The organism is Aeromonas australiensis (assembly GCF_000819725.1).
In the GTDB taxonomy this organism is placed as follows: domain Bacteria; phylum Pseudomonadota; class Gammaproteobacteria; order Enterobacterales; family Aeromonadaceae; genus Aeromonas; species Aeromonas australiensis.
Genome location: NZ_CDDH01000106.1, coordinates 1 through 45864 on the forward strand (window position 1 = coordinate 1; position 45864 = coordinate 45864).

Sequence of the window (45864 nt, forward strand, 5' to 3'; positions counted from 1 at the left end):
AATCAGGTGCGGAATGTCGGGTTTATTGGTAGCATCGACGACCGCCCCTGTGAGGGGGCGGTCGTTCTGTTTTGAGAGGACCGCGCCATCTTGCTCGATGGCAGCGTCAGAAAAAGTGCGTCCGATTTAACGTAACGCCCCCTTAAGCGCATAGCGGACTAACGCCGTATGAGTAAAAGTCATCGCGCCTATTGTTTAACCTTTCTTAAATGTCTCCGCGTTCCCTGAGGATTTTCATCGCAATGCTTTTTTCTGAGCTGCTCGCAGAAAAAATACCATCGTCTTTTATTAGGCGTTTTAGCTCTTCACTGCGCTTGCTTTCTAAGCGCATTTTTATGGCGTGAAGCTCATTAGATTTTTCTTCTAATGCGTTTGCAGCACCCTTTGCAAGCTTGCCTGCTGTATCCCAAAAGCCCATTTTATCTCTCCTAATAATTACCCAGTCGAACTTATTTGGCTCGCCTCAGAATTCTGAATTTAAAGTACGTTAAGTAATTCTAGGCCACGCAACGGCGCTGCTTTACGCAAATAACGCCCCCTAGATACCGCATTTTCGTGGTTCTCGAAACTCGGCTGTTTCAGTCGTGTGATACGAGAGTGGTTTTTGATAAAGTAACGACCCATGCCAGCACTGGCATAGGTCGGATTCTCACTGGTACTGCTCACAAACGATCGTTTGTGAGCGCGTCCACCGAGTCAACCGCTTACCGTACTTTAAATTCAGAATTCTGAAACGCCCCCTGATAGCAGCACCTAAGTTACTGCTTTATTGGCGATGAGCTGATATGTTTACTTCTGCATTTAGGGCAGTAATCTGGTGTGCCGAACCCCGCTCTGCTAGTCCACTCATACTTACAATCTGAACACTTAGCTCGATATACAACTGCCATTATTTACTACACCTCTATTTGATTGTTTATACGTAGACTAATTTATTAGCCTTCTGATTCGCGCTCGAGACGCTCTTTTTCTTTACGAGCGGCAATGCGATTACAAGCCCTCTCATGGACTTCCATGGCATTCATTCGCTGTTCTTCGGTAGCATCAGCTTTATTTAGAATCTTCTCACTCGAAGATTTAAGTACGGTGTCAAGACCCGTTGTCGCCGCAAACTGGGCGACGTTAACAACTCCCTTACCTAATAACTTAGCTCCGGCTATCGCCGTCTCTTTGGCTCCAAAAGCATCCTTGACTTCATCAAATGCTTTCGATAAATTAAAAAAACCCATATTTGTCAACCACCTAGAAGAAAACATATCCATACAAACACTACTTGGTATAGTACACAAAAAAACAAACCCAAATGACGCCCGAGATCACATAATCGCGATTTGACCACGTTAGCCTCCCATGCCAAAGCGAATTGGTTTTTGCTGTTGAGCTCCCAATTTTGAGGTGCGTTGGCGACCATCCCCATCCTGTTTGTCTGGGTCTATTTGAGTGTGCTGGTGGTGTTGCTTGGCGCAGAAACTACCGCCTGCCTCGGTGAATACGAGAAACCGGTCAGCGAAGAGCTGGGCTAAGCCATCGCCTTGGCCATTGGTTTATTGGTAGCATCGACGACCGCCCCTGTGAGGGGGCGGTCGTTTTGTTTGCAGAGGAGAGGGATGTGATTGCATTGATTCAGCGGGTCAGCGAGGCCAGCGTGACCGTCGAGGGGGAGGTGACAGGTGCTATTGGTCAGGGGCTGCTGGTGCTGCTCGGGGTGGAGCAGGGGGATGACGAGGCTAAGGCCGATAAGCTGCTGCACAAGGTGAGCGGCTATCGGGTGTTCAGTGACGAGAATGGCAAGATGAACCTCAATGTCGGCCAGATCGGTGGCAGCCTGCTGGTGGTCTCCCAGTTCACCCTGGCGGCCGACACCAAGAGCGGGATGCGCCCCAGCTTCTCCTGCGGAGCTCACCCGAGTGAGGCCGAGCGGCTTTATGACTACTTCGTGGCCAAGGCTTCAGCCAGCGGCATCCCGACCAAAACCGGCCGTTTTGCTGCCGATATGAAGGTGGCACTGGTCAATGATGGCCCGGTTACCTTCTGGTTACAGGTCTGAGGCTTTGGCATCCCGTGGGGTGACATGGATGATGATGTTGATGAGCCCCGCGACCGGATAAGGCGTGGCCGGTCCAATCCACTGTTCGATCAGGAGCAGGGCGTGGGTTAACTCAAGGGTGGTGCGCGGCAGCAGGTTGATGATCAAGGTGCCATTCAGGCGAGGAGCCAGCGCCTTGTAGAGTCGCTCCTGAAACAGCAGCAGCGGGTTGCCATCCTGACTGAAGAGATCGAGCAGGATGAGGTCGTACTGCTGCTCGCTCTGTTCCAAAAAGGCGAGGGCATCGGCCAGATGGAGGGCAGGGGTAGCGTGCTCATCGCTCTGTGGATGCTGGAAAAACTGCTGATAAACGGTCAGCACCTCCTCATCGAGGTCAACACATTCATGATGAGCATCAGGCCAGCGCTGGCCCAGATGGCGGGTGAGATCGCCCCCGCCCAGCCCCAGTTCGAGGATCCGGGAGGCTTGCTCCGGCAGCAGACAGGCAACGACCCGCTGATGCGGCAGACAGAGGGCGGCAGGGTCCGCCAGCGACATGGCGGATTGCACCACGCCATCTATCTCCAGCCAACGGTGCTGGCCGTTTTCTTGAACGGTGAGGCGACGTTGGGGTTTGACACTGAGGTGCAACAAGTGATCGGCTTGGTACGCTTGCAGATTGAAGTCCATGAATTTGCACGGCAAGATGGTTTGCGACCAGTGTAACTCAAGGATGCAATTATGTACCGGGTAGCCCCCCTCGAATGGCAGTGGAGCAGGGGAGTTACCACAGAGAGCACCGGGAGAACTTGTTGCGTAATCCCTTCCATCTGCGCTTCGGCACACACTCAAGGATGAAGCTATGTATCGGGTAGTCACCCCTCAGACGGCCGCCGAGCTGGATGCCTACTATCAATTGCGCTGGGAACTATTGCGCAAACCGTTCAATCTACCACTTGGTTCCGAGCGGGATGAGTATGATTCCGTTGCTATTCATCGACTGATGCTGGCACCCGATGGCGCCCCCATCGCGGTGGGTCGCCTCTTTATTGGCGGTGATGAAGCGCAGATCCGCTTTATGGCACTGAGTCCGGAATATCGCGGCCAGGGGCTGGGGGCCAAAATGGTGGAGGATCTGGAGCAACTGGCCCGCAGCGAGAAGGTGAAACGGCTGGTGATGAACGCCCGTCAGGAGGCGGTGGAGTTCTATCGCAAGTGCGGTTTTCTGGAGGTAGGGGAAGGCCCCGTCTCCTTTGGTCGCATCCCCCACCGTCAGATGATCAAATCCCTGAGTCCCTTGCAGACCATCCAGTATCGACCTGAGTGGTGTCAGGATCTCACGACCCGCTGGTCGCGGGGTATTCCCATTAGCGAGAAGATGGGAATGCACATCAGCCACTACGATGGCCAGACCTTTCACCTCAAGGCCAATCTGGCGGCTAACCTCAATGTGCATGACACCATGTTTGCCGGCAGCATCTACAGCCAGTGTGTGCTGGCAGGGTGGGGCCTGATCTGGTTGCAGCTTAAGGAGGCTGGCCTGGTGGGGGATACGGTGCTGGCGGAGGGTAACATCAAGTATTACCGACCTGTGAGCGAAGAGCCGGAGGCGCGGGTAGCCCGGGAGGGGATGCCTGCCGTGCTGGAGCCACTCAAGCGGGGGGAGTTGGCCAGATTCAGCCTGCAGATCAAGCTGTTCAGCGGCGAGACATTGGCAGCCGAGTTTCTCGGTCACTATGTAGTACAGCCGGTCAAGCGACGGGGGCTGGCCCCCGTGCTGTGAGGAGGTACCCTTAAAGAACAAGGCCTCATGACGAGGCCTTGTTCTTTTTACTGGGCAGCAGGAGGGGCAGAGGGGCGCCAGAGCGGGGCGCTGTTGCCCTGTGGTGGATAGCGAACTCCCACCTCCCAGCCGCAGGCATCCTGCTTCTGCGGGAAGCGCCAGACCAGGGTAGGTTCTGTCAGCGGTCCGCGCCACTGGCCGAGCAGCTCGGCGCAGCGGTTGCCGTTGAGGATCCCCAGATCCAGCTGCCACTGCTCGTTGACCAGATCGATCCCCCCTTGCAGCGCCAGCAGGTGGGTGATGGTGGAGGCGCCAGCCTGCTCGATCTGCAATTGCCCCTTGTCGATCTTGCCCTGCAGCTTGATGCGGTAGAAGGGGGTGTCCCCACCCTGCATTGCCTGCCACAGCTCATGGGGGGTGAGTGTCGGTGGGGTCGCCCCCTTGAACCACTCATTGAGCAGCGGATCTATTTTCACCTTGTCCCAGAACGGCTCATCGGCATCGAGGGCAAAACTGCCCTGCAGGGTCTGGCGCCACTCGCCCGCCACCTTTCCATGTTCGGCTTGCAGGTCGGCGCTCACGTCCGCCTTGCCGGCGAAGGAGACCGGAGATGGAGACAGAGGGTTGAGTATCTTGCCCCACTGCTGCAGGTCCAGCCTGGTTGCCTGCAGCTGCAGACGGCTGCTCTGGCCCGGCTCGCGGCCCCACTGGCCACTCAGGCTGAGGGTGCCCTCATCCGGCAGCGTGCTGGTGAGCTTGCCCAGTTGCCACGAGCTGGGGGTCAGCTCGCCATCCAGTTCGCCATTGCGGGCGCTGAGGCCATCCCACACCAGTTCGAACCACTTGCTCTCGATACGGGCGCGGCCGAGTAGCGGGCCGGGTTGGTTATCGCGCAGGGCGAGATCGCTCAGATAGAGCTGCCAGCCGGTCAGCGACAGGGGCAGGGTATCGTCGAAGGAGAGCACCTTGAGCTTGTCGAACGCCAGCTTGCGGATATCGACCTGCTGCGGGCGCCAGCCCTGCCAATCCTGCCACCATCCTTGCGGCAGGCTGATATCCATGCCGCTCAGCGCCACGTCTTTCAGGGTCAGCTTTTGCTGTTGGGTATCAAGGGAGAGCTCGACATTGAACGCCCCTTCATAGGCTTTGCCCTGCAGTTCGCCGTCAATCTGCTGGGGCGAGAAGGCGAGCTTGCCCTTGATCTCCTCCAGCTGGAACAGGCCGCGGCCCATGTCCCCCAGGGTGCCGCTCAGATAGCCGGTGGGCTGGTTGCCCGCCTGCCAGTTGAAGGCGGTGAGCTGGCCGCTGAAGTTGTTGAAGGAGAGCTCCTGATTGATGTCGTTGAGGCTGACGCCGTTCAGCTGACCACGATCCAGCGATACGCTTTGCAACGGGAAACGCTGCGGGAAGCCTTGCTGTGTCAGATCCCCCAGCTCCACCCGCATGCCGCGCGCCTTGAGATCGTGCAGTTGCAGGGTGCGGGCGGGCCAGTCCAGCACCACGCCGGTCTCCAGCAGACCGTCGAACAGGTTGGTCACCAGCTTGTCGCTGCGCAGCACTTCCCCTTCCAGCCGTCCTTGCAGGTTGAGACGGGCGAAGGTGAACTGCGGAGTCTCCAGCTGGCCGATATTGAGGCTCAGGTTGGCCTGTGGCTGCCGTTTCGGGTCGATCAGCTCCCAGTCGCTCAGGGTGGCGTTGAGGCCGCGCAAGGTCAGCTCGGGGCTCTCCAGACTGAGGCGATCGATAGTGCTGTCGCTGATGGTGAGGGAGTGCACCGGCAGGTTCGGCAGCTGGTTGGGCAGCGGCAGCTTGATAGCGGGACGAATGAGATCGAGATGGGCGATGCGCACATCGCGGCTCAGCCAGTCGATGCTCTCGATCTCCAGATAGATCTTGTCGAGAGAGACCGCATCGCCGTAACGCACCTGCTCTGCCAGCAGGGTGTAGGGGTGGAGCGGGTTGAACACCAGTCGCCCTATGGTGACCGGCACACCGGTCTGCTGGCTGATCCAGCTGGCGATGGGGCCTTTGGCGCGCTCGGCGTCGAACAGGCCGAGGGCAACCCAGACAAACAGCAGCAGGAAGGCAAAGGTGTAGAGCAGGCCGCGTAGCCAGGAATTCATAAGTGCTTTCCTCCTGTATTGGTTGAGTGATCAGGTGTTGGCAGCGTGATTCCGCAGGTCAAGCATTGGAGTAGTGATCCCGTAAGCCGAGCCAGCGGCGAATCAAGGGTTCGACATGACTCGGATGCCTGTCCATCAGGAGATGTGTCCATCTTCTGCATCTACCTCGATCAGGCATTGGAGTAGTGATCCCGTAAGCCGAGCCAGCGCCGTATCAAGGGTTCGACATGACTCGGATGCCTCTCCATCAGGAGATGTGCCCATCTTCTGCATCTATCTCGATCAGGCATTGGAATAGTGATCCCGTAAGCCGAGCCAGCGCCGTATCAAGGGTTCGACATGACTCGGGTGCCTATCCATGAGGAAGCGCGCCATCTTCTGCACCTGTGGAATAAGCGGCTGATCCCGCACCAGATCGGCGATCTTGAGGTCGGCCAGACCGGTCTGGCGGGTGCCGAGCAGTTCCCCCGGGCCGCGCAGTTCCAGATCGCGCTGGGCGATGAGGAAGCCATCGTTGGTCTCACGCAGCACCCCGAGCCGGCTCTGGGCCGTCTTGGACAAGGGGGCATGATAGAGCAGCACGCAGTGAGAGGCCACCGCCCCCCGGCCAACCCGGCCGCGCAGCTGGTGCAACTGCGCCAGCCCGAGACGTTCCGGGTTCTCGATGATCATCAGGCTGGCGTTGGGCACATCCACCCCCACCTCGATGACGGTGGTGGCGACCAGCAGTTGCAGTATGCCTGCCTTGAACTCCTCCATCACCCGCTGTTTCTCCACCGGCCGCATCCGGCCGTGCACCAGCCCGATATGCAGGCCGGGCAGCAGGTTCTGCAGCTCGGCGGCGGTATCCTCGGCGGCCTGACACTCCAGCACCTCCGACTCCTCGATCAGGGTGCAGACCCAGTAGGCCTGCTTGCCCTCGGTGCAGGCGAGCTTGACCCGCTCGATCACGTCGCCGCGACGGCTGTCGGGCAGCGCCACCGTGGTGATGGGGGTACGGCCCGGCGGCAGTTCGTCGATGACCGAGGTGTCGAGGTCGGCATAGGCTGTCATCGCCAGGGTGCGGGGGATGGGGGTGGCGGTCATGATGAGCTGATGGGGATGTACCCCCTCACGCTCCCCTTTCTCGCGCAGGGCGAGGCGCTGGTGCACCCCGAATCTGTGCTGTTCATCGATGATGACCAGCGCCAGGCGCTGGAACACCACCTGCTCCTGAAAGATGGCGTGGGTGCCCACCACCATCTTGACGCTGCCATCTTTGATCGCAGCCAGCGCCTCTTCCCGCGCCTTGCCCTTCTGCTTGCCCGCCAGCCAGCCGACCCCGATGCCGAGCGGCTCCAGCCACTTGGCGAAGTTGATGGCGTGCTGTTCCGCCAGCAGCTCGGTCGGCGCCATCAAGCCCACCTGACAGCCGTTGCCGATGGCTTGCAGGGCGGCGAGCGCCGCGACCAGGGTCTTGCCGGAGCCTACATCCCCCTGCACCAGCCGCATCATGGGGTGGCTCTGTTGCAGATCCTTACCTATCTCGGCCACCACCCGGCTCTGGGCGCCGGTCGGTTTGAACGGCAGAGCGCTGAGCAGTTGTTCAACCAGCGCGGGCGCCGGTTTGAGAGCGCGAGCCAGCTGGGTTTGTGCCTGAGCACGCACCTTGAGTACCGAGAGGTTGTGAGCCAGCAGCTCCTCCAGTACCAGTCGCTGCTGGGCCGGATGTTGGCCGCTTTCCAGCAGCGGCAGAGCCACCGAAGGGGGTGGACGGTGCAGCAGCTTCAGAGCGGCGGCCAGCTCAATCTGGTGGGGATAGAGGCCGGCAGGCAGCAGCTCCTCCACGCCATAGAGGTCGAGCTGGGCCAGCGCCTGATCGGTGAGGTTGCGCAGGGTGAGCTGGCGCAGCCCTTCGGTAGTCGGGTAGACGGGGGTGAGTGCCTCTTCGGTCTGGCCGGCTTGCTCCTCGCCGAGCAGCTTGTACTCGGGGTGGGCCATCTCCAGCCCGTATTTGCCGGGGCGCACCTCGCCAAAGCAGCGGATCAGGCGGCCCGCCGCCAGACTGTTTTTCTGGGCGGCGGTGAAGTTGAAGAAGCGCAGGGTGAGGGTGCCGGTACCGTCGCTGATGCGACAGACCATCATGCGGCGGCGCCCCATCACCAGCTGAGTGTCCTGGATTTCGCCCTCGACGGCACCGTGCAGGCCGGGCGGCAGATCGCCGATGGGCCACACCTGGGTGCGGTCCTCGTAGCGCAGGGGGAGGTGGAACAGCAGATCCTGTACCGTGGCCAGCCCCAGCCGCTCGAGCTTCTCCAGCATCTTGCTGCCGACACCCTTGAGGCTATCGAGAGGAATTTTATCCAATTTCATCAATTAGATGCCCGAAAACACTGTAAATATGTCCAGATGATAGGGGTTGTTGAGGGGCCGATGCAAGCCGAGTTGCTGCTGGCTGGGCCGTCAAGGCGGGGGAAACGGCGGATATAACAAAGGCCTGCCGAAAACGGGAGGCCTTGGTCTGATTGCCGTTGGGCGGGGTGGGCGTTGCGCGCCCCGGGGTCAGATGATCCGCTTGAGCAGCAGATGAGCCTTGACCCTGTGGATCCGTCCCAGCAGCTTGCGCACCTGTTCCGGGTAGTCCTGGATCTGCTCCACCTGATCGAAGTGGCTGATCCGCTTGGTGTTGGTCAGGATGTTCTCCCGCTCCGCGTTGAACTGGGGACGCAGCAGGTGGCGACGATCGTGTACCAGCAGGCCGTTCTCCAGATCCAGCGCCCAGGCGCGGGGGTTGAGGTTGTTGCCGGTGAGCAGGGCCCACTCGTCATCCACGAAGATCCCCTTGAGATGGTAGGAGTTGCGCTCGCAACACCAGAGCATCAGGTTGAGGCGACCGTCGTCGATGTGGCGCTGGTTGCGCTCGGCAAACTTGCGCAGGTTGGTCTCGTAGAGATAGGGCAGGCCACCGATGGTGGAGAACTTCTCTTCCGGCGGAATGAAGAAGTCGTTGGCGGTCTTGTCGCCCACTACGATGGTCACCTTGCAACCGCGCTGCAGCAGATCCTCGATATCCTTGCTCAACTCCTTGGGGGGATTGAAGTAAGGGGTGCAGATGAAGATCTCCCGCTCGGTGGCGCGCACCAGATTGCGGATCATCAGGTTGAGCTGGTTGTTACGCTTGCCCAGACCCACCATGGGGGTGACGGCCACTTCCTGAGTGTTGACCGGCATGGTGCTGAAGCGGTACTGGCTCTGGCGCAGGTTCTGCTTGAAGCGGCGGATCGGCCCCTTCAGCTGCTTGGCGCTGGGGATATCGCTGTGATCCAGTCGCTGCACCGCGTCGCTCTTCACGAACAGGTCATCCACGTAGTTGGCCATGCTGCGGGCCAGTTCGGGGCTGGCTATCTGGTGATAGCGATCGAAGCGGTAGCGATCCTGCTGGTGCAGGTAGATGTCGTTGAGGCTGGCGCCGGAGTAGAGCACCACATCGTCGAAGATAAAGCCCTTGAGGTGGAGCACGCCGAGCAGCTCGCGCCCTTTGACCGGTACGCCGTAGATTTCGATCTGGTGCTCGTGTTCGGCAGCCATGGCCTGATACATCAGGTGGTTGCCCCCCTGCTTGCCCTTGCCGATCAGGCCGCGCTGGGCACGGTGAAAATCGACGAACAGCTTGATGTCGAGAGCCGGGTTGCGCTGCTTGGCGGCGTAGAGGGCGGAGAGGATCTCCCGGCCTGCTTCGTCATCCTGCAGATAGAGAGCCACCAGATAGATGCGCCGGGTGGCACTGGCGATAAGCGCAAGAATGCGGCGTTTGAAATCCTGGGCGCTGTAGAGCACTTCAAACTGATCCGCTGCGACGGCGATCTGGGGCAGGTGTGCCAGCAGTTGTCGATAATGGGCCGATGAATGCATAGAGAAACCTGAAATCACGGGGTTAAGCGTTCCACTCGGAGCGATGAATAGGCGATTCTAGCAATCTCGCCCTCTGGGCCAAAGAAAGAATCGTCAGAAAGATGAAAAAGGCCTCACTCGTGAGGCCTTTTTTGGGGGTGTTCGTCGTGATCAGAGGAAGCTGTAAATGATCATTGCCATCACACCGCCGGTGGTACCGATGATGGTCTCCATCACGGTCCAGGTCTGCAGAGTCTGCTTCTCGGTCAGGCCGAGGTAGCGGTTGGCCAGCCAGAAACCAGAGTCGTTGACGTGGGAGAGCACGATGGAACCGCCGCCGATGGCGATGGTGACGGCTGCCAGTTGGGCACCGCTGAGACCGAGCGGCTCCAGCATCGGCAGTACCAGACCGCAGGCGGTCAGCATGGCGACGGTGGCAGAGCCCTGAATCACCCGTACCGCAGCGGCCAGAATGAAGGCCAGTGCGACGATGGGCAGACCGGTATCGGCCAGCATGTTGCCCAGAGCGGCACCCACGCCGGAATCAACCAGCACCTGCTTGAACACGCCACCGGCACCGGTCACCAGGATGATGACGCCCGCCGGCTGGATGGCGCTGTTGCAGACGCTCATCACCTCGTCACGGGACATGCCACGGCGAATACCCAGCAGATAGAAGGCGGCCAGGCAGGCGACCATGATGGCGGTGAAGGGGTGGCCGATGAACTCCAGCCAGCCGTGCAGGCTAGTACCGGTTTCGACAAAGCGGCCAACGATGGTCTTGAGGCCGATCAGCAGCAGCGGCAGACCGATTAGGCCCATGGCCAACCCGAAGGAGGGCAGGGATTTGTTGTCATCGTGGACGCTGTTCTGGGCATCGGCGGGCAGCGGCACATCGACGATCTTGCTGATGAAGTCACCGAACAGCGGGCCTGCCAGGATCAGCGCCGGTACGGCGGCGATCAGGCCGAACAGGATCATGTAGCCGAAGTCAGCACCCAGCTGGGAAGCCACCAGAATCGGGCCCGGCGCTGGAATAAGGAAGGCCTGACAAGTGGCGATACCGGCCAGTAGGGCGATACCAATCTTCACCACGCTGCCGCCGCCACGACGGACGATGGCGAAGGCGACGCCGATCAGCAGCACCACGGCCACGTCAAAGAAGAGCGGCAAGGCGCAGACAAAGCCGGTCAGGGCCATGGCCCAGTTGGCTCGCTTGACGCCGAACTTGCCGAGCAGGGTGTGAGCCACCCGGTCGAGGGCGCCGGTCACTTCCATCACCTTGCCGAACATGGCGCCCAGCGCCACGACGACAGCGACAAAGCCGAGGGTGCCCCCCATCCCTTTCTGGATGGTGGCGGCGATATCGGCCGGGTTCATGCCAGCGGCGAGACCCGCCACCATGGAGACCAGAATGAGGGAGACAACGGCGTGGAGCCGGGCCTTCATCACCAGGAAGAGCAGCAGCACAATCGAGCCTGCGGCCGTCATGATCAGGGAGAGGTCAGACATTGTTATGCGTTCCTTAATCCAAGTTCTGTAGTGACACCTTGCTGATCCGTCGGCAAACCATATCTTTATGATTTATTTAGATTTATGGCAAGGGCTCAACATCATATGCCCAGGTGGCTATGGGTTTGCTCAGTCTGTGGCAGACTTCACATTTTCAGTCGTTACCGGTAACATGTTACCGGTAACGTGTTAGATTAGAACCCATCAACAGCTGGTTTTTTGAAAAGTGGGACAGAGGTCAAATTATGGCGGGCAAGTGCATTATCGTGATGGGTGTGTGTGGTAGCGGCAAATCCAGCGTGGGTCTGAAAGTGGCCCAAGCGCTGGGTGCCAAGTTCATCGATGGTGATGACCTGCACCCCAGGGCCAACATCCAGAAGATGGCGGGTGGCAACCCCCTCAACGACGAGGATCGTGCCCCCTGGCTGGAGCGGATCCGCGACGCCGCCTACAGTCTCGAGCAGAAGAACGAGACCGGCATCATCGTCTGTTCCGCCCTCAAAAAGCAGTACCGCGACCAGATCCGCGAAGGCAACGAGTCGGTCAGCTTCATCTTCCTCGATGGCAGCCAGCCGCTGATCCTCGAACGGATGCGTGCCCGCAAGGGCCATTTCATGCGTGAAAGCATGGTACAAAGTCAGTTCGATACTCTGGAGCGCCCGGATGGCGAAGCCGGTGTATTCCACATTGATATAGACGGCACCTTCGAACAGGTGGTTGACCGCGCCGTCACAGCATTGGAGCAAGCCCAATGATTCATCAGGTAATTTCCGACGTCACCGCTCGCATCCGCGAGCGCAGTGTCGCCCGTCGTCAGGCATTTCTGGCCCGCATCCAGCGTCAGGCAGAGCATGGCAAGACCCGCGCCTCCCTCTCTTGCGGCAACCTGGCCCACGCCGTGGCGGCCTCGAGCTGTGACGAGAAGGGTCGTATTCTCGATATGACCCGTGCCAACGTCGGCATCGTCACCGCCTACAACGACATGCTGAGTGCCCATCAGCCCTATCAGGGCTATCCGGACATCATCAAGGGCGCGCTGGCCGAGCTGGGCCACAGTGCTCAGGTTGCCGGTGGCGTGCCCGCCATGTGCGATGGCGTGACTCAGGGGCAGCCGGGGATGGATATGTCCCTCTTCTCCCGGGATCTCATCGCTCAGGCGACCGCGCTGTCGCTCTCTCACAACACCTTCGATGCCACCCTGCTGCTCGGCATCTGCGACAAGATCGCTCCGGGCCAGATCATGGGTGCCCTCTCCCACGCTCACCTGCCGACGGCATTTGTTCCTGCTGGCCCGATGGCGAGCGGCATCAGCAACGACGAGAAGGTGAAGGTTCGCCAGCAGTACGCCGCAGGTGAAGTGGGCCGCGACGCCCTGCTCAAGATGGAGTGCGGCGCCTACCATGCGGCGGGTACCTGCACCTTCTACGGCACCGCCAACACCAACCAGCTGGTGTTCGAGGCGATGGGGTTGATGCTGCCAGGCTCTGCCTTTGTGCATCCCCACAGCGAGTTGCGCCAGGCCCTGACCATTGAGGCGGCCCGTCGTATCAGCGCCATGATCCCGGGCTCCCCGGCCTATCGTCCCCTGAGCGAGGTGCTGGACGAGCGTTCGCTGGTCAACGGTCTGGTGGCCCTGCTTGCCTCTGGCGGCAGCACCAACCACAGCATTCATATGGTAGCGCTGGCCCGTGCCGCCGGTCTGGTGCTGACCTGGGATGACATCAGCGATCTCTCCGATGTGGTGCCGCTGCTGGTGCGCATGTACCCGAACGGCCCGGCCGACGTCAACGCCTTCGAGCAGGCGGGCGGCGTGCCCGGTCTGATGCGTCGCCTGGCCGAAGATGGGCTGATCCACATGGACGCAACCCCTGTCTTTGGTGAGATGCAGGATTACCTCACGCGTCCGACCCTGGTCGATGGCCAGCTGGTATGGCAGCCGGTAGGTGAAAGCAGTGACGTGAGCGTGCTGTCACCTTCCGGCAGCGTGTTCCAGGCCACCGGCGGCACCAAGCTGCTGGCGGGCAATCTGGGCCGCGCCGTGGTCAAGGTCTCCGCCGTGGCGCCCGAGTATCGGGTGATTGAAGCACCGGCGCGGGTCTTCTCCTCCCAGCATGCGGTTGAAGCGGCCTACAAGGCGGGCGATCTCAATCAGGACGCCGTGATCGTGGTGCGCCACAATGGTCCGGCCGCCAACGGCATGCCGGAGCTGCACAAGCTGATGCCGGTGCTCGGCAACCTGCAGAAGGCGGGTTACAAGGTGGCGCTGGTCACCGATGGCCGTCTCTCCGGCGCCTCCGGCAAGATCCCGGCAGCCATCCACGTCACCCCGGAAGCGCTGCACGGCGGGGCCATCGGCCTGCTGGCTGACGGTGACCTGCTGCGGGTTGACGCGGTAAACGGCAGCCTCGACTGCCTGACCGACTTGACTGGCCGTACCCAGGCCGAGATTGACCTCACTCCGGAACAAGAGGGGTGGGGTCGTGAACTGTTCAGCGTGATGCGTCGCGCGGTATCGAGCGCCGAGTGTGGCGCTACCATCTTTGACTAAGGAAGAGCTATGCAGAACTGGAAAGTGACCCCGGCCGAGGTGTTTGCCGCCTCCCCGCTGGTACCCGTGATGGTTATCAATGAGCTGGATCAGGCTCTGCCGATGGCCAAGGCGCTGCTCGATGGCGGCATCTCGGTGTTCGAGATCACCCTGCGCACCCCGGTGGCGCTCGATGCCATCGCTCTCATCGCCAAGGCGATGCCGGATGCCATGGTCGGTGCCGGTACCGTGCTCAACTGCGAGCAGTTTGACGCAGCCGTCGCTGCCGGTGCCCGCTTCGTCATCTCCCCGGGGATGACGCCGGCCCTGCTGGCCCACGCGGCCAAGAGCACTGCACCGCTGATCCCGGGGGTGGCTACTCCGTCTGAAGTGATGCAGGCGCTGGAAGCGGGCTATGACCATCTGAAGTTCTTCCCGGCCGAAGCGAATGGCGGCACCAAGGCGCTCTCTGCCATTGCCGCCCCGCTGCCCCAGGTGAAGTTCTGCCCGACCGGCGGTATCGGCCCGAAAAACGTCGCCGACTATCTGGCGCTCAAGTGCGTGGCCACCGTCGGCGGCTCCTGGATGCTGCCGGCCGATGCGGTCAAGAGCGGCAACTGGGAAGAGGTGACCCGCCTCTCCCGCGAAGCGGTTGAGCTGGTTAAACGCTAAGCCTCAGTTGTGCAGAAAACCAAACAGGCCACCCTCGGGTGGCCTGTTTGTTATCGCCGTGACTTAAGTGGGTGAGGGAAGGAATTACCCCAGACTCTCCCCGATATAGAGGGAGAAGCCGATATCCTTGCGGGTATCGGGTTGGGATTGGCCGCTGAGACGCGCCAGCAGCAGGGTGGCCGCCTCCCGACCGATCGCTTCCCGCGGGGTGGCGATACTGGCCAGTTTGGGGGTCATGGCGTGGCCGATGTCGAGAGCGTTGCAACCAGCGATGGCGATCTGCTGGGGCACCGGGATCCACTTGGCCTGACACTGCAACAGGGCTCCCACCGCCAGGTCATCGTTGGTGCAGAACAGGCCATCGAGGTCGGGATAGCGTACCAGCGCCTGATCCAGTAACTCGCCCCCCAGGGTGAAGCTGGAGGATTGCTCGGTCAGCAGATGCTGGCCGGTGAGGCCGAAGTCGGTCATCGCCTGATAGTAACCCTCCATCCGCAGCTGGGTGCGCACGTCGAGCCGCGCACCGAGATAGACCACCTTGCGTCGGCCCCGGCGCAGCATCTCTGTTACCATGGCCCGGGCCGCGGCTCTATGGTCCATGCCGACCACCATGTCGATGGGGGTTTGCGGCAGATCCATGGTCTCTACCACTGGAATGCCGGCGGTGGCGATCATCTTGCGGGTGCGCTCGGTGTGCTGGCTGTCGGAGAGGATCAGGCCATCCACATGGTAGGAGAGCAGGGACGCGACCTGCTCCTCCTCCCGTTCCGGGCTGTAGCCGTAGTGGGCCAGCAGGGTCTGGTAACCAGCCGGTCGGGTCACCGACTCGATACCCTGGACCACCGCCGAGAAGACCTGGTTGGAGAGGGAGGGGATCAGGATGCCAATTGCCTTGCTGGTCGCGTTGGAGAGAATATCCGGCGCCCGGTTGGGGATATAACCCAGCTCTTCCACCACCGCCGCGATCCGCTCGCGGGTCCCCTCAGCCACGGTCTGCGGGTCGCGCAGATAGCGGCTGACAGTCATCTTGGTCACGCCGGTCTGGTCGGCGATATCTTGCAGAGTGGGGCGGCGCTTGCGGGTGGGGCTCATAGGGGTGTCCAGCGTGGATGTTACATGTAACATTACCGCCATCGGTGGATAAAGTCAGCATACGAAGCTGTTTTTTGCAGGAGTTTTCCGATGATCAGAGGCAAGCAGTTTGTGGATGTCCGGTTCGAGCAGCAGGATGTGGAGGGGGAGCAGTTCTCGGAGTGCCGCTTTATCGGCTGCAACTTCTCCTGGCTGGATTTGAGCGATAGCCGCTTCATCGACTGCAGCTTCTACGATCGGGAGAGCGAACTGGGCTGCCTGCTGCAGGGGTGTGACCTGCGTGAGGCCAGCTTCCTGCGCTGCGATCTTACCATGGCCGATTGCAGTCGCAGCCAGTGTCTGGGGTTGGAGCTGCGCGACTGTCAGGCGGTCGGCATCAATTTCGGCCACGCCAGCTTTGCCAACCAGATCACCGCCAAAAGCTACTTCTGCGAAGCCCACCTTACCGGCAACAACTTCAGCTACGCCAGCTTCGAGGGCTGTCTGCTGGAGAAGTGCGAGCTGACGGAAAACCGCTGGCAGGGAGCCAACCTGTTTGGTGCCTCGCTGGCGGGGTCCGATCTCAGCGGCTCCGAGTTTGGCCAGATCGACTGGACCAGCTTCAAGCTGCAGGGCTGCGATCTGCGTCAGTGCGATCTGCCGGGGCTGGATCTGCGTCGGGTCGATCTGCAAGGGGTGCAGATCAACGAGGATCAGCAGCAGACCTTGCTGGAGCAGATCGGTCTGGTTGTCTTTCCCTGAGCCGAGCGAAAATGAGGTAATTTTTCATCAAATGGGACCGACAGCAGGTTGCTGTTCTCCTGAAACGACAAAAGCCTGCGTGATACAGGCTTTTGCTAGTGAGCGTGTGACTCGCTTGTCGGCCGGGTTAACTCACCCCTTGGCCAGCCATTTGGTCGGGTTGACCGCTTCGCCCTGATAGCGAATTTCGAAGTAGAGGCCCGGTCTGTCCTGGCCGCCACTGTCACCGACCAGCGCCACCGGTTCCCCCTGCTCCACATTCTGGCCAACCTGACGCAGCAACGACTGATTGTGACCGTAGAGGCTCATATAGCCCTTGCCGTGATCGATCACCAGCAGCATACCGAAGCCGTCGAGCCAGTCGGCGTAGACTACTTGCCCCGGTGCGACCGCCTTGACCTGGGTCCCCTCGCGGGCGCCGATCAGGGTGCCTTTCCACTTGAGTTGGGCGGTGCGCGGCGAGCCGTAGGCGATGAGGATCGGCCCCTGTACCGGCCAGCGCAGGCTGCCACTGGTCTTGAGGCCGCTGTAACCGTTGGCGCTTGCCTTGGCACTCTTGCGTGCTGCAGCCTGTTGCTCGGCGACCTTCTCCTGCTGTGCGGTGACTCTCTGTTGTTGAGCTGCGAGCCGTTGTTGTTCATCGACCTGTCGTTTCTGGGCCGCGATACGTTGTTGCTCCGCGAGTCGTTGTTGTTCGGCGGCCAGGCGTTGTGCCTCTAGCCGTCGCTGGCGTTCCTGCTCGGCCTTGATCTTGGCAAGGCGCTCCCGCTCGGCCCGTTCACGGCGCTCTTTCTCTTCCTGCTGGCGGCGCAGCTCTTCCAGTCGGGCCTTGAGAGCCTTCTCTGCCTTGACCAGCTTGGCGAGCTTCTGTTCGTCACTCTGTACAGATTGCTGCAACTGGTTGCGCACCTTGGCCCGGCTCTGCTGGCTGGCCTGCAGGGTCTGGTGATGCTCCTGCTGTTCGCCGAGCAGGCTCTGCAGTCTGGTTTCGGTCTCTTTGGTGGACTGTTGGTTTTTCGCCAGCTGGTCACGGGTGGCACGCAGGGCGTCGATAGCTTCGATGCGGGCCTTGTTGAGGTAATCGTAGTAGTCGAGAGACCGGCTCAGTTTGGCCGGATCTTGCTGATTGAGCAGCAGTTTGAGGTAGTCGTGGTGTCCAGCCAGAAAGGCGCTCTCCGCCTGCTTGGCCAGCAACTGCTTCTGATGCTTGGCTTGAACTTCCAGTGCCAGCTTGTCTTTTTGCAGGGTCGCCAGCTGCTGCTGGTTCTGTTTCAACTGTTGTCTGGTCTGGTTGAGTTTGGCGGCAGCGGCCGAGATGGCCTGCTCGTCAGCCTTGAGTTGGGTATTGAGTTTGGCCAGCTCCTGCTTGCTGAGCTGGATGGTCTTTTGTTGCGCTTTGATCTGGGACTGCATGGTGCCCAGCTGCTGATTGGCGGCAGCTGGGGTGGTGCCAAACGACAGGCAAAAAAACAGCGCGCCGGCCAACAGGCCGACGCGACTGGTTTTCTGTGAAATAACTTCGCATCCCCGCATGGGGAAGGATTATTTCAGAATCATCAGGGGCTTGCCAGTCATTTCCGGCGGCACCGGCAGACCCATCAGGGTCAGCATGGTGGGGGCCAGATCGGACAGTTTACCACCTTCGGCAACCTCGGCTTTGCGACCGAAATAGATGAGCGGAACCGGCAGATTGGTGTGGGCGGTGTGGGCCTGGCCAGTCTCTTCGTCCAGCATCTTCTCGGCGTTACCGTGGTCGGCAGTGATCAGGCACTCGCCACCCACTTCGGCCAGCGCGTCGGTGACGCGACCGATGCAGTGGTCAACGGCTTCACAGGCTTTGACGGCGGCATCGAATACGCCGGTGTGACCAACCATGTCGCCATTCGGGTAGTTACAGATGATGACGTCGTACTTGCCGCTCTTGATGGCCGCAACCAGCTTGTCGGTCAGCTCTTCGGAGCTCATCTCCGGCTGCAGGTCATAGGTTGCCACTTTCGGGCTGGCCACGATCTCGCGATCTTCGCCGGTGAAGCAGGACTCTTCGCCACCGTTGAAGAAGAAGGTGACGTGAGCATACTTCTCGGTTTCGGAGATGCGCAGCTGGGTCTTGCCCTGCTTGGCCAGCCACTCACCCAGGGTGTTGACCAGAGCGGTCGGCGGGTAGGCACAGGCAGTTTTGATGTCGGCCGCGTATTCGGTCAGCATCACGAAGTTCAGCTTCGGCTGGGCAGCACGGGCGAAGCCGGTGAAGTCGGTGTCAACGAAGGCGCGGGTGATTTCACGGGCACGGTCGGCACGGAAGTTCATGAAAATCAGCGCATCACCATCTTCCATCGGTGCAGCTTCGCCGATGCGGGTCGCCTTGACGAACTCGTCGTTCTCATCGCGGGCATAGGCGGCAGCCAGTGCTTCGGTGGCGCTCTCGGCGGTGAACTCGCCCTTGCCCTGGGTCATCAGATCATAGGCTTGCTGCACGCGATCCCAGCGGTTGTCACGGTCCATGGCGAAGTAACGGCCGATCATGGAGGCGAAACGACCCTTGCCCAGCTTGGCGAACAGAGCATCGAACAGCTCGATGGAGGACTGGGCAGAGCGCGGCGGCACGTCACGGCCATCCAGGAAGGCGTGGAAGTAGATCTTCTCGGCGCCACGCTTGGCGGCCATTTCGATCATGCCCATGATGTGCTCTTCGTGGCTGTGTACGCCACCCGGGGACATCAGACCCATGATGTGAACGGCTTTGCCGTTGGTGACGGCAGCGTCAACAGCCTTGGCCAGCTCGACGTTCTGGAAGAAGGGACCATCCTGAATGTCTTTGGAGATGCGGGTCAGCTCCTGATAGACGATGCGACCGGCACCGATGTTGACGTGGCCTACTTCGGAGTTGCCCATCTGGCCATCCGGCAGACCGACATCCAGGCCGGAGCCGGAGATCAGGGTGCTGGTATAGTCACGGGCCAGACGATCGAGGTTGGGAGTCTTGGCGGCAGCGACGGCGTTGTGCTCTTGCTTGGTGCTGTAGCCCCAACCGTCCATGATGACCAGAACCAAAGGTTTCTTAGCTGTTGACATAAGACTATGTCCTCTCGGATTGGAAAAAATGCGGGAAATAAAACTAGCGTAATATTACTACATCTGCCGAAATAGTCACCTGATAGCCAAGGGGCGCTCCCGCCGCCCCGCAAGCCAGCCTTTCCTGCCATGCTCGCTGCCCAATGATGATGGGAGCCTGCTCGCGCTTTGCCGCCAAGATGGCTGATCTTATCAATACCCCCATGTATACTCGGGCCCTTGTCTTGGTCCCTGGATAGTAGAAGATGCAAGAGTATTTGGATTTTGCGGCCCGTAACCCGCTGCTGACCGCAGCCTGGTTGGGCCTGGCTGGCACCCTGGTTTACACCACTGTGCGTGCCCGTTTGTCTCCGGTAAAAACCGTCAACAATCACACCGCGACCCTGCTGATCAACCGCGAGAATGCCACAGTGGTGGATATTCGCAGTCAGGAAGAGTACGCCAAGGGCCATCTGGCCGGTGCCCAGCACCTGCCGCTGACCCAAATCCAGAGCAATAATCTGGGCCCGGTTGAAAAGCATAAAGATGCCCCCATCATAGTGGTGTGCGAGTCGGGAATGACTGCGGGCGGCGCGGGCCGTCAGCTGAGCAAAGCTGGCTTCAAGCAGGTTTATGTGCTCGGCGGTGGCATGGCCCAATGGCGTGCAGAAAATCTGCCGGTAACCAAGAAACGCTGATTTAAGCAGGGCCTGAGCCCACTTATCCATATAACAAGGAATCAAACGAAATGGCTGACGAGATCAACAACCAGGAAGTACAACCGGAATTCCACATCCAGCGTGTTTACACCAAGGATGTCTCTTTCGAAGCGCCGAACACCCCGCACATCTTCCAGAAAGAGTGGCAGCCGGACGTCAAGCTGGATATGGATACCAAGACCAACATCCTGGCTGAGAACGTGTACGAGGTTGTCCTGACCCTGACCGTGACCTGCAAACTGGAAACCGAAACCGCCTTCCTGTGCGAAGTACAGCAAGCCGGTATCTTCACCATCGGCAACCTGCCGGAGCCGCAACTGGCTCACTGCCTGGCAGCCTTCTGCCCGAACATCCTGTTCCCGTATGCCCGCGAAGCCGTGGCCAACATGGTGAGCAAGGGTTCCTTCCCGCAGCTGAACCTGGCACCGGTCAACTTCGATGCCCTGTTTGCCCAGCACATGGCGCAAGCACAGGCCCAGCAGGCGACTGCGGAAGCCTGATAATGGCTGACCAGATCGCTATCTCGGTCTTGGGGGCGGGGTCTTATGGCTCCGCCCTTGCCATTTCTCTGGCGCGCAACGGTCATCCGACCCTGCTGTGGGGTCACGACCCCGCTCATGTCGCCGAGCTGGAACAAGACCGCTGCAACAAGGCATTTTTGCCTGATGTCCCTTTTCCTGCTGATTTGCAGCTGACTGCGGATCTGCAACGGGCGGTACAAGCTGCCCCCGTGCTGCTGCTGGTGGTGCCGAGCCATGTATTTGGTGATGTACTGACCCGGATCAAACCCTTCCTGCGCCCCGATACCCGTATCGCCTGGGCCACCAAGGGTCTGGAGCCGGACAGTGGCCGTCTGCTGCAGGACGTGGCCCGTGACGTGCTGGGTGACGAGATGCCGCTGGCGGTGATCTCCGGCCCCACCTTCGCCAAGGAGCTGGCTGCCGGTCTGCCGACCGCCATCTCGGTCGCCTCGACTCACGACGAGTTCGCCGACGATCTCTCCCACCTGCTGCACTGTGGCCGCTCGTTCCGGGTCTATACCAATCCGGACTTCGTCGGTCTGCAGCTGGGTGGGGCTGTGAAGAACGTCATCGCCATCGGTGCCGGTCTCTCCGACGGGCTCGGGTTTGGCGCCAATGCCAGAACCGCGCTCATCACCCGGGGTCTGGTGGAGATGCAGCGTCTGGGGGCGGCGCTGGGTGCCGATGCCAAAACCTTTATGGGGATGGCGGGGCTCGGGGATCTGGTGCTCACCTGTACCGACAACCAGTCGCGCAACCGTCGCTTCGGGCTGGCCCTCGGGGCTGGCAAGGATGTGGACACCGCCATGACCGAGATTGGTCAGGTGGTGGAGGGTTATCGTAACACCAAAGAGGTGCATCTGCTGGCGGCCCGCTGCGGCGTCGAGATGCCCATCTGCGAACAGATCTTCAAGGTGCTCTACGAGGGCAAGAACCCGAAAGAGGCGGCCATCGCCCTGCTGTCGCGAGACAAGAAGGACGAGTAATCGGCCGATTGCCCATGCAAAAGGCCCCGCCGGATGGCGGGGCCTTTTCTTTGCACTGAAATGGCAACAAATCAGTAGTAGGAGTGGTCGCCGCGCTGGTGCTCGGTGGCGTCTTTCACACCGTTGAGTTCGCCCGGGAACTTCTCCAGCAGCTGCTTCTCGATCCCCTCTTTCAGGGTGTAATCGACCATGGAGCAGCCGTTGCAACCGCCGCCAAACTGCAGGATGGCCAGTTTGTCTTCAGTCAGCTCGACCAGGGTCACCTTGCCACCGTGACCGGCCAGCATGGGGTTCACTTCGGACATCAACACGTATTCGATGCGCTCGATCAGCGGCGCGTCGTCGGCCACTTTACGCATCTTGGCGTTCGGTGCTTTCAGGGTGAGCTGGGAGCCCATCTGATCAGTCACGAAGTCGATGGTAGCATCCACCAGGAAGGGGGCGCTCAGGGGATCGACCATGCAGTCGAAGCCGCTGAAGGGCAGGTGTTGATCTTCCGGGTCCACGGCATCGGGCGGGCAATAGGATACGCCACACTCGGCATTCTGGGTTCCCGGATTGACCACAAACACCCGGATATTGGTGCCATCAGGCTGTTTTTCCAGCAGTTTACGGAAATGGGCCTGGGCGGCGTCGGAAATGCTGATCATCACTATCCTCATAAACCTGAGTGTACGACTAGGGTATTCATGATAACGCGGTTATTAATGCTTGGGTAGCATGCCGATGGCTACTTGAGGTGCTTGAGAGTACGGCAGATGGCCCAGACCTCCACCTTTGTGACTCCGCTCTCGTGTAGCAGTCGGCTCAGCTGACCGGCGGTGGCGCCTGTGGTCACGACGTCATCGAGCAGGGCGACATGATTGTATTGGTGGGGGCGGATCCGGAATGCTCCGCGCAGATTTCGCCGTCGCTGGCCTGCACTCAGTGCGGTCTGCTGCGGTGTCGCTTTGAACCGTCGCAACAAGTTGCTATCACAGGGGAGCCCGGTCAGTTGGCCCAACTCCTTACCAATCTCTTCAGCCTGATTGAAGCCGCGCCGCCACTGTCGCCACCAGTGCAGGGGGACCGGAATAATGGCCTCTGGCGGATCGCTATTATCTAAGTGGTCGGCCAGCAGACTCGCCAGCAATGGTGCCAGCAAGATCTGGCCGGAATATTTGAGCCGGGGTATCAGCATGGGGTAGGGGGCCTGATAGTCGCCGATCACCTGTAATCGCTCCCAGGGAGGGGGCCTGCGCTGGCAGCGGCCACAGAGCATCACTCTCTCAGCAATATAGGTCGTCAAGGGCGCAGCGCAGAGATGACATCTTGGCTGTGACTGATGCAACGCCTGCCGACACCAGCTGCAGAGCAGGGGGGAGTTGTCACAAGGCTGATGACAGAGGAGGCAACTGCCTTGCCAGTCGCTGTGGCTGCCGAGCAGCGGGCTTGCTTTAGCGAGCAGTCGCTTTAACATGCTGACCCCAAGAACATAAACAGGGATCTTGAGTCTAGATGAGCATATCGGTAGCGCAGTGTGGCCAGGGGCCCGATTTGGTGCTGTTGCACGGATGGGGGATGAATGGAGCGGTCTGGCATGGCATTGCCCAGCAATTAGCGTCCCACTATCGGGTTCATCTGGTGGACTTGCCTGGCTTTGGCAACAGCCCGCTGGCTGACGAGGTGGATTACAGCCTGTCCTGGCTTGCCGAGCAGGTGGCCGCCATCTTGCCGCAGAAATGCCATCTGCTTGGCTGGTCGCTCGGCGGTTTGGTGGCAAGCCAGCTGGCGCTGACGCATCCAGATCGGTTGCACTCCCTCGTCACCGTAGCCAGCTCCCCCTGTTTTATGGCCCGCGATGAGTGGCCGGGGATCGCACCCAAGGTGCTGACCGGCTTCAACCAGATGTTGGCAGGGGATTTTCACCAGACCATAGAGCGCTTTCTGGCGATCCAGGCAATGGGTAGTGAACATGCCCGTGACGATATTCGCCAGTTGCGTCACTGGCTGGCCGAGCGTCCTGCCCCCCAATTTGCCGCGCTTGAGGCCGGCTTGACGCTGTTGGCAGAGATTGACCAGCGCGAACTATTGTGCGGGCTGGCTCTGCCCTGGTTACGGATCTATGGACGATTGGATTCATTGGTACCCAAAGCGACCATTCCTCTGCTGGATGCTCTCTACCCTGCCAGCCGCAGTGTGACCCTCAATAAGGCCTCACACGCACCTTTTATCTCCCACCCTGACGAATTCATTGAAATCGTTCGAGATTTTGCTGGCTAAAAAATAGCCTGCAAGCTTCAATAATCCTCTGGTCTGGCGGATAATTAAGCTGTGACCAGAGGAGTAACATCATGCGTATTGATTCTGCTTTCAATAGCGGGGTACAGGGATTTCAGCGAGCTGAGCAGATGGCCGACAAGGCATCCAATCAGATTGCCCGCCTCAACACCCCCAGCGGGGATCAGGTGCAAGTGACCGATGAGCTTGTCAATCTCAAGGTGGCCGAGCAGCAGGCTGGTGCTTCCGCCAAGGTAGTGCAGACCGCCAGCGATATGATGGGAACCCTGATCAATATCAGGGTGTGAGATGAACATCAATGTCACTCTGCCCCCCCTTATTCCGACACAGCTGCAACCCCAGGTGGAAGCGGCCAGGACGGATAATCGCCGGGCAGAGCTGATCCCGCAAGCTCGAGCGGGCCAAGCCTCCGTTGCCGAATCCGAAGTCGGCTCCCAGAAAGAGAAATCCAAAGCCGCTCAGGCCTCCAGCAATCAGCCCTCCCAGAACAGCCGTGAAACCGGGCAATCTGCGCCGACGACACAGCCAGATAGTCGCTTTGTCGAGGCGACCGGTGAAGAGGGCCAGCGCAAACAGCAAGATCCGAAACAGCAGGAGCAGCAACGTCGTCAGGAGCAGCTGGTTAAGGAGCTGGCTGAGCGGGATCAGGAGGTCCGAACCCACGAGCAGGCTCATCAGATGGTGGGAGGCGAGTATGCCAGCTCGCCCACCTATCAGTTTACGTTGGGGCCGGATGGCAAGCGCTATGCTACGGGGGGCGAAGTTCAGATAGATACCAGTGAAGTGCCCGGTGATCCCGCAGCAACCATTAGCAAAATGCAGCAGGTCCGTGCTGCGGCACTGGCGCCTGCCGAGCCCTCCGCGCAGGATCTGGCCGTCGCCCGCAGTGCTGCCGCGAGTGAAGCCAGGGCACGTAAAGATTTGCTGGCCGAGCAGGCCGCTGATTCTGGCGGTGTGCTAAGTGCCTATATGGATAAGCGTAACAGTGTCATTGCGGGTTATTATCAGCAGGTTGCCAAATCGACTTCAAATGGTGCCCTTGACCTGCGTGTCTGAATTCATCATTCATCTCATTGCACGTTACATATCATCTTGCCAAACTTTCAGCTGCTTTACCTGTTTTACAGCTAATCTGAAGATCTGGTTTATTCCAATTACACAGGAGCTGTCATGCATTTCGATGAGGTAAAAGCGGAAGATTTTACTACCTTCTCCAGAGTGCCCCCTCCCCATCTGCAGATGGAGCAATTTCTGATGCAGCTTGCGGGTGGTGGTACCGAAGGTACCCATTTCAAGAAGAAGGTGATGCTGGCTGCTGGCTGGAGTCACACCGGTGTCGTCTCTTACGGCAAATATCCGCAAGAGGCCTGCAAGGCATTCAACCGACTGCGGGAGGTGCTGGCCCAGCATGGAGAGCCCGAGAGCATTCTTGCTGCCCTGACGCAGTAATCCTGAGCTTCGCGTGTAAAAAAGCCCCTTGCGGGGCTTTTTGCGTTTAGAGGCGTTCTGGAGGGGGTCGTTATTTTTTCGCTTTGGAGAGCGCTGCGGCGAAGGCGTTGCCCATGGCACCACCCATAGGGGGGCTTTGCCGCGGCTCATTTCTTGGCTTGGGGTTGCCGGCACTGCTGTTGCGCGCTTCGGCCGGCTTGCGGGCAGCTTGCCCCGCTTTTTCGTCGAGGCGCATGGTGAGGCTGATCCGCTTGCGCGGGGCGTCCACTTCCAGCACCTTGACCCGCACTATATCGCCCGCCTTGACCACCTCGCGGGGATCCTTGACGAAACGGTCGGTCAGGGAGGATATATGCACCAGGCCATCCTGATGAACGCCGATATCGACGAAGGCGCCGAAGTTTGTGACGTTGGTGACTACCCCTTCCAGTACCATCTCAGGCACCAGGTCGCTGATCTGCTCCACCCCTTCCTTGAAGGTCGCGGTTTTGAACTCGGGGCGCGGGTCGCGGCCCGGCTTGTCCAACTCGCCGATGATGTCGGTGACGGTAGGTACGCCGAATTGCTCATCGGTGTAATCGGCCGGTTTCAGGCTGCGCAGCAGGCTGCTGTTGCCGAGCAGGCTCTCCACGGTCTGTTCCAGCCTGGCAAGGATCCGCTCCACCACCGGATAGGACTCCGGGTGCACCGCCGAGCTGTCGAGGGGATTGCTGCCGCCGCGAATGCGCAGGAAGCCGGCGCACTGTTCGAATGCTTTTGGGCCGAGTCGGCTCACTTTCAGCAACTGCTGACGGCTCTTGAATGCGCCGTGCTCATCCCGGTAGGCGACGATGTTCTGGGCCAGCGTCTGGGAGAGACCGGAAACCCGATTGAGCAGGGCGACCGAGGCGGTGTTCACATCCACCCCGACCGCGTTCACGCAATCCTCGACCACGGCATCCAGCCGGCGGGCCAGCTGGCTTTGGCCAACATCGTGCTGATACTGGCCCACCCCGATGCTCTTGGGGTCGATTTTGACCAACTCGGCCAACGGGTCTTGCAGGCGGCGGGCGATGGAGACGGCGCCACGGATCGAGACGTCGAGATCCGGGAACTCTTGGGAGGCGAGCTCGGAGGCGGAGTAGACAGAGGCCCCTGCCTCGCTCACCACTATCTTCTGCGCCTTGGCGGCGGGGTAGCGTTCGAACAGGTCGCTCACCAGCCGGTCGGTCTCCCGCGAAGCGGTGCCGTTGCCAATACTGATGAGCTCGACCTTGTGTTTCTGGCACAGCTCGCTCAGGGTCTTGAGGCTCTGATCAATCTGGCGTTTTGGTTCGAACGGATAGATGGTGGCGTGATCGACCAGCTTGCCGGTGGCATCCACCACGGCAACCTTGACCCCGGTGCGGATGCCCGGATCCAGCCCCATGGTGCAGCGCATGCCCGCCGGAGCCGCCATCAGCAGATCCTTGAGGTTCATGGCGAACACCTTGATCGCCTCCTCCTCTGCCGACTCGCGAATACGGCCGATCAGCTCTGTCTCCATCTGAAGCGACAACTTGATCTTCCAGGTCCAGCTCACCACCCCTTGCAGCCATTTGTCGGCCGGGCGGCTGTGCAGATTGAGCTTGAGGTGGTGGGCAATGATCCCTTCGCAGGGGCTGGCACTTTCGTCGTCACCGGTGACCAGCGCCAGATTGAGGATCCCCTCATTGCGGCCGCGCAACATGGCCAGCACCCGGTGGGAGGGGGCCTTGTGCAGTGGTTCGTCGTGTTCGAAATAGTCCTTGAACTTGGCCCCTTCCTGCTCCTTGCCAGCCACCACGCGAGCGCGCAGGGTGGCATTCTGCCACAGGTAGTCGCGCAACTTCTCCAGCAGGTCGGCTTGCTCGGCGAAGCGCTCCATCAGGATATAGCGGGCGCCGTCGAGGGCCGCCTTGCTGTCGGCAATGCCTTGTTCGGGATTGAGGAAGGCGGCCGCAGCTTGCTCAGGATCCTGCATCGGGTCGCTGAGCAACAGGTTGGCCAGCGGCTCCAACCCGGCTTCGATCGCCATCTGCCCCTTGGTTCGGCGCTTGGGCTTGTAGGGGAGGTAGAGATCTTCCAGCCGGGTCTTGCTGTCGGCGCCATTCAATTCGCGCATCAGCTCGGGGGTCAGCTTGCCCTGCTCTTCGATGGAGCGAATGATCACCTGACGGCGATCTTCCAGTTCACGCAGATAGCCGAGGCGGCTCTCCAGGGTACGCAGTTGGCTGTCGTCCAGACCGCCGGTCACCTCTTTACGGTAACGGGCGATAAAGGGCACGGTTGAGCCTTCATCCAGCAGGCGCACTGCGGCCTGCACCTGCTCGGGACGAGCATTGAGCTCACCGGCAATCTGTCTCTCTATGGTTTGCATCATGATGTTGTTGAGGGCCTCTGTGGTCGAGTCCGCGCCATCAGGCGCCAAGTGTGAGCACTATATGGGGTCGTGTTGCGGGATGCCACCCTGCGCCGGGGTCTGCGCCCGTCAGACTGATAAAGTCGCAGGGGAGGGCGTTTATCTTGCCATTGCACCTGTTACTCAGGTTGTAGCTGTGGCAAGCAGCTCGCCAGCAGTCCGGCTATTTGGGGTAGCTGATCTCGTTGATATACCAGCAGACGTCACCAACAGGGGTACGGACGATAGCTTCATCTCCGACCTCTTTCTTGAGCAGGGCGCGGGCCATGGGGGAGTCGATGGAGATGTAATCCTTGCGCTCGAATATTTCGTCATAACCGACGATGCGAAAGCGCTTGGTCTCGCCCTCTTCGTTTTCCACCTCGACCCAGGCGCCGAAGAAGACCCTGCCCTCCTGCGCGGGGGCATAGTCGACGATACCCAGCTCTTCGAGACATTTGCGCAGGTAGCGTACCCGCCGGTCGATCTCCCGCAGCCGTTTCTTGTTGTACTGGTAGTCGGCATTTTCGCTGCGATCCCCCAGGCTGGCGGCCCATGCTACCTTCCTGGTGACCTCGGGGCGCTCCTGACGCCAGAGGAGATCGAGCTCTTCTTTCAGCTTGTTGTAGCCTTCGCGGGTGATCAGCTTTGTCTTCATGGTAATGCGGGCCTGGTCAAAGAGGGTTATTCATTACTAAGTGCTCGGGAATATTAGCCTTTGTCCTCTTGCTGTCGAGAGAAATTGCGCCAGCTTGGCAGGGGCCACTCAGGATGTGGCTGGCCAGTGCCCTGACTTGATGGCTGTCACGCTCTCGGCATGGGTAATAACCGGTAACATATTTGTGCTTTGCTCCCGCTATCTCCCCCCCTAGTATTGGGGGCAGCTAAAGCATGAAGAGGCAAATCAATGAGTCAGCAGCAATACAAGGTCCTGGTCGTGGACGATGACCTGAAATTACGTTCCCTGTTGGAGCGCTATCTCACCGAGCAGGGATTCGTAGTGCGCGGCGTGGCCAATGGGGAACAGGCCGACCGCTTGCTGGCTCGTGAAAACTTCAGTCTGATGGTGCTCGACCTGATGTTGCCGGGGGAGGATGGGCTCTCCATCTGCCGCCGTCTGCGGGAAGCGGGCAACCAGATCCCGGTGCTGATGCTCACCGCCAAGGGGGACGAAGTGGATCGCATCGTCGGGCTCGAGATGGGGGCCGATGACTATCTGCCCAAGCCGTTCAATCCCCGCGAACTGCTGGCGCGGATCCGTGCCGTGTTGCGCCGCCATACCGTCGAGTTGCCGGGGGCACCTTCTGCTGCAGAGAAGGTGGTCAACTTCGGTGCTTTTCAGCTCAATCTGGCTACTCGTGAACTGAGTCGGGATGGCGAGCCGATGGCGCTCACCAGTGGTGAATTTGCGGTGCTCAAGGTGCTGGTCAGCCATCCGCGCGAACCCCTCTCCCGCGACAAACTGATGAATCTGGCTCGTGGTCGTGAATACACCGCCACCGAGCGCAGCATCGACGTGCAGGTTTCCCGCTTGCGCCGCCTGCTGGAGCAGGATCCGGCCCAGCCCCGCTATCTGCAGACCGTTTGGGGTCTGGGCTATGTTTTTGTGCCAGATGGTGATGGTGCATGAAAAAGGTCGGCAGCATGTTTTCACGCATGCTCTGGTTTCTGGCCGCCGTCCTGGTGGTCTATCAAGCGGTCTCCTACGTCACTTTCTACAACTATTTGTTAGCGCCAACGGTCAAGCAAATCAGCCACTTATTGGCCAATCAGGTCAAGCTGATCGTTCCGGCCAATAGCGAACAGCTGGCGCTGAGTGAAGATGCTGAAGCGCTGGTTTATGTGACAACCGGCACCGATATCTATACCCAGAGCGAGGCGGTGCAGCATGGTTTCAACGATGCCAAGCCGTACCCCTATCTGGAGGAGAACATCAGCCGTGAACTGGGCGGCCCGGCCAAGGTGCGGGTCGAGATCCAGGATCACTACATCATCTGGATCCAGCCGCCGCAGACCAGCAAAATCTGGGTGCGGATCCCGCTGACCGAGATTGAAGATGACGATATCGAACCCCTCATCCTCTATCTGAGCGTGCTGCTGGTGATCACCCTGTTTGCGGCCTGGCGTTTTGCTCGCCAGCTGGTACGTCCGCTCGAAGATCTCGAAGCGGGAGCGGTCGCAGTGGCGCGTGGCAATTTTCCTGATGCACTGGGGGAGCAGGGATCGCGTGAAGTACGCCGGTTGACCCGTACCTTCAACCATATGTCCCACTCCATCAAGCGCCTGATTGAAGAGCGAAACCTGATGATGGCGGGGGTCTCCCACGATCTGCGCACCCCGCTGACCCGCATCCGGCTGGCCACCGAGATGATGTCCTCCGGTGACGAGTACCTCAAGGAGAGCATCAACGCCGACATCGATGAGTCCAATGCCATCATCGATCAGTTCATCGACTACATCCGCCCGGATGAGGGACAGGATCTGGAGCCGATCGACCTGACTCAGCTGGTGCACGATACTTTGCTGATTTACTCGGAGCAGGGGCTGGAGGTTGATCTGGCGCTGCCGCAAGAGGCAGTGCGGGTAGCCTGCAATCCGGTCAGTATCCGGCGGGTGCTTAACAACCTCTCAAGCAACTCGCAGCGTTATGGGGCCAGCAGATTGCATGCCGAATTGAAGGATGATGGACACTGGGTGCGTCTGCGCCTCTCTGATGATGGCCCCGGGATCCCCGAGCAGGACTATGTCCGGGTACTCAAGCCATTCACCCAGGGAAATATTGCCCGTACCGTTGGCGGCAGTGGTCTGGGGTTGGCCATTGTGGCCAAGATAGTCGCCCAGCACCACGGCACTATCCGGCTGGGGAGTTCGGATCTTGGCGGCCTGCTGGTCGAGATGCGGCTGCCGAAACATCAGCCACAGGAGTGGATGGATTGAGAGAGGGGCGTATCGGTGGATGCGCCCTTCTGCATGGTCAGCTCTCGGTCTCGACTGATGTGCGGTAGCGTTTGCCGTACTTGAGCTGCTGGATCAGCAGGGCGGCAACGATAAGCGCCAACCCGATGGGAGTGGCAGGATGTATGGCTTCGCCGATCAACAGGTTGAGCAGCACCAGTGAGGCAAACGGCGAGATGAAGATGAGGTTGCTGATGGGGGCTGTGTTGGTGGCATGGCGCAGCGCCATCAGCCAGAGCACGAAGCCGAACCCCATCTCGAACAGCCCCACATAGATGGCCCCCACCCAGCCTTGCCAGGCAGTCATGGCAAAATCGGAGAGCAACCAGGTCGCCACGACGATGAAGGGCAGACTAATGATAAAGCCGAGCAACAGACTGACGATGGGATCGCCCTGATTGCGGGTGTTGAGGATCCAGTAGCTGGCCCAGATGAGGGTCGAGACCAGCGCCAGCACCACCCCGAGGGGGCTGTCGAACTGCAGGCCAAATACATCTCCTCTGGTGGCGATCACCAGCGCACCAAAGTAGCCGAGCACGATGGCGACGCCATCGCGCCGACGCAGCTTCTGGCCGAGGAAGGGGACGGCCAGCAGACTGAGAGTGATAGCCCAGGTGTAGTTGAGGGTCTGTGCCTGCTGGGCAGGCAGCAGGTCATATGCCTTGAACAGCAACAGGTAATAGAGAAAAGGGTTCAGCACGCCCAGAGTCAGGTAGTAGAAAGGGCGGGCCTTGATATAGCTGCCCAGCAGCGGCAGTTTGCCCTGTTTGGCGACGACGGCTGTCAGCGTGAGAGTCGAGGTGAAGGCGGCCACAAGCAACAGTTGCACAGGTTCGAAATAGGCGAGGGAGATCTTGAAGGCTGTGGCGACCGTCGACCAGAGGGCAACGGCGCAAAGGCCATACTGATAGGCTTTCTTTTGATCTTTGAGCATGGGATGTCGTTCCACTGACAGAGGCAAGCGCACAGTCTACCAGTCCGCTTGTAACATTGTCGTTACCTGGACGTTTGCTGCAGAGCACGTTGCCGCAGGCGAGATCCATCTGTCACATAAAACTGCGCATAATCTGTTCGCTCTCCCTTGCGCAAATTTGAAAAATCCGTATAATCCCCTCCGCTTACCCATGAGGTAAGCCAGACGATATGTCTGCTGCTGAGTTTCCTGTTGACAGGAGCCAGCCATACAGTCCTCCCGATATGGGAGGAAACGTGAAAAATCACACCTCTGGCGGGAGAGATCTCGGTCGGGCGGTGTTGATTTATGTTCTTTTATCTATTGGAGCTCTGTCAATGCAGAACCAAAGAATCCGTATCCGCCTGAAGGCTTTTGATCATCGCCTGATTGATCAATCCACTGCGGAAATCGTTGAAACTGCTAAGCGCACTGGCGCGCAGGTTCGCGGTCCTATTCCGCTGCCGACTCGCAAAGAGCGCTTCACCGTCCTGATCTCCCCGCACGTCAACAAAGATGCGCGTGATCAGTACGAGATCCGCACTCACAAGCGTCTGGTAGACATCGTTGAGCCGACTGACAAGACCGTAGACGCCCTGATGCGTCTGGATCTGGCAGCTGGTGTAGACGTCCAGATCAGCCTGGGTTAATTACGGAAAGAGGTTGATAACAATGACAATCGGTCTTGTAGGTCGCAAAGTGGGTATGACTCGCATCTTCACTGAAGATGGCGTTTCTATCCCGGTGACTGTTATCGAAGTTGAAGCTAACCGTGTAACTCAGGTCAAATCTGTAGAAACCGACGGCTACAACGCTATTCAGGTTACCACTGGCGCCAAGAAAGCCAGCCGTGTAACCAAGCCGGAAGCTGGCCACTTTGCCAAAGCTGGTGTTGAAGCCGGTCGCGGTCTGTGGGAATTCCGCCTGAACAACGGTGAAACTTTCACTGTTGGTAGCGAGCTGAAAGTAGATCTTCTCGCTGACGTTAAGCTGGTAGACGTTACCGGCACATCCAAAGGTAAGGGCTTTGCTGGTACTGTTAAGCGCCACAACTTCCGCACCCAGGATATGACCCACGGTAACTCCTTGTCTCACCGCGTTCCGGGTTCTATCGGTCAGAACCAGACTCCGGGTCGTGTATTCAAGGGCAAAAAGATGGCTGGTCACATGGGTGCTGAGCGTGTAACGACTCAGAACCTGGAACTGGTTCGTGTTGACGCTGAACGCAACCTGCTGCTCATCAAAGGTGCAGTACCGGGTGCAACCAACGGCAACGTGATCGTCAAACCTGCCGTCAAAGCGTAACGTCTGAGGAGATAGTAATGGAATTGGTAATGAAAGACGCCAAGAGCGCTCTTGAAGTTTCCGAGACTACCTTCGGGCGCGAATTCAACGAAGCTCTGGTTCACCAGGTCGTCGTTGCATATGCCGCTGGTGCCCGTCAGGGTACTCGTGCGCAGCTGACTCGCTCTGAAGTGTCTGGTGGCGGCAAAAAGCCGTGGCGTCAGAAGGGTACTGGTCGTGCCCGTGCTGGCTCCATCCGTTCGCCCATCTGGCGTTCCGGTGGTGTGACTTTTGCTGCTAAGCCGCAAGATCACAGCCAGAAAGTAAACAAGAAGATGTACCGCGGCGCTATCCGTAGCATTCTGTCCGAGCTGGTACGTCAAGAGCGCCTGATCGTTGTTGAGAAGTTCGGCATCGAAGCTCCGAAGACCAAAGAACTGATCGCCAAGCTGAAAGAAATGGAACTGACTGACGTTCTGATCGTGACTGCTGAAGTCGATGAGAACCTGTTCCTGGCTGCTCGCAACCTGTACAAAGTTGACGTGCGTGACGTTGCCGGTATCGACCCGGTCAGCCTGATCGCTTTCGACAAGGTTCTGATGACTGCTGACGCAGTTAAGCAAATCGAGGAGATGCTGGCATGATCCGTGAAGAGCGTCTGCTGAAAGTTCTGAAGGCTCCGCACATCTCTGAAAAGAGCACCATGGTTGCAGAAAAGCAGAACACTATCGTGTTCAAAGTTGCTGTTGATGCCACCAAGGCGGAAGTCAAAGCTGCAGTTGCGAAACTGTTCGAGGTCGAAGTTGAGACCGTCCGTACCCTGAACATGAAGGGTAAGACCAAGCGCGCAGGTGCACGCGTAGGCCGTCGTTCCGATTGGAAAAAGGCTTATGTGACCCTGAAAGCTGGTCAGGACATCGACTTCATGGGCGCAGCCGAGTAAGAGGAGTTCTCAAAAATGGCAATCGTTAAGTGCAAGCCTACTTCTCCGGGCCGCCGCCACGTCGTCAAGATCGTCAATCAAGAGCTGTACAAGGGCAAGCCCTTCGCCGCTCTGCTGGACAGCAAAAGCAAGTCCGGTGGTCGTAACAACAACGGCCGTATCACTACCCGTCATATCGGTGGTGGTCACAAGCAGCACTACCGTATCGTCGACTTCAAGCGCGACAAAGACGGTATCCCGGCTAAAGTAGAGCGCCTGGAATACGATCCGAACCGTACCGCTAACATCGCTCTGGTGTTGTATGCAGACGGTGAGCGTCGTTACATCCTGGCTCCGAAAGGCCTGAAAGCTGGTGACGCGATCGCTTCTGGTGCTGATGCAGCCATCAAGGTAGGTAACGCCCTGCCGATGCGCAACATCCCGGTTGGTTCTACCGTTCACGCTGTAGAGATGAAGCCTGGTAAAGGTGCCCAGCTGGCTCGTTCCGCTGGTACTTTCATCCAGATCCTGGCTCGTGAAGGTAACTATGTAACTCTGCGTCTGCGTTCCGGCGAAGTACGTAAAGTTCTGGCCGAGTGCCGCGCTACCATCGGTGAAGTCGGTAACTCCGAGCACATGTTGCGTCAACTGGGTAAAGCCGGTGCAAACCGCTGGCGTGGTATTCGTCCAACCGTTCGCGGTATGGCGATGAACCCGGTTGATCACCCGCACGGTGGTGGTGAGGGTCGTAACAAGGGCATGCAGCCTGTGTCCCCATGGGGCCAGAAGGCTAAAGGCTTCAAGACCCGTAAGAACAAGCGTACCGACAAGTACATCGTACGTCGTCGTAACAAGTAATTGTTAACATAGAGGAATCACCATGCCACGTTCTCTCAAGAAGGGTCCATTTATCGACCTGCACTTGCTGAAGAAGGTAGAGAAAGCGGTGGAAAGCGGGGATAAAAAGCCGGTTAAAACCTGGTCCCGTCGTTCAATGATCATCCCGAACATGATCGGTTTGACCATCGCTGTCCATAATGGTCGTCAGCACGTTCCGGTTTTCGTTACCGAAGAAATGATCGGTCACAAACTGGGTGAATTCGCACCGACTCGTACTTATCGCGGCCATGCTGCTGATAAGAAGGCTAAGAAGCGCTAAGGGATAAATGATGGAAGCTATCGCTAAACACCGTTATGCCCGTACTTCTGCCCAGAAAGCTCGTCTGGTAGCCGATCAAGTACGTGGTCTGTCCGTAGACAAGGCTCTGAATATCCTGACCTTCAGCCCGAAAAAGGCTGCAGTGCTGGTTAAGAAAGTGCTGGAATCTGCCATTGCAAACGCTGAGCACAACGAAGGCGCCGATATCGACGCGCTGCGTGTTGCTACTATCATGGTCGACGAAGGTCCCTCCATGAAGCGCATCCGTCCGCGTGCCAAAGGTCGTGCGGATCGTATCCTCAAGCGTACCGCTCACATCACTGTAGTGGTATCCGACGCTAAGGCTGGGAGATAAGCAATGGGTCAGAAAGTACATCCTAATGGCATTCGCCTGGGTATTACCAAGCCTTGGAATTCTACCTGGTTCGCGAACACCAAAGACTTCGCTGACAACCTGTACAGCGATTTTCAAGTACGCCAGTTCCTGACCAAGGAACTGAAAAACGCGTCCTTGTCCAAGATCACCATTGAGCGTCCGGCCAAGAGCATCCGTGTGACCATTCACACCGCTCGTCCGGGTGTTGTAATCGGTAAGAAAGGCGAAGACGTTGAGAAGCTGCGCAAAGCTGTAGCCACTATTGCTGGCGTGCCTGCTCAGATCAACATTTCCGAAGTCCGCAAGCCGGAGCTGGATGGCAAACTGGTTGCCGACAGCATCACTTCCCAGCTGGAGCGTCGTGTAATGTTCCGTCGTGCTATGAAGCGCGCCGTACAGAACGCAATGCGCCTGGGTGCCAAGGGCATCAAAGTGGAAGTTTCCGGTCGTCTGGGCGGCGCTGAAATCGCGCGTACCGAATGGTACCGTGAAGGTCGTGTGCCGTTGCACACCCTGCGTGCCGACATCGACTACGCAACTTCTGAAGCCCACACCACTTACGGTGTGATCGGCGTTAAAGTTTGGATCTTCAAGGGCGAAGTTCTGGGCGGTCTGGCTGCTGTTAACGCTGCCGCTGCTCAAGAGCAAGCTCCTGCAAAGCCCAAGCGTGACAACAAGCGCCGTGCTGCTAAGTAAGGAGATTCGGTAAATGTTGCAACCTAAGCGTACTAAATTCCGCAAGACCCATAAGGGTCGTAACCGCGGTCTGGCCACCTCTGGTAACGAAGTATCCTTCGGTACCTTTGGCCTGAAGGCGACATCCCGTGGTCAGCTGACTGCTCGTCAAATCGAAGCAGCCCGTCGTGCCATGACCCGTCACGTTAAGCGTCAGGGTAAGATCTGGATCCGTGTGTTCCCGGACAAGCCGATTACCGAAAAGCCCCTCGAAGTTCGTATGGGTAAAGGTAAGGGTAACGTGGAATACTGGGTTTGCCCGATCCAGCCTGGCAAGGTTCTGTACGAGATGGACGGTGTACCTGAGGCTCTGGCGCGTGAAGCGTTTGCCCTGGCCGCAGCTAAGCTGTCTGTTCAGACCACTTTCGTAATTAAGACGGTGATGTGATGAAAGCCCAAGATCTGCGTCAAAAGAGCGTCGAAGAACTGAACCAGGAGCTGCTGGGCCTGCTGCGTGAGCAATTCAACATGCGCATGCAAGCGTCCACCGGCCAGCTGGCTCAGACTCACACTCTGAAACAAGTGCGTCGTGACGTCGCACGTATCAAGACTGTACTGACTGAGAAGGCAGGTGCGTAATGACTGACAAGATCCGTACTCTGCAAGGTCGTGTAATCAGCGACAAGATGGACAAGTCCATCACTGTTGCTATCGAGCGCAAGGTAAAGCACCCGATCTACGGTAAGATCATCAAGCGCACTACCAAGCTGCACGTACATGACGAGACCAACGAGTGTAAAGCAGGTGACCTCGTGGAAATCCGCGAATGCCGCCCGCTGTCCAAGACCAAGTCCTGGACCCTGGTTGCGATCTTAGAAAAGGCCTAATCGGTACTTTTTAGTCCAAACGGCCCCTTTCTGGGGCCGTTTGTTTTTTAGGCTACCTTTTCTAAAAATCCTGTGTTATAGTTTCGCGCCTTTTGAAGGCAGCCAGATCCCATTAGGGATAAGAAGTAAACAAAGCGGAGCACTAAGATGATCCAGATGCAAAGTATGCTGGGTGTTGCCGACAACTCCGGCGCTCGCAGTGTAATGTGTATTAAGGTTCTGGGTGGCTCGCACCGCCGTTACGCCGGCATCGGCGACATCATCAAGGTTTCCATCAAGGAAGCCATTCCTCGCGGTAAAGTGAAGAAAGGTGATGTGTATAACGCGGTGGTCGTACGCACCCGTAAAGGCGTTCGTCGTCCGGACGGCTCTGTCATCCGTTTCGACAACAATGCGGCTGTGTTGCTTAACAACAACCAACAGCCAATCGGTACTCGTATTTTTGGCCCGGTGACCCGTGAACTGCGTAATGAGAAGTTCATGAAGATTGTGTCCCTGGCACCCGAAGTACTGTAAGGAGTCGAACGATGGCAGCTAAAATCCGTCGCGAAGACGAAGTGATTGTTCTTACCGGCAAAGACAAGGGCAAGCGTGGCAAAGTCACTCAAGTCCTGATTGCAAAAGGTAAGGTAATCGTGGAAGGCATCAACCAGGTGAAGAAGCACCAGAAGCCGGTACCCGCACTGGGTCAGGCTGGCGGTATCGTCACCAAAGAAGCCCCCATCGATGTATCTAACGTAGCGCTGTTCAACTCTGCCACTGGCAAAGCTGACCGCGTTGGTTTCCGGATTGAAGACGGCAAGAAAGTCCGTTTCTTCAAATCCACCGGCGAACTTGTGAAGTAATTGGAGTTTAACGATGGCGAAACTGCATGATTACTACAAATCCGATGTAGTAAATGAACTGTCCAAGCAGTTCGGTTACAAGACTATCATGCAAGTCCCTCGGATCGAGAAAATCACCCTGAACATGGGTGTTGGTGAAGCGATCTCTGACAAGAAGTTGCTGGAAAATGCTGTTGCCGATATGGCAGCCATTTCCGGTCAGAAGCCGCTGGTCACCAAAGCTCGCAAATCTGTTGCGGGCTTCAAGATTCGTGAAGGCTACCCGATAGGTTGTAAAGTAACCCTGCGTGGCGAGCGTATGTGGGAGTTCCTGGAACGGCTGATCTGCATCTCCGTACCGCGTATCCGTGACTTCCGTGGCCTGAACGCTAAAGCGTTTGATGGTCGTGGTAACTACTCCATGGGCGTGCGTGAGCAGATCATCTTCCCGGAAATCGACTATGACAAAGTCGATCGCGTCCGTGGTCTGGATATCACCATCACCACTTCCGCGAATACCGATGAAGAAGGCCGTGCTCTGCTGGCTGCCTTTAACTTCCCATTCCGCAAGTAAGGTTAGGGTTATGGCTAAAACATCCATGAAAGCGCGCGAAGCAAAGCGTGCCAAGCTGGTAGCCAAGTACGCGACCAAGCGTGCCGAGCTGAAAGCTATCATCGTTGACATGAACGCTTCTGAAGAAGCGCGTTGGGATGCTGTTCTGCAACTGCAACAGCTGCCCCGTGATTCCAGTCCGTCCCGCCAGCGTAACCGTTGCAACATTACTGGTCGTCCGCACGGTTTCCTGCGCAAGTTTGGCCTGTCTCGCATCAAGGTGCGTGAGCATGCCATGAAGGGCGAAATTCCGGGCCTCAAAAAGGCCTCTTGGTAAAGAATCTCGGGAGTTAGACTATGAGCATGCAAGATCCGATCGCGGATATGCTGACCCGCATCCGTAACGGTCAGGCGGCGAGCAAAGTTGCGGTTTCCATGCCTTCTTCCAAGCTGAAAGTGGCGATTGCCAAAGTGCTGAAAGAAGAAGGTTACATCGCTGGCTACACCGTAGCTGGTGACGTGAAGCCGGAGCTGGAAATTGAACTGAAATATTTCCAGGGCAAGCCGGTTGTAGAACTGATCCAACGCGTGAGCCGTCCCGGCCTGCGTATTTACAAGCGCACTACTGATCTGCCGAAAGTTATGGGCGGTCTCGGTGTTGCTATCGTGTCCACGTCTAAAGGTGTGATGACTGACCGTGCTGCTCGCAAAGCAAGCATGGGCGGTGAGATCATCTGCTACGTCGCTTAATAGGAGGTAGGAAATGTCTCGTGTTGCTAAGGCACCCGTCACTATTCCTGCTGGCGTAGAGGTGACTCTGAACGGCCAGGAACTGTCCATCAAAGGTGGTAAAGGTTCTCTGGTTCGCTCTATTCACGCCGGTGTAGAAGTGACCAAAGAAGACAATGTACTGAAGTTCGCCCCGCGCGCTGGCATCAATGGTGCTGACGCTCAGGCCGGTACTGCCCGTGCATTGGTCAACAACATGGTAATCGGTGTTACCCAAGGCTTCGAGCGCAAGCTGCAGCTGGTTGGTGTAGGTTATAAAGCCTCCATCAAGGGCAATGCTGTTGCGCTGGCTCTGGGCTTCTCTCACCCGGTAGAGCATGCGCTGCCGGCTGGTGTGACCGCTGAGTGCCCGACTGCTACAGAAATCGTTCTGCGTGGCGTCGACAAGCAGCTGGTTGGCCAAGTCGCCGCCGATATCCGTGCTTACCGCGCTCCGGAGCCCTACAAGGGCAAGGGTGTACGCTATGCCAACGAGCAAGTGCGTACTAAAGAAGCTAAGAAGAAGTAAGGTAACACTATGGACAAGAAAGCAGCTCGTCTCCGTCGTGCTACTCGTGCTCGGAAAAAGATGCAGGAACTGGGAGCTACCCGTCTGGTTGTTCACCGTACCCCGCGTCATATCTATGCGCAGGTTATTGCAGCCAACGGTTCCGAAGTTCTGGCCTCTGCTTCCACAGTAGAGAAAGCCATCAGTGAAGCTATCAAATACACCGGTAACGCAGATGCTGCTACCGCTGTAGGTAAAGCTATCGCTGAGCGTGCTATTGCCAAAGGCGTTCAGAACGTATCTTTCGATCGTTCCGGTTTCAAGTATCACGGTCGCATCGCTGCCCTGGCAGCTGCCGCACGTGACGCTGGTCTTCAGTTCTAAGCTAGGAGTCGAAGATGGCTAAAGTCGAATCTCAAGCCGGCGAACTGCAAGAAAAGCTCATTGCAGTAAACCGTGTTTCGAAAACTGTTAAAGGTGGTCGTATCATGTCCTTCACCGCGTTGACCGTGGTGGGTGATGGTAACGGCCGTGTAGGTTACGGTTACGGTAAAGCCCGTGAAGTTCCGGCTGCTATTCAAAAAGCAATGGAACAGGCTAAGCGTAACCTGAACAAAGTTGAGCTGAACAACGGCACCCTGCACCACCCGGTGAAAGGTGTTCACTCTGGCTCTACCGTGTTCATGAAGCCGGCCTCCCAAGGTACTGGTATCATCGCAGGCGGCGCTATGCGTGCCGTTCTGGAAGTTGCTGGTATCCACAACGTGCTGGCTAAGACCTACGGTTCCACCAACCCAATCAACGTTGTTCGCGCAACTGTAGACGCTCTGGTTCACGGTCAATCACCGGAACAGATCGCTGCTAAGCGTGGTCTGCGCGTTGAAGAAATTCTGGGGTAATGCGACATGGCTAACACTGTAAAAGTAACTCAAACTCGCAGCTCTATCGGCCGTCTGCCAAAGCACAAGGCGACTCTGCGTGGTCTGGGTCTGCGTCGCATTGGTCACACCGTTGAGCTGGAGGATACTCCTTGCGTACGCGGCATGATCAACCAGGTTTATTACATGGTTAAGGTGGAGGGCTAAGCATGCGTCTGAATACTCTGTCTCCGGCCGCTGGTTCCAAGCGCGTTAAGCACCGTCCGGGCCGTGGTATCGGTTCTGGTCTGGGCAAGACCGGTGGTCGTGGTGTTAAAGGTCAAACTTCTCGTTCCGGTGGCGGCAAGGTTCGCAACGGTTTCGAGGGCGGCCAGATGCCTTTGAAAATCCGTCTGCCTAAGTTCGGTTTCTTCTCTCGCAAATCTTTGGTTTCTGCCGAAGTACGCCTGAACGAAATCGCTCTGGTAGAAGGTGATGTGGTCGATCTGAGCACTCTGAAGCAAGCCGGTGTTGTTACCAAAAACATCGTGTTCGCGAAAGTTGTTCTGTCTGGCAACATTGACCGTGCTGTGACCGTTCGTGGTCTGTCCGTCACCAAAGGTGCGCGTGCAGCCATCGAGGCCGCTGGCGGTAAAATCGAGGAATAATCAGTACAATGGCTAAGAAACCAGGATTGGATGTTAAAGCACAGGGTGGTCTGAGTGAACTGAAGAGCCGTCTGCTCTTCGTTCTCGGGGCGATTATCGTTTTCCGTGCAGGCTCTTATGTGCCGATTCCTGGTATTGACGCCGCCGTACTGGCCGAGTTGTTCCAGCAACAGAAGGGCACCATCATTGAGATGTTCAACATGTTCAGTGGTGGTGCACTCTCGCGTGCTTCTATTCTTGCGTTGGGGATCATGCCGTACATTTCGGCGTCGATCATTATCCAGCTGCTGACAGTGGTTCACCCCGCTCTTGCTGAACTCAAGAAAGAAGGTGAATCCGGCCGTCGCAAGATTAGCCAATATACCCGTTGGGGCACGCTGGTTTTGGGAACTTTCCAGGCCATTGGTATTGCAACCGGTCTGCCGAATATGATGCATGGACTCGTGACTAATCCGGGTCTAGGCTTCTATTTCACAGCGGTTGTGAGTCTGGTCACCGGTACCATGTTTTTGATGTGGTTGGGTGAACAGATTACCGAGCGTGGGATTGGTAATGGTATCTCGCTGATTATTTTCACGGGTATCGTTGCTGGTCTGCCGCATGCCATTGGTGCTACGGCCGAACAGGCACGTCAAGGGGAATTGCACATCCTGCTGTTGTTGTTGCTGGGCTTGATTGTTTTCGCAGTGACTTACTTTGTGGTGTTCGTAGAGCGTGGTCAGCGTCGTATTGTCGTTAACTATGCCAAGCGTCAACAAGGCCGCCAGGTATTCGCCGCGCAAAGCACACATCTGCCGTTGAAAGTGAATATGGCCGGTGTGATTCCTGCGATTTTCGCATCCAGTATCATCCTTTTCCCTGGGACTATTACCTCTTGGTTTGGTCAGGGTGAGGGTAAAGTAGCTGATATCCTGCAGCAGGTCTCTATGGTCCTGCAGCCGGGTCAACCGCTTTACGAGATGCTGTATGCAGCAGCCATTATCTTCTTCTGCTTCTTCTATACCGCGCTGGTGTTCAACCCCCGCGAGACTGCAGATAATCTGAAGAAGAGTGGAGCCTTTATCCCGGGGATCCGCCCGGGCGAGCAGACAGCACGTTACATCGATAAGGTTATGACTCGCCTGACATTGGCAGGTGCGCTCTATATTACCTTTATCTGTCTGGTACCCCAGTTCTTGATGACTGCCTGGAACGTACAGTTCTACTTCGGTGGCACTTCGCTGCTGATTATCGTGGTAGTTATCATGGACTTCATGGCTCAGGTACAAACCCATATGATGTCTCATCAATATGGTGACGTCCTGAGGAAGGCCAACCTGAAGGGCTACGGCCGCTAAAGGTCGGCGTAGTTACGGAGTTAAGCAATGAAAGTTCGTGCTTCCGTTAAGGCAATCTGCCGTAACTGCAAAATCATCAAGCGTCACGGTGTGGTGCGGGTGATTTGCAGCGAGCCAAAGCATAAACAGCGCCAAGGCTAATTTTTTACGGTTAGTACTTGCAACAAATAGTTGTGCTGGCTAATATAGCCAGCCAACTTTTGTTGTGTATTGGTTGACCGCCACGTATCCGCTCACGGGCTTTGTGGTGGTCGTAATCTACTATATGTAGGAGTGAATAGTGGCCCGTATCGCTGGCATTAACATTCCTGACCATAAGCATGCAGTCATCGCTTTGACTGCTATTTATGGCGTCGGTCGTACCCGCTCCAAGGCCATCTGTGCCGCAGCCGGTATCGCTGAGAATGTGAAAATTAAAGACCTGGACGAAGCTCAGATCGAGAGTCTGCGTGAACAAGTAGGTAAATTCACCGTTGAAGGTGACCTGCGTCGTCAGATTTCCATGAACATCAAGCGATTGATGGATCTGGGTTGCTACCGTGGTTTGCGTCACCGTCGTAGCCTGCCTGTTCGTGGTCAACGTACCAAGACCAACGCTCGTACCCGTAAGGGTCCGCGCAAGGCTATCAAGAAGTAACGGGAAGGTAGAAAATGGCTAAAACTCCGACTCGTGCTCGCAAGCGCGTTAAAAAGCAAGTGAGCGACGGTATTGCGCACGTTCATGCATCTTTCAACAACACAATCGTGACCATTACTGACCGTCAGGGCAATGCTCTGTCTTGGGCTACTTCTGGTGGTTCCGGTTTCCGTGGTTCTCGTAAGTCCACCCCGTTCGCTGCTCAGGTAGCTGCCGAACGCGCTGGTGAGATGGCCAAAGAATATGGCGTCAAGAACCTGGAAGTCATGGTCAAAGGTCCGGGTCCCGGTCGTGAGTCTTCCATCCGCGCCCTGAACGCGGCTGGTTTCCGCATCACTAACATTACTGATGTGACTCCGATCCCGCACAACGGTTGTCGTCCTCCCAAGAAGCGCCGCGTATAACGCTGTAGCTACTTGGTCTAGGATTGTTGGAGAAAGAAGATGGCAAGATATATCGGTCCTAAGCTTAAGCTTAGCCGTCGTGAGGGCACCGACCTCTTCCTGAAGTCTGGTGTTCGTGCGATTGATTCTAAGTGCAAGATTGACACCGCCCCTGGTCAGCACGGTGCGCGTAAAGCGCGTCTGTCCGACTACGGTGTTCAGCTGCGCGAGAAACAAAAAGTTCGTCGTATCTACGGCGTATTGGAAAAACAGTTCCGCAACTACTACCGCGACGCTGCCCGTCAAAAGGGTAACACCGGTGAAAACCTGTTGCAGCTGCTGGAAGGTCGTTTGGACAACGTTGTTTACCGTATGGGCTTCGGCGCTACTCGTGCTGAATCTCGTCAGCTGGTGAGCCACAAGGCCATCATGGTAAACGGTCGCGTTGTGAACATTCCTTCTTTCCAGGTTTCCCCTGAGGACGTGATCTGCGTTCGTGAGAAGGCTAAGAAGCAAGCGCGTATCAAAGCTTCCCTGGAAGTTGCTGGTCAGCGTGAGAAGCCGACTTGGGTAGAGGTTGATGCCGCTAAAATGGAAGGTGCTTTCAAGCGTCTGCCAGAGCGTTCCGACCTGTCTGCCGACATTAACGAACAGCTGATCGTCGAGCTTTACTCCAAGTAAAGCTAGCTTCTAAAGAGAGGACACAATGCTGGGTTCTGTAACAGATTTTCTTAAACCGCGGCTAGTTGACATCGAGCAAGTTAGCCCGACTCATGCGAAAGTGACTCTTGAGCCACTCGAGCGTGGCTTTGGTCACACGCTGGGCAACGCCCTGCGTCGTATTTTGCTGTCATCTATGCCCGGTTGTGCAGTTACTGAAGTCGAAATTGACGGGGTACTGCATGAGTACAGCAGCAAAGAAGGTGTACAGGAAGACATTCTTGAAATCCTGCTCAACCTGAAAGGTATCGCTGTGAAGCTGGAAGGCAAGGACGAGGTAACTCTGTCCCTGACCAAGTCTGGAACAGGCCCCGTTACCGCTGGTGATATCACTCACGGTGATGAAGTCGAGATCGTAAACCCGGAGCACGTAATCTGCCACCTGACTGGTGCTAATGCTGAAATCAGCATGCGCCTGAAAGTTCAGCGCGGTCGTGGTTATGTGCCTGCTTCTGCTCGTGTTCACAACGATGATGAAGAGCGTCCTATCGGTCGCTTGCTGCTGGACTCCGCGTTCAGCCCCATCGTTCGTATTGCCTACAATGTTGAGGCAGCACGTGTGGAACAGCGTACCGACTTGGACAAGCTGGTCATCGACATGGAGACCAATGGTACCCTGGATCCTGAAGAAGCCATCCGTCGTTCCGCCACTATTCTGGCCGAGCAACTGGAAGCCTTCGTGGATCTGCGCGATGTCAGCGTGCCCGAGAAGAAAGAAGAGAAACCCGAGTTTGATCCGATTCTGCTACGTCCTGTCGATGATTTGGAGCTGACAGTTCGTTCTGCGAACTGTCTGAAGGCAGAAGCTATCCACTATATTGGTGATCTGGTACAGCGTACCGAAGTTGAGTTGCTTAAGACTCCTAACCTCGGTAAGAAGTCCCTGACTGAGATCAAGGACGTGTTGGCCTCCCGTGGTCTGTCTCTTGGCATGCGCCTTGAGAACTGGCCGCCCGCCAGCATCGCTGACGAGTAATCCAGATTACGGGTTTCACAGATTTAGTTAGAAGGATAAGGTCATGCGCCATCGTTTGAGTGGTCGTCAACTGAACCGGAACAGCAGCCATCGTCAGGCAATGTTCCGCAACATGGCCAGCTCCCTGGTTCGTCATGAGATCATCAAGACGACTCTGCCTAAGGCAAAAGAGCTGCGTCGTGTAGTTGAACCGCTGATCACCCTTGCCAAGACTGATAGCGTTGCTAATCGTCGCCTGGCATTTGCCCGTACTCGCGATAACGCGATCGTGGCTAAGCTGTTCAATGAACTGGGTCCGCGCTACCTGGAGCGCGCCGGCGGTTATACTCGCATTCTGAAATGCGGTTTCCGTGCTGGCGACAACGCCCCTATGGCTTACATTGAGCTGGTAGACCGCCCGGCCGCTGCTGAAGCAGCTGCTGAGTGATAAAGAAAAAGCCGGGCTTGTCCCGGCTTTTCTTTTAATCAATTCTGATACTGCCTCAACTGCCTCAACTGCCTCAACTCATTATTCAACTTCTTCTATATAGGAAGTACAGAGTTGTTCCTGGACCGGGCGATAATGGTGAATTGTCTGCTCATTTCATTCGAACATCGCCGGCCAGCTCGATATCTCCCACCAATGTTGCGCAGGGGTCTACATACACCCGTTCGCCCAGTTGCGGGCATTTTC

Annotated in this window: 58 protein-coding genes and 2 pseudogenes; 44 read left to right on the plus strand and 16 right to left on the minus strand. The window is 57.8% G+C overall.

Features of this window, described 5'->3' with window-relative positions; genetic code table 11:
• Positions 1–205 precede the first annotated feature (205 nt).
• Positions 206–418 (minus strand): hypothetical protein, encoded by a 213-nt coding sequence (locus tag BN1117_RS17120; RefSeq protein ID WP_040099369.1) that lies wholly within the window; start codon positions 416–418, stop codon positions 206–208.
• 517 nt (positions 419–935) lie between these two features.
• A complete protein-coding gene (locus BN1117_RS17125) occupies positions 936–1262 on the minus strand; it encodes a hypothetical protein (protein ID WP_156130039.1) in 327 nt (108 codons plus the stop codon).
• Positions 1263–1394: 132 nt separating this feature from the next.
• On the opposite strand from BN1117_RS17125, the pseudogene BN1117_RS17130 reads away from it, so the two are divergent.
• A pseudogene (locus BN1117_RS17130) lies at positions 1395–1523 on the plus strand (virulence factor BrkB family protein); the annotation flags it as partial.
• 86 nt (positions 1524–1609) lie between these two features.
• The gene (dtd, locus tag BN1117_RS17135; RefSeq protein WP_040099374.1) at positions 1610–2047 is read left to right on the plus strand and encodes a D-aminoacyl-tRNA deacylase; all 438 of its coding nucleotides are present in this window, start codon (positions 1610–1612) and stop codon (positions 2045–2047) included.
• Here dtd and BN1117_RS17140 read toward each other — a convergent pair.
• Positions 2036–2716 (minus strand): spermidine synthase, encoded by a 681-nt coding sequence (locus BN1117_RS17140; protein ID WP_040099376.1) that lies wholly within the window; start codon positions 2714–2716, stop codon positions 2036–2038. The genes dtd and BN1117_RS17140 overlap by 12 nt on opposite strands.
• Positions 2717–2888: 172 nt before the next feature.
• Here BN1117_RS17140 and BN1117_RS17145 point away from each other — a divergent pair, with 172 nt between their 5' ends.
• The gene (locus BN1117_RS17145; RefSeq protein ID WP_040099378.1) at positions 2889–3809 is read left to right on the plus strand and encodes a bifunctional GNAT family N-acetyltransferase/hotdog fold thioesterase; all 921 of its coding nucleotides are present in this window, start codon (positions 2889–2891) and stop codon (positions 3807–3809) included.
• A gap of 47 nt (positions 3810–3856) precedes the next feature.
• On the opposite strand, the gene BN1117_RS17150 is transcribed toward BN1117_RS17145, so the two are convergent.
• The 4 genes from BN1117_RS17150 to gntU all read right to left on the minus strand — a co-directional run bounded on the left by BN1117_RS17150 (position 3857) and on the right by gntU (position 11314).
• The gene (locus tag BN1117_RS17150; protein WP_040099380.1) at positions 3857–5932 is read right to left on the minus strand and encodes an AsmA family protein; all 2076 of its coding nucleotides are present in this window, start codon (positions 5930–5932) and stop codon (positions 3857–3859) included.
• 282 nt (positions 5933–6214) lie between these two features.
• A complete protein-coding gene (gene recG, locus BN1117_RS17155; RefSeq protein ID WP_040099381.1) occupies positions 6215–8284 on the minus strand; it encodes an ATP-dependent DNA helicase RecG in 2070 nt (689 codons plus the stop codon).
• A gap of 189 nt (positions 8285–8473) precedes the next feature.
• The gene (gene pssA, locus BN1117_RS17160; protein WP_040099383.1) at positions 8474–9823 is read right to left on the minus strand and encodes a CDP-diacylglycerol--serine O-phosphatidyltransferase; all 1350 of its coding nucleotides are present in this window, start codon (positions 9821–9823) and stop codon (positions 8474–8476) included.
• Positions 9824–9973: 150 nt separating this feature from the next.
• Positions 9974–11314: a gluconate transporter gene (gene gntU, locus BN1117_RS17165; RefSeq protein WP_040099385.1), complete on the minus strand. Its 1341-nt coding sequence runs from the start codon at positions 11312–11314 to the stop codon at positions 9974–9976.
• A gap of 245 nt (positions 11315–11559) precedes the next feature.
• Here gntU and BN1117_RS17170 point away from each other — a divergent pair, with 245 nt between their 5' ends.
• From BN1117_RS17170 to BN1117_RS17180, 3 genes are read left to right on the plus strand one after another with little or no spacing between them, the layout of a single operon-like run.
• A complete protein-coding gene (locus BN1117_RS17170; protein ID WP_040099387.1) occupies positions 11560–12069 on the plus strand; it encodes a gluconokinase in 510 nt (169 codons plus the stop codon).
• Positions 12066–13862, plus strand: a complete 1797-nt coding sequence (gene edd / locus BN1117_RS17175; RefSeq protein ID WP_040099389.1) for a phosphogluconate dehydratase — start codon at positions 12066–12068, stop codon at positions 13860–13862. The genes BN1117_RS17170 and edd overlap by 4 nt, the downstream gene beginning before the upstream one ends.
• A 9-nt stretch (positions 13863–13871) precedes the next feature.
• Positions 13872–14513, plus strand: coding sequence for a bifunctional 4-hydroxy-2-oxoglutarate aldolase/2-dehydro-3-deoxy-phosphogluconate aldolase (locus BN1117_RS17180; RefSeq protein ID WP_005342660.1), 642 nt, complete (start codon positions 13872–13874; stop codon positions 14511–14513).
• A gap of 84 nt (positions 14514–14597) precedes the next feature.
• Here BN1117_RS17180 and BN1117_RS17185 read toward each other — a convergent pair whose 3' ends face one another.
• Entirely contained in the window at positions 14598–15605 is a 1008-nt protein-coding gene (locus tag BN1117_RS17185; RefSeq protein WP_040099391.1) for a substrate-binding domain-containing protein, read from the minus strand.
• 90 nt (positions 15606–15695) lie between these two features.
• On the opposite strand from BN1117_RS17185, the gene BN1117_RS17190 reads away from it, so the two are divergent.
• Complete coding sequence (locus BN1117_RS17190) at positions 15696–16346, plus strand: Qnr family pentapeptide repeat protein (RefSeq protein WP_040099393.1); 651 nt, start codon at positions 15696–15698, stop codon at positions 16344–16346.
• Positions 16347–16478: 132 nt separating this feature from the next.
• Here the strand turns inward: BN1117_RS17190 and BN1117_RS17195 are convergent, their stop codons facing one another.
• Together BN1117_RS17195 and gpmM are read right to left on the minus strand one after the other, a co-directional pair.
• Positions 16479–17879 (minus strand): peptidoglycan DD-metalloendopeptidase family protein, encoded by a 1401-nt coding sequence (locus BN1117_RS17195; protein ID WP_040099395.1) that lies wholly within the window; start codon positions 17877–17879, stop codon positions 16479–16481.
• Between the two features lie 9 nt (positions 17880–17888).
• A complete protein-coding gene (gene gpmM / locus BN1117_RS17200; RefSeq protein WP_040099397.1) occupies positions 17889–19418 on the minus strand; it encodes a 2,3-bisphosphoglycerate-independent phosphoglycerate mutase in 1530 nt (509 codons plus the stop codon).
• 245 nt (positions 19419–19663) lie between these two features.
• On the opposite strand from gpmM, the gene BN1117_RS17205 reads away from it, so the two are divergent.
• From BN1117_RS17205 to gpsA, 3 genes are read left to right on the plus strand one after another with little or no spacing between them, the layout of a single operon-like run.
• Positions 19664–20095, plus strand: a complete 432-nt coding sequence (locus BN1117_RS17205; protein ID WP_005340640.1) for a rhodanese-like domain-containing protein — start codon at positions 19664–19666, stop codon at positions 20093–20095.
• A 50-nt stretch (positions 20096–20145) separates the two neighbouring features.
• Positions 20146–20616: a protein-export chaperone SecB gene (gene secB, locus BN1117_RS17210; protein ID WP_005340639.1), complete on the plus strand. Its 471-nt coding sequence runs from the start codon at positions 20146–20148 to the stop codon at positions 20614–20616.
• 2 nt (positions 20617–20618) lie between these two features.
• The gene (gpsA, locus tag BN1117_RS17215) at positions 20619–21623 is read left to right on the plus strand and encodes an NAD(P)H-dependent glycerol-3-phosphate dehydrogenase (protein WP_040099399.1); all 1005 of its coding nucleotides are present in this window, start codon (positions 20619–20621) and stop codon (positions 21621–21623) included.
• Positions 21624–21694: 71 nt separating this feature from the next.
• Here gpsA and nfuA read toward each other — a convergent pair whose 3' ends face one another.
• Complete coding sequence (nfuA, locus tag BN1117_RS17220; protein WP_005340636.1) at positions 21695–22273, minus strand: Fe-S biogenesis protein NfuA; 579 nt, start codon at positions 22271–22273, stop codon at positions 21695–21697.
• Positions 22274–22353: 80 nt separating this feature from the next.
• Positions 22354–23082 carry a ComF family protein gene (locus BN1117_RS17225; protein ID WP_040099400.1) on the minus strand — a complete coding sequence of 243 codons (729 nt, stop codon included), beginning with the start codon at positions 23080–23082 and terminating at the stop codon, positions 22354–22356.
• Positions 23083–23120: 38 nt separating this feature from the next.
• Here BN1117_RS17225 and bioH point away from each other — a divergent pair, with 38 nt between their 5' ends.
• From bioH to BN1117_RS17245, 4 genes are all read left to right on the plus strand, one after another.
• On the plus strand, positions 23121–23885 hold the full coding sequence (gene bioH / locus BN1117_RS17230; protein WP_040099402.1) for a pimeloyl-ACP methyl ester esterase BioH: 765 nt from the start codon (positions 23121–23123) through the stop codon (positions 23883–23885).
• 71 nt (positions 23886–23956) lie between these two features.
• Complete coding sequence (locus BN1117_RS17235) at positions 23957–24190, plus strand: flagellar basal body rod C-terminal domain-containing protein (protein WP_040099404.1); 234 nt, start codon at positions 23957–23959, stop codon at positions 24188–24190.
• A gap of 1 nt (position 24191) precedes the next feature.
• On the plus strand, positions 24192–24959 hold the full coding sequence (locus BN1117_RS17240) for a putative metalloprotease CJM1_0395 family protein (RefSeq protein ID WP_040099405.1): 768 nt from the start codon (positions 24192–24194) through the stop codon (positions 24957–24959).
• Between the two features lie 114 nt (positions 24960–25073).
• The gene (locus BN1117_RS17245; protein ID WP_040099407.1) at positions 25074–25352 is read left to right on the plus strand and encodes a hypothetical protein; all 279 of its coding nucleotides are present in this window, start codon (positions 25074–25076) and stop codon (positions 25350–25352) included.
• A gap of 70 nt (positions 25353–25422) precedes the next feature.
• On the opposite strand, the gene BN1117_RS17250 is transcribed toward BN1117_RS17245, so the two are convergent.
• A complete protein-coding gene (locus BN1117_RS17250) occupies positions 25423–27732 on the minus strand; it encodes a Tex family protein (RefSeq protein WP_040099424.1) in 2310 nt (769 codons plus the stop codon).
• 202 nt (positions 27733–27934) lie between these two features.
• Entirely contained in the window at positions 27935–28408 is a 474-nt protein-coding gene (greB, locus tag BN1117_RS17255) for a transcription elongation factor GreB (RefSeq protein ID WP_040099409.1), read from the minus strand.
• Positions 28409–28657: 249 nt separating this feature from the next.
• On the opposite strand from greB, the gene ompR reads away from it, so the two are divergent.
• Positions 28658–29380, plus strand: coding sequence for an osmolarity response regulator transcription factor OmpR (gene ompR / locus BN1117_RS17260; protein WP_040099411.1), 723 nt, complete (start codon positions 28658–28660; stop codon positions 29378–29380).
• On the plus strand, positions 29377–30687 hold the full coding sequence (gene envZ / locus BN1117_RS17265; RefSeq protein ID WP_040099413.1) for a two-component system sensor histidine kinase EnvZ: 1311 nt from the start codon (positions 29377–29379) through the stop codon (positions 30685–30687). The genes ompR and envZ overlap by 4 nt, the downstream gene beginning before the upstream one ends.
• A 37-nt stretch (positions 30688–30724) precedes the next feature.
• Here envZ and BN1117_RS17270 read toward each other — a convergent pair whose 3' ends face one another.
• On the minus strand, positions 30725–31639 hold the full coding sequence (locus BN1117_RS17270) for a DMT family transporter (RefSeq protein ID WP_040099415.1): 915 nt from the start codon (positions 31637–31639) through the stop codon (positions 30725–30727).
• A gap of 356 nt (positions 31640–31995) precedes the next feature.
• Between BN1117_RS17270 and rpsJ the strand changes: the two genes are divergently transcribed.
• The 28 genes from rpsJ (at position 31996) to rplQ (ending at position 45618) form a co-directional block, all read left to right on the plus strand.
• Positions 31996–32307 carry a 30S ribosomal protein S10 gene (gene rpsJ, locus BN1117_RS17275; protein ID WP_005307944.1) on the plus strand — a complete coding sequence of 104 codons (312 nt, stop codon included), beginning with the start codon at positions 31996–31998 and terminating at the stop codon, positions 32305–32307.
• A 22-nt stretch (positions 32308–32329) separates the two neighbouring features.
• The gene (gene rplC, locus BN1117_RS17280; protein WP_005340620.1) at positions 32330–32962 is read left to right on the plus strand and encodes a 50S ribosomal protein L3; all 633 of its coding nucleotides are present in this window, start codon (positions 32330–32332) and stop codon (positions 32960–32962) included.
• Between the two features lie 17 nt (positions 32963–32979).
• Positions 32980–33585 carry a 50S ribosomal protein L4 gene (rplD, locus tag BN1117_RS17285; RefSeq protein WP_005340616.1) on the plus strand — a complete coding sequence of 202 codons (606 nt, stop codon included), beginning with the start codon at positions 32980–32982 and terminating at the stop codon, positions 33583–33585.
• Positions 33582–33884 (plus strand): 50S ribosomal protein L23, encoded by a 303-nt coding sequence (gene rplW / locus BN1117_RS17290; RefSeq protein ID WP_005307955.1) that lies wholly within the window; start codon positions 33582–33584, stop codon positions 33882–33884. The genes rplD and rplW overlap by 4 nt, the downstream gene beginning before the upstream one ends.
• A gap of 15 nt (positions 33885–33899) precedes the next feature.
• Positions 33900–34721 (plus strand): 50S ribosomal protein L2, encoded by an 822-nt coding sequence (rplB, locus tag BN1117_RS17295; RefSeq protein WP_005340614.1) that lies wholly within the window; start codon positions 33900–33902, stop codon positions 34719–34721.
• A gap of 22 nt (positions 34722–34743) precedes the next feature.
• The gene (rpsS, locus tag BN1117_RS17300) at positions 34744–35022 is read left to right on the plus strand and encodes a 30S ribosomal protein S19 (RefSeq protein WP_005307960.1); all 279 of its coding nucleotides are present in this window, start codon (positions 34744–34746) and stop codon (positions 35020–35022) included.
• 10 nt (positions 35023–35032) lie between these two features.
• Complete coding sequence (gene rplV, locus BN1117_RS17305; RefSeq protein WP_005319741.1) at positions 35033–35377, plus strand: 50S ribosomal protein L22; 345 nt, start codon at positions 35033–35035, stop codon at positions 35375–35377.
• A gap of 3 nt (positions 35378–35380) precedes the next feature.
• Positions 35381–36094, plus strand: a complete 714-nt coding sequence (rpsC, locus tag BN1117_RS17310; protein WP_005307962.1) for a 30S ribosomal protein S3 — start codon at positions 35381–35383, stop codon at positions 36092–36094.
• Positions 36095–36107: 13 nt separating this feature from the next.
• A complete protein-coding gene (gene rplP, locus BN1117_RS17315; protein ID WP_005340612.1) occupies positions 36108–36521 on the plus strand; it encodes a 50S ribosomal protein L16 in 414 nt (137 codons plus the stop codon).
• The gene (gene rpmC, locus BN1117_RS17320) at positions 36521–36712 is read left to right on the plus strand and encodes a 50S ribosomal protein L29 (protein ID WP_005307965.1); all 192 of its coding nucleotides are present in this window, start codon (positions 36521–36523) and stop codon (positions 36710–36712) included. Before rplP ends, rpmC begins: the two co-directional genes overlap by 1 nt.
• Positions 36712–36960 carry a 30S ribosomal protein S17 gene (gene rpsQ, locus BN1117_RS17325; RefSeq protein WP_033138836.1) on the plus strand — a complete coding sequence of 83 codons (249 nt, stop codon included), beginning with the start codon at positions 36712–36714 and terminating at the stop codon, positions 36958–36960. Before rpmC ends, rpsQ begins: the two co-directional genes overlap by 1 nt.
• A gap of 147 nt (positions 36961–37107) precedes the next feature.
• A complete protein-coding gene (rplN, locus tag BN1117_RS17330; RefSeq protein ID WP_005307975.1) occupies positions 37108–37476 on the plus strand; it encodes a 50S ribosomal protein L14 in 369 nt (122 codons plus the stop codon).
• 11 nt (positions 37477–37487) lie between these two features.
• Positions 37488–37805, plus strand: a complete 318-nt coding sequence (gene rplX, locus BN1117_RS17335) for a 50S ribosomal protein L24 (RefSeq protein ID WP_005307977.1) — start codon at positions 37488–37490, stop codon at positions 37803–37805.
• Between the two features lie 13 nt (positions 37806–37818).
• Positions 37819–38358 (plus strand): 50S ribosomal protein L5, encoded by a 540-nt coding sequence (gene rplE, locus BN1117_RS17340; RefSeq protein ID WP_040099417.1) that lies wholly within the window; start codon positions 37819–37821, stop codon positions 38356–38358.
• Between the two features lie 10 nt (positions 38359–38368).
• Positions 38369–38674 (plus strand): 30S ribosomal protein S14, encoded by a 306-nt coding sequence (rpsN, locus tag BN1117_RS17345; protein ID WP_005340609.1) that lies wholly within the window; start codon positions 38369–38371, stop codon positions 38672–38674.
• Between the two features lie 20 nt (positions 38675–38694).
• The gene (rpsH, locus tag BN1117_RS17350; RefSeq protein ID WP_033115584.1) at positions 38695–39087 is read left to right on the plus strand and encodes a 30S ribosomal protein S8; all 393 of its coding nucleotides are present in this window, start codon (positions 38695–38697) and stop codon (positions 39085–39087) included.
• 13 nt (positions 39088–39100) lie between these two features.
• On the plus strand, positions 39101–39634 hold the full coding sequence (gene rplF, locus BN1117_RS17355) for a 50S ribosomal protein L6 (protein WP_040099420.1): 534 nt from the start codon (positions 39101–39103) through the stop codon (positions 39632–39634).
• 9 nt (positions 39635–39643) lie between these two features.
• Positions 39644–39997 (plus strand): 50S ribosomal protein L18, encoded by a 354-nt coding sequence (gene rplR / locus BN1117_RS17360; RefSeq protein WP_011704317.1) that lies wholly within the window; start codon positions 39644–39646, stop codon positions 39995–39997.
• 14 nt (positions 39998–40011) lie between these two features.
• Positions 40012–40512, plus strand: coding sequence for a 30S ribosomal protein S5 (gene rpsE, locus BN1117_RS17365; protein WP_005342686.1), 501 nt, complete (start codon positions 40012–40014; stop codon positions 40510–40512).
• A gap of 6 nt (positions 40513–40518) precedes the next feature.
• On the plus strand, positions 40519–40698 hold the full coding sequence (gene rpmD, locus BN1117_RS17370; protein ID WP_005307985.1) for a 50S ribosomal protein L30: 180 nt from the start codon (positions 40519–40521) through the stop codon (positions 40696–40698).
• A 2-nt stretch (positions 40699–40700) separates the two neighbouring features.
• Complete coding sequence (rplO, locus tag BN1117_RS17375) at positions 40701–41138, plus strand: 50S ribosomal protein L15 (RefSeq protein WP_025325390.1); 438 nt, start codon at positions 40701–40703, stop codon at positions 41136–41138.
• An 8-nt stretch (positions 41139–41146) separates the two neighbouring features.
• Positions 41147–42475 (plus strand): preprotein translocase subunit SecY, encoded by a 1329-nt coding sequence (gene secY, locus BN1117_RS17380; protein WP_005340602.1) that lies wholly within the window; start codon positions 41147–41149, stop codon positions 42473–42475.
• A gap of 27 nt (positions 42476–42502) precedes the next feature.
• Complete coding sequence (rpmJ, locus tag BN1117_RS19225) at positions 42503–42616, plus strand: 50S ribosomal protein L36 (RefSeq protein WP_005319705.1); 114 nt, start codon at positions 42503–42505, stop codon at positions 42614–42616.
• Positions 42617–42755: 139 nt separating this feature from the next.
• The gene (gene rpsM / locus BN1117_RS17385; protein WP_005307991.1) at positions 42756–43112 is read left to right on the plus strand and encodes a 30S ribosomal protein S13; all 357 of its coding nucleotides are present in this window, start codon (positions 42756–42758) and stop codon (positions 43110–43112) included.
• 14 nt (positions 43113–43126) lie between these two features.
• Complete coding sequence (gene rpsK / locus BN1117_RS17390; protein ID WP_005307993.1) at positions 43127–43516, plus strand: 30S ribosomal protein S11; 390 nt, start codon at positions 43127–43129, stop codon at positions 43514–43516.
• 39 nt (positions 43517–43555) lie between these two features.
• Complete coding sequence (rpsD, locus tag BN1117_RS17395; RefSeq protein ID WP_005340600.1) at positions 43556–44176, plus strand: 30S ribosomal protein S4; 621 nt, start codon at positions 43556–43558, stop codon at positions 44174–44176.
• 25 nt (positions 44177–44201) lie between these two features.
• Positions 44202–45191: a DNA-directed RNA polymerase subunit alpha gene (locus tag BN1117_RS17400; protein WP_005307997.1), complete on the plus strand. Its 990-nt coding sequence runs from the start codon at positions 44202–44204 to the stop codon at positions 45189–45191.
• Between the two features lie 43 nt (positions 45192–45234).
• Complete coding sequence (rplQ, locus tag BN1117_RS17405) at positions 45235–45618, plus strand: 50S ribosomal protein L17 (RefSeq protein ID WP_005307999.1); 384 nt, start codon at positions 45235–45237, stop codon at positions 45616–45618.
• 166 nt (positions 45619–45784) lie between these two features.
• On the opposite strand, the pseudogene BN1117_RS19560 reads toward rplQ, so the two are convergent.
• Positions 45785–45864: pseudogene (locus tag BN1117_RS19560) on the minus strand (gamma carbonic anhydrase family protein); the annotation flags it as partial.

What these genes read in the sequence shown, in the direction of transcription:
- BN1117_RS17120 (WP_040099369.1), bottom strand. Translation starts at nt 418, where the DNA reads ATGGGCTTTTGGGATACAGCAGGCAAGCTTGCAAAGGGTGCTGCAAAC.
- BN1117_RS17125 (WP_156130039.1), bottom strand. Translation starts at nt 1,262, where the DNA reads ATGGATATGTTTTCTTCTAGGTGGTTGACAAATATGGGTTTTTTTAAT.
- BN1117_RS17140 (WP_040099376.1), bottom strand. Translation starts at nt 2,716, where the DNA reads ATGGACTTCAATCTGCAAGCGTACCAAGCCGATCACTTGTTGCACCTC.
- BN1117_RS17145 (WP_040099378.1), top strand. Translation starts at nt 2,889, where the DNA reads ATGTATCGGGTAGTCACCCCTCAGACGGCCGCCGAGCTGGATGCCTAC.
- BN1117_RS17150 (WP_040099380.1), bottom strand. Translation starts at nt 5,932, where the DNA reads ATGAATTCCTGGCTACGCGGCCTGCTCTACACCTTTGCCTTCCTGCTG.
- recG (WP_040099381.1), bottom strand. Translation starts at nt 8,284, where the DNA reads ATGAAATTGGATAAAATTCCTCTCGATAGCCTCAAGGGTGTCGGCAGC.
- pssA (WP_040099383.1), bottom strand. Translation starts at nt 9,823, where the DNA reads ATGCATTCATCGGCCCATTATCGACAACTGCTGGCACACCTGCCCCAG.
- gntU (WP_040099385.1), bottom strand. Translation starts at nt 11,314, where the DNA reads ATGTCTGACCTCTCCCTGATCATGACGGCCGCAGGCTCGATTGTGCTG.
- BN1117_RS17170 (WP_040099387.1), top strand. Translation starts at nt 11,560, where the DNA reads ATGGCGGGCAAGTGCATTATCGTGATGGGTGTGTGTGGTAGCGGCAAA.
- edd (WP_040099389.1), top strand. Translation starts at nt 12,066, where the DNA reads ATGATTCATCAGGTAATTTCCGACGTCACCGCTCGCATCCGCGAGCGC.
- BN1117_RS17180 (WP_005342660.1), top strand. Translation starts at nt 13,872, where the DNA reads ATGCAGAACTGGAAAGTGACCCCGGCCGAGGTGTTTGCCGCCTCCCCG.
- BN1117_RS17185 (WP_040099391.1), bottom strand. Translation starts at nt 15,605, where the DNA reads ATGAGCCCCACCCGCAAGCGCCGCCCCACTCTGCAAGATATCGCCGAC.
- BN1117_RS17190 (WP_040099393.1), top strand. Translation starts at nt 15,696, where the DNA reads ATGATCAGAGGCAAGCAGTTTGTGGATGTCCGGTTCGAGCAGCAGGAT.
- BN1117_RS17195 (WP_040099395.1), bottom strand. Translation starts at nt 17,879, where the DNA reads ATGCGGGGATGCGAAGTTATTTCACAGAAAACCAGTCGCGTCGGCCTG.
- gpmM (WP_040099397.1), bottom strand. Translation starts at nt 19,418, where the DNA reads ATGTCAACAGCTAAGAAACCTTTGGTTCTGGTCATCATGGACGGTTGG.
- BN1117_RS17205 (WP_005340640.1), top strand. Translation starts at nt 19,664, where the DNA reads ATGCAAGAGTATTTGGATTTTGCGGCCCGTAACCCGCTGCTGACCGCA.
- secB (WP_005340639.1), top strand. Translation starts at nt 20,146, where the DNA reads ATGGCTGACGAGATCAACAACCAGGAAGTACAACCGGAATTCCACATC.
- gpsA (WP_040099399.1), top strand. Translation starts at nt 20,619, where the DNA reads ATGGCTGACCAGATCGCTATCTCGGTCTTGGGGGCGGGGTCTTATGGC.
- nfuA (WP_005340636.1), bottom strand. Translation starts at nt 22,273, where the DNA reads ATGATCAGCATTTCCGACGCCGCCCAGGCCCATTTCCGTAAACTGCTG.
- BN1117_RS17225 (WP_040099400.1), bottom strand. Translation starts at nt 23,082, where the DNA reads ATGTTAAAGCGACTGCTCGCTAAAGCAAGCCCGCTGCTCGGCAGCCAC.
- bioH (WP_040099402.1), top strand. Translation starts at nt 23,121, where the DNA reads ATGAGCATATCGGTAGCGCAGTGTGGCCAGGGGCCCGATTTGGTGCTG.
- BN1117_RS17235 (WP_040099404.1), top strand. Translation starts at nt 23,957, where the DNA reads ATGCGTATTGATTCTGCTTTCAATAGCGGGGTACAGGGATTTCAGCGA.
- BN1117_RS17240 (WP_040099405.1), top strand. Translation starts at nt 24,192, where the DNA reads ATGAACATCAATGTCACTCTGCCCCCCCTTATTCCGACACAGCTGCAA.
- BN1117_RS17245 (WP_040099407.1), top strand. Translation starts at nt 25,074, where the DNA reads ATGCATTTCGATGAGGTAAAAGCGGAAGATTTTACTACCTTCTCCAGA.
- BN1117_RS17250 (WP_040099424.1), bottom strand. Translation starts at nt 27,732, where the DNA reads ATGATGCAAACCATAGAGAGACAGATTGCCGGTGAGCTCAATGCTCGT.
- greB (WP_040099409.1), bottom strand. Translation starts at nt 28,408, where the DNA reads ATGAAGACAAAGCTGATCACCCGCGAAGGCTACAACAAGCTGAAAGAA.
- ompR (WP_040099411.1), top strand. Translation starts at nt 28,658, where the DNA reads ATGAGTCAGCAGCAATACAAGGTCCTGGTCGTGGACGATGACCTGAAA.
- envZ (WP_040099413.1), top strand. Translation starts at nt 29,377, where the DNA reads ATGAAAAAGGTCGGCAGCATGTTTTCACGCATGCTCTGGTTTCTGGCC.
- BN1117_RS17270 (WP_040099415.1), bottom strand. Translation starts at nt 31,639, where the DNA reads ATGCTCAAAGATCAAAAGAAAGCCTATCAGTATGGCCTTTGCGCCGTT.
- rpsJ (WP_005307944.1), top strand. Translation starts at nt 31,996, where the DNA reads ATGCAGAACCAAAGAATCCGTATCCGCCTGAAGGCTTTTGATCATCGC.
- rplC (WP_005340620.1), top strand. Translation starts at nt 32,330, where the DNA reads ATGACAATCGGTCTTGTAGGTCGCAAAGTGGGTATGACTCGCATCTTC.
- rplD (WP_005340616.1), top strand. Translation starts at nt 32,980, where the DNA reads ATGGAATTGGTAATGAAAGACGCCAAGAGCGCTCTTGAAGTTTCCGAG.
- rplW (WP_005307955.1), top strand. Translation starts at nt 33,582, where the DNA reads ATGATCCGTGAAGAGCGTCTGCTGAAAGTTCTGAAGGCTCCGCACATC.
- rplB (WP_005340614.1), top strand. Translation starts at nt 33,900, where the DNA reads ATGGCAATCGTTAAGTGCAAGCCTACTTCTCCGGGCCGCCGCCACGTC.
- rpsS (WP_005307960.1), top strand. Translation starts at nt 34,744, where the DNA reads ATGCCACGTTCTCTCAAGAAGGGTCCATTTATCGACCTGCACTTGCTG.
- rplV (WP_005319741.1), top strand. Translation starts at nt 35,033, where the DNA reads ATGGAAGCTATCGCTAAACACCGTTATGCCCGTACTTCTGCCCAGAAA.
- rpsC (WP_005307962.1), top strand. Translation starts at nt 35,381, where the DNA reads ATGGGTCAGAAAGTACATCCTAATGGCATTCGCCTGGGTATTACCAAG.
- rplP (WP_005340612.1), top strand. Translation starts at nt 36,108, where the DNA reads ATGTTGCAACCTAAGCGTACTAAATTCCGCAAGACCCATAAGGGTCGT.
- rpmC (WP_005307965.1), top strand. Translation starts at nt 36,521, where the DNA reads ATGAAAGCCCAAGATCTGCGTCAAAAGAGCGTCGAAGAACTGAACCAG.
- rpsQ (WP_033138836.1), top strand. Translation starts at nt 36,712, where the DNA reads ATGACTGACAAGATCCGTACTCTGCAAGGTCGTGTAATCAGCGACAAG.
- rplN (WP_005307975.1), top strand. Translation starts at nt 37,108, where the DNA reads ATGATCCAGATGCAAAGTATGCTGGGTGTTGCCGACAACTCCGGCGCT.
- rplX (WP_005307977.1), top strand. Translation starts at nt 37,488, where the DNA reads ATGGCAGCTAAAATCCGTCGCGAAGACGAAGTGATTGTTCTTACCGGC.
- rplE (WP_040099417.1), top strand. Translation starts at nt 37,819, where the DNA reads ATGGCGAAACTGCATGATTACTACAAATCCGATGTAGTAAATGAACTG.
- rpsN (WP_005340609.1), top strand. Translation starts at nt 38,369, where the DNA reads ATGGCTAAAACATCCATGAAAGCGCGCGAAGCAAAGCGTGCCAAGCTG.
- rpsH (WP_033115584.1), top strand. Translation starts at nt 38,695, where the DNA reads ATGAGCATGCAAGATCCGATCGCGGATATGCTGACCCGCATCCGTAAC.
- rplF (WP_040099420.1), top strand. Translation starts at nt 39,101, where the DNA reads ATGTCTCGTGTTGCTAAGGCACCCGTCACTATTCCTGCTGGCGTAGAG.
- rplR (WP_011704317.1), top strand. Translation starts at nt 39,644, where the DNA reads ATGGACAAGAAAGCAGCTCGTCTCCGTCGTGCTACTCGTGCTCGGAAA.
- rpsE (WP_005342686.1), top strand. Translation starts at nt 40,012, where the DNA reads ATGGCTAAAGTCGAATCTCAAGCCGGCGAACTGCAAGAAAAGCTCATT.
- rpmD (WP_005307985.1), top strand. Translation starts at nt 40,519, where the DNA reads ATGGCTAACACTGTAAAAGTAACTCAAACTCGCAGCTCTATCGGCCGT.
- rplO (WP_025325390.1), top strand. Translation starts at nt 40,701, where the DNA reads ATGCGTCTGAATACTCTGTCTCCGGCCGCTGGTTCCAAGCGCGTTAAG.
- secY (WP_005340602.1), top strand. Translation starts at nt 41,147, where the DNA reads ATGGCTAAGAAACCAGGATTGGATGTTAAAGCACAGGGTGGTCTGAGT.
- rpmJ (WP_005319705.1), top strand. Translation starts at nt 42,503, where the DNA reads ATGAAAGTTCGTGCTTCCGTTAAGGCAATCTGCCGTAACTGCAAAATC.
- rpsK (WP_005307993.1), top strand. Translation starts at nt 43,127, where the DNA reads ATGGCTAAAACTCCGACTCGTGCTCGCAAGCGCGTTAAAAAGCAAGTG.
- rpsD (WP_005340600.1), top strand. Translation starts at nt 43,556, where the DNA reads ATGGCAAGATATATCGGTCCTAAGCTTAAGCTTAGCCGTCGTGAGGGC.
- BN1117_RS17400 (WP_005307997.1), top strand. Translation starts at nt 44,202, where the DNA reads ATGCTGGGTTCTGTAACAGATTTTCTTAAACCGCGGCTAGTTGACATC.
- rplQ (WP_005307999.1), top strand. Translation starts at nt 45,235, where the DNA reads ATGCGCCATCGTTTGAGTGGTCGTCAACTGAACCGGAACAGCAGCCAT.